We start from the raw sequence: 57,671 nt of genomic DNA on the forward strand, positions 1-57,671 counted from the left end.
CTTTCGCTTTAAAAAGCGAAAACAAACAGTACGAAACTAGTGATTATCATCAACGAGTGCCCACACAGATTGATAGGTCTAAATTGTTAAAGAGCTTCTCTTCTTAAGTTGCTAAGCTTCCCTTGAAGAGGCGGCTATTCTAGCGGGATAAACGAGAGTGTCAAACACTTTCTCAAATTTATCTTTTTAAGCTAGAAGCCTAACTGACATTGCGCTTGAACCCTTGTGGGCTCTGCCGTGTCAGTGAGGTCGCATTATAGGGATCGGAATCACATTAGCAAGCGTAAATAAGCATTTTTCTTGTAAAAAAGGTCTGATTGGACAAAAAAAAACCGACCTAGATATCCCCCACAACCCGGACACATCTTGAGCACAACTTACACACAAAAAGCTGTGGATAACTAATCATCACTATCAAAAAAGTAGGAAATACGTGAGCGAGGGTTCAAATACTCACGGACTTTATCTGGCAGCTTATTTGGTGAAATAGCATTTACTATTTTCAGGTCTTTCCCTGCGAGCTCAATAATAGGAGCTTGAGTTCTTGGCACATTTGCATCATACATTAGAACATTAGGATAAAGGATATTCTTTGAATTCACAGATATCACCAACCCAATCATGTCATTAGAAAGCTGAACCACAGTTCCTGGCGGAAAAACGCCCATGAACTTGATTAAAATGTTCAGATTTTCATTACTATAAAGGTGCTTACAATTTTTATATAAATGAGATAAAGCTATATATGGGATTTTTTGCTCTGACGGTATATTAGGATGACAAAGATTATCAAATGCATTAGCGACAGCTACGATTTGCGCAAGCTCATCAATGCTATCCTCTTTTAATCCATTAGGATAACCAGAGCCATCATTCATTTCATGATGTTGATCGATGACCAATCTTGCACTTTCAGGGAAGTCATCTATATGGCTAGCTAAATCTAACCCATATTTGGTGTGTAACTTTAAATAGTTCTTTTCAGGTTCAGTGAGCTGAGTTTGCTTCCTAAGAATTGCAGTTGGGATTTTAATTTTCCCCATGTCATGGAATAACGCAGCAAAGGAAAGCTCTTTTATTTTTGCAGAATCATAACCTTTAGCTTTGCCAACCATCATCGAAATAACGGCAACATTTAATGCATGAAAATAGATATCTTCAAATTCACTCTTTCCGTTCATCAAATGTAAAGTCACGCTATCATCAGAAAGCAACTTATCAACAATGTCTTCTATTAATAAGCTCGCTTCTCCCACTGCATCAGCTGGTCGATTACGAATTTTGACCATCACGGAACGCATTCTTGCCAAAGAGCGCTCGAACTCTTTTTCACAATTGATCACTCTTCGTCGGTAAGAGCTCAACTTTTCAATTCTTTTCTCTTTTTCCTTCCACATTTTTTGAGCTTCAAGATCGATCTCTTTATCAGAAGAGGATGAATTCTCAATCTTTTGATTTGGTGGAAGAGGCTTTGTATCGCTTTGGCTAGGATTTATATAGACATGCTGTATACCGAGGTGGCGTATAAGTTGGATTTGCTCTTGGTTTTTAACCTTAAAGCTATTAAACAAAAACGGGTGTTCATTCCATTTAACTGGAAGACGAATATGTAACCCCGGCTGAATACGATCCACTGTAATTTTTATACTTGCCACTATCTATACAACATCATTGAAAAATTCATTATCAACAATATTAGATGATCTAATTTTCAAAATCATCATTGTCTCACTTTTTAGCGGCATTCTTCCAAATAGGATCGAATCAATAAAAGTGATGTAAATAGTACTATTAAGGGAATTTGTTCAGTGTGTTTAAGATGTGTGAAAAAGTTCGAAGATTCTAGATACAACAAAGCCCCGACTTGAGTCGAGGCTTTATCATTTAAATATGGTACCGGTAGGCGGACTTGAACCGCCACGCCCGAAGGCAACGGATTTTGAATCCGTCGTGTATACCAATTTCACCATACCGGCATTATCTTGGGGCATTGCCCTTTCGATGTTTGGCATTATACGTAAGATGATTACCTGTGCAAGTGCAAAAGATTGAATTACAAATCGTTTGACGATATTTTCGCCATAAATGACGAAGCTGTGCGTAATCTCTCTTCCCTCTGTGCCTTCAAGACTATATTCTGACGCCAATATTTCACAATAAGAAACGAGCAATGAATACACAACATAATTTACCACCAGCCAGTTTAATGCGTCGATTAGGCGCTCTTCTTTATGATGCTTTAATTGTTATTGCTATCGAGATGATGGCTGCGGGCATCGTAATTGCAATCCTTGAAGCATTAGTTGCTGCTGGTCTATTGCATTACGGTACTTACACCGATGCAAGTGACCTACTCTCCACGCATCCTGTATGGAGCTATGTTTATACTATTTACCTAGTCAGTGTTTGGGTCTACTTTTTTGTGTTCTTTTGGACTCGTGCAGGTCAAACATTGGGGATGAGGGCATGGAAATTACGTTTACAAAATTCGGATAATAGCCCGATAACGACCACTCAAGCTTTAATAAGATTAGGAACTTCCGGCTTCGGTTTAGCAAATCTGGCGGTTCCATTTGATCCCCAGAAGCGAGGTTTCCAAGATATCTGGGCAAAAACTGAAGTTGTCGTGCTACCGAAAGCAAACTAAAGTTCAAAAAAAATGGAAGACACGATGTCTTCCATTTTTATATCTATAACTTTCTTCTGAGCAGTATTATCGAGATGGTCAAAAATACGATACTGGGAGCTATCGCACCAAACATTGGTGGGATGTTATAAACCAGACTTAACGGTCCAAAAAATTCACTTGATATATAGAAAGTAAAACCGGCAATAACACCCGATAGAATTCTAGCCCCCATGGTCACACTACGTAATGGACCAAAAATAAATGACAGAGCCATAAGCATCATAACCGCGATTGAAAATGGTTGCGTTATTTTCCGCCATAGCGCTAGTTCATAACGAGATGAATCTTGCTCTGATTCTTTAAGGTAATTAACGTAATCATAAAGGCCACTCAACGACAACTCACCCGGTTTAACTGTCACCACAGCAAGCTTGTCTGGTGCTAATGATGTTTTCCAGCGATATTCAGGTAATTGTTGTTTGGAAATTTCGACTTCATTCATCATATTGGTAATCTGAACGTCTTTCATCAACCACGTATTATCTTTTAAATAGCTTACCGTTTCCGCGGAAATGATGGACTCTAACTGCTTGTCAGCATTAAATCGCCACATGTTTAAAGCCCATAACTTGTCATCATCGACTTTGCCTATAAAGATAAAATCATTGGCATCACGAGCCCAAACACCGCTTCTAACAGAAACAATGCTTCCTCCAGAAACAGCAAAAGCACGCATTTCCCTAGCAATTTTTTGTGCTTGTGGTGCGCCCCACTGACCTAATAGCATTACCGCTAGCATCAAAGGAACCGCCGTTTTCAAAACAGAAGATCCAATGTTCAATTTTGAAAATCCGGCAGCTTGCATCACCACAAGTTCAGAGCTCGAAGCCATCATTCCAAGCCCAATTAAAGCACCAAGCAGAGCCGCCATTGGGAAAAACATTTCAATGTCACGTGGAATACTCAATATGACGAAGAACAACGCATCCAGTAGATCATAACTTCCTCTGCCAACTTTTCGCAGTTGATCTACATATTTGATAATTCCAGACAAACCAACGAAGGTCACTAACACCAAAGAAGTGGTTGCAATGATTGTTCTGCCTATATACAAATCAAGAATTTTAAACACAGTCTAGGCAAGCCTCTTCTTTCTTAAGATATCTTTAAATCGACGAACGGGAATGCTATCCATCAGATTGGCTCCCACAGCAACAATTAACAACCCGGCATTAATGGGCCACAATCCAATTGAAGCGGGAATACTTCCATCTTCTAAAGCAGATTTAGTCGCACTAATCGACAAGAAATACGCTAAATAGATCAAGATAGCAGGCCCCATTTTAGCAAATCGACCTTGACGAGGATTAACCGCAGAAAGTGGTACAACTAGCATGGTCAATAACGGTATACAAATAAATAAGGAAATACGCCATTGAAGCTCAGCTTTGGCACTCGGGTCTGGATGAGTAAGAAGCTCAAATGTTGGCAATGCTTCCCAATCTCGACCTTTGCGTTTCACTTCTCGCTGCCCTATTAGCCCATCATATTCCTCAAATTTCGTCACCATATAGTCAAGCCTTGTTGGTACGCCTTCATATCGGACACCATCACTCATCGAGATGATCTGCCTTCCATCTGTCAGCTCTTTTACAACACCTGACGACGAAAACATAACGCTTGGTAAAATGGAATCTCTAGGCAATAACTGAGCAACAAAGACATTCGATAATGTACTATTTTTGATATCGTCAATAAACACGACCGACGAACCATCAGGAGTGCGCTGAAAATGTCCTTTCTTTAATAAATCGACACTGTTTTCCGCAGCGATTTGTTCCATTAACTGCGCTTCTTTTTCCTGACTCCAAGGTGAAAGCCATAGCGAGTTAAATGCAGCGATACTGCCTGTAATCAATGCCAAATACAGTGCAGCTTGAATTAAAAACTTATTGCCAATTCCTGTCGCGTTCATGACCACAATTTCACTTTCGGCGTACAAACGACCAAATGTCAGCAAGATCCCAATAAACAGACTAAGTGGGAGCATCAACAGCCCCATTGCTGGCATATTCAAACCAACAACCGAAAGAATAAGGCTCGCAGGAATATCGCCATCGGTAGCGTCGGCCAAAACGCTAATAAATTTTTGGCTTAGAAACACTAAAAACAGGACGAAAAAAATCGCAAACTGGCTCTTAAGTGTCTCGCGGATCAAATATCTAACAATAATCACGCTCAAATTACCTATACAAAACTTGTTTTTTTAATTGAATCACTATAATTTCCCGTTGAACCTTTTATTTTTTTAATTTTAGCTAAGTGTTAATTGGTTTATTTAGGGCCCTTTCGAATACAGGATCCAGCAAGTAAACTATCATTATCTAACATTTAGTTCGATTTGTCTTCAGGATGTAGGAGTACGCATGGAGTTCAGTGTAAAAAGTGGCAGCCCAGAGAAACAGCGCAGCGCATGTATCGTTGTTGGTGTGTTTGAACCACGTCGCCTTTCTCCAGTCGCTGAGCAGCTAGATAAAATCAGCGATGGCTATATTAGTTCACTACTTCGCCGTGGTGATCTCGAAGGAAAACCAGGTCAAATGCTGTTGTTGCATCAAGTACCAGGAGTTCTGTCTGAACGTGTACTTCTTGTCGGTTGCGGTAAAGAACGCGAGCTTGGTGAACGTCAATACAAAGAAATAATTCAAAAGACGATCAGCACGCTTAATGAGACAGGTTCTATGGAAGCTGTTTGTTTCCTTACAGAGTTGCACGTTAAAGGTCGTGATACCTACTGGAAAGTACGTCAAGCGGTTGAAGCAACTAAAGATGGTCTTTACACCTTCGATCAATTCAAAAGCAATAAGCCAGAAACTCGTCGCCCACTTCGCAAGTTAGTATTCAATGTACCGACTCGTCGTGAGTTAAACCTTGGTGAAAGAGCGATCACTCATGGCCTTGCTATTTCTTCAGGCGTAAAAGCGTCGAAAGATCTTGGCAACATGCCACCAAATATTGCGAATCCTGCTTACCTCGCATCTCAAGCAAGACGCCTTGCAGATGATTTTGAAACGGTAACGACAAAAATCATCGGTGAAGAAGAGATGGAAAAACTGGGTATGACCTCATACCTAGCAGTTGGTCGAGGTTCTCGTAATGAATCTCTGATGTCAGTGATGGAATATAAAGGCGCAGCCGATCCAGATGCCAAACCAATTGTACTGATCGGAAAAGGCTTAACATTTGATTCAGGTGGTATTTCACTTAAACCAGGTGAAGCTATGGATGAAATGAAATACGACATGTGTGGCGCAGCGTCGGTATTCGGCACCATGAAAGCCCTCGCTAAATTGAACCTGCCAATCAACGTAGTTGGCGTTCTAGCGGGCTGTGAAAATATGCCAGGTAGCAATGCTTACCGTCCTGGTGACATCCTTACCACTATGTCAGGCCAAACCGTTGAAGTATTGAATACCGATGCTGAAGGACGTTTGGTTCTTTGTGATGCACTGACTTACGTTGAACGTTTCGAACCAGATTGTGTTGTCGATGTCGCGACACTAACAGGCGCATGTGTGATGGCGCTTGGTCACCATATTAGTGCTGTGCTTTCTAATCACAATCCACTGTCTCATGAGCTAGTGAATGCATCAGAGCAAGCAAGCGACCGAGCATGGCGTCTACCGATGACCGATGAGTACCATGAGCAACTATCAAGCCCATTTGCAGACATGGCAAACATTGGTGGTCGTCCTGGTGGCACCATTACTGCGGGTTGTTTCTTATCGAAATTTGCTAAGAAATACAACTGGGCACACATTGATAGCGCAGGTACTGCGTGGAAGTCAGGTGCTGCGAAAGGCTCAACGGGCCGTCCGGTCTCAATGCTTGTCCAATTCTTATTGAACCGAAGTGGCCAAGAAACTGAAGAGCAATCTTCAAAATAGTAAAAGGGCCTCAGGGCCCTTTTTTGTTGCTCGCATTATTGTGAGTTCAATCAGCTATACACTTATATAGATAAACGAGATAAAGAAAAAGTGAGTAAACACTATGCAAACAGCAACATTTTACATCGTAAGTGCTGATGGCCCCCAAGCTAATCAGGATGGTTTTGCACAATATTTGCTTTTTCTTACTCGTCATTTTGTTCAGCAAAATGCAAAAGTCTATTTGCACTGCAATGACAAAGAACATGCCGAACAAATAGCTGAACATTTTTGGCAAGTGCTACCCGAAAACTTCATGGCGCATAACCTAGTGGGTGAAGGCCCTAAATATGCAACCAGTATTGAAATCGGTTATACCGGTGTAAAACACACTTGGAACCGTCAATTGGTAATAAATTTGGCTGATAATCAGACAACCTTTGCTCGAACCTTTGCTCAAGTGATAGACTTCGTTCCCTGTGATGAAAAAGCTAAGCAACTCGCTCGTGAAAGGTATAAAGTTTACCGTCAGGCAGGGTATCAATTGCAAACCATCGACATCGAATATCCATAGTCAAACATCATACCTAAATCGCTCTCAGTTATTTTTGAGGAGCTAAAGCGCTAAGAAGCATAAACTCTGAGATTCAGTACATTCTGAGAAGCGTTAGTTATGAAGTTTGACCTGTTTTAAATAATCAAAGTATCCGTTAAGAGCACTATGGAAAAGACATATAACCCAACATCAATCGAACAAGCTCTGTATAAGACTTGGGAAGAGAAAGGCTACTTTAAGCCACACGGTGACACATCAAAAGAAGCTTACAGCATCATGATCCCGCCACCGAACGTCACTGGTAGCCTACATATGGGTCACGCGTTCCAAGATACGATCATGGATACTCTAATCCGTGCAGAGCGTATGAAAGGTAAAAATACGCTTTGGCAAGTGGGTACTGACCACGCAGGTATCGCAACTCAAATGGTTGTAGAGCGTAAGATCGCTGCTGAAGAAGGCAAAACAAAACACGACTACGGCCGTGAAGCTTTCATCGACAAGATCTGGGAATGGAAAGGCGAATCTGGTGGCACGATCACTAAGCAACTTCGTCGCCTAGGTGCATCTGTAGACTGGGACCGTGAACGTTTCACTATGGATGACGGCTTATCTGCTGCGACTCAAGAAGTCTTCGTTCGTCTATACGAAGAAGACCTAATCTACCGTGGTAAGCGTCTAGTAAACTGGGATCCTAAACTGCACACTGCGATTTCTGATCTTGAAGTTGAAAACAAAGACAAAAAAGGTTTCATGTGGCACTTCCGCTACCCTCTAGCGAACGGTGTTAAAACCGCGGATGGTAAAGATTACATCGTTGTTGCGACTACTCGTCCAGAAACCATGCTTGGTGACACTGGCGTAGCGGTAAACCCAGAAGATCCTCGCTACAAAGATCTTATCGGTAAAGAGATCCTACTTCCTGTTGTTAACCGTCTTATCCCTATCGTAGGCGATGAGCACGCTGACATGGAAAAGGGTACAGGTTGTGTGAAAATCACCCCTGCTCACGATTTTAACGATTACGAAGTTGGTAAGCGCAACAACCTACCAATGATCAACATCCTAACGTTCAACGCTGATATCCGTGATGCTGCTGAAGTATTCACAACCAACGGCGAAGAAAGCGATGTTTACTCAACAGACATCCCTGCTAAATACCAAGGCATGGAGCGCTTTGCTGCTCGTAAAGCTATCGTTGCTGAATTCGAAGAACTTGGTCTTCTTGAAGAGATCAAAGATCACGACCTAACCGTACCTTACGGCGACCGTGGTGGTGTAGTTATCGAACCAATGCTGACTGACCAATGGTACGTGCGTACAGCGCCGCTTGCAGAACCTGCAGTTAAAGCCGTTGAAGATGGTCAAATCCAATTCGTTCCTAAGCAATACGAAAACATGTACTTTGCGTGGATGCGTGACGTGCAAGACTGGTGTATCTCTCGTCAACTTTGGTGGGGTCACCGCATCCCAGCATGGTACGACAATGAAGGTAAAGTTTACGTAGGTCGTACAGAAGAAGAAGTTCGTGAAAAGAACAACCTAGCGCCTGTTGTTGTGCTTAAGCAAGACGACGACGTTCTCGATACTTGGTTCTCTTCTGCACTTTGGACGTTCGGCACGCAAGGCTGGCCTGAAAACACAGATGCACTAAAAACATTCCACCCATCTGAAGTTCTAGTATCTGGTTTTGATATTATCTTCTTCTGGGTTGCTCGTATGATCATGATGACCATGCACTTCGTGAAAGACGAAGACGGCAATGCGCAAGTACCTTTCAAAACAGTTTACATGACGGGTCTTATCCGTGATGAAAACGGCGACAAGATGTCGAAATCGAAAGGTAACGTACTTGACCCTATCGACATGATCGATGGTATTGGTCTTGAAGAGCTAGTAGAGAAGCGTTGTGGCAACATGATGCAACCTAAGATGGCTGCTAAGATCGAAAAAGCAACACGTAAAACCTTCGAAAACGGCATCGAACCATACGGTACTGACGCGCTACGTTTCACTCTTGCGGCTATGGCTTCAACAGGTCGTGACATCAACTGGGACATGAAGCGTCTTGAAGGTTACCGTAACTTCTGTAACAAGCTATGGAACGCAAGCCGTTACGTACTGATGAACACAGAAGAGCACGATTGTGGCATGTCACTGTCTGCTGAAAACCGTGCAAACATGGAGTTCTCTCTAGCAGACAAATGGATTGAATCTCAGTTTGAAGTTGCAGCGAAAGAGTTTAACGCTCATCTAGACAACTACCGTCTAGACATGGCAGCAAACACGCTTTACGAATTCATCTGGAACCAATTCTGTGACTGGTACTTAGAGCTAACGAAACCTGTTCTTTGGAAAGGCACTGAAGCTCAACAACAAGCGACTCGTTATACGCTTATCACGGTTCTAGAGAAAACTCTGCGTCTTGCGCACCCTGTTCTTCCTTACATCACAGAATCTATCTGGCAGAGTGTTAAGCCACTAGTAGATGGTGTTGAAGGTGAGACAATCATGACTCAAGCGCTTCCTCAGTTTAATGAAGATAACTTCAATGCTGAGATCGTAGAAGACATTGAATGGGTGAAAAACTTCATCACTGCTATCCGTAACTTACGTGCGGAATACGATATTGCACCTAGCAAAGGCCTAGAAGTAATGATCAAAGTAGCAGACGAGAAAGATGCAGCTCGTATCGAAGCAAACATGATCGTTCTGAACTCTCTTGCTAAGTTAGACGACATTAAAGTTCTAGCCGATGGCGAAGCAACTCCTGCTTGTGCGACTAAACTGGTTGGCAAATCTGAATTGATGATCCCAATGGCGGGTCTTATCAACAAAGATGCAGAGCTTGCTCGTCTAGATAAAGAAGTTGCAAAAACTCAAGGCGAAATCAAACGCATCGAAGGTAAACTAGGTAACGAAGGCTTCGTTGCTAAAGCACCAGAAGTCGTTATCGCTAAAGAGCGTGAAAAGCTAGAAGGTTACAAAGAGACTTTAGTGAAGTTGGAAGCACAAAAGCAAACTATTGCTGCGCTATAATTCACTCTCTGATTAATCAATGAAGTATAAAGGGCAGATTTTTCTGCCCTTTTTATTTATCACAATAATTCAGCCCTACTCTTTTCTGAGCCGATCTCGCACCAAATCATTAATGCGCCCTTTTTAATGACTCAATTCGTTCATTCAACTCAGGATGAGAACTTAACCATGTAGGTAGCTCCATGTGTCCTTCCTTCCCTAGCAACTCAAACATATCTACCATCGCTTGATTTGAACCGTACAGTTTAACCATTGCGTCAGAGGCAAAAGCATCAGCTTCACGCTCCGCTTCTTGGGACTGCCCATTATTCGCGACAAACACCCCTAATCCCGTGAGATTATCGATCACACCTGAGCTTTCACCCGTCAATAGCGCCACCGCAGATGAGATCAAGCTAGAACGTACTAATGCTTTCATCACATGCTGATGCTTAATATGACCTAATTCATGCAATAGAATACTGTCTAGCTGCTTCTCCGTTTTCGTTAACCGCACTAAGTCATCCAAAACAACAATGGTTCCACCACTGAGAGCAAAAGCATTTGCACCAAGATCTGAAGAACGAAAAACTAATTGTACTTCGTCATGAATATCCATCAGATCAAGCTGAGAATGGAAACGTTGGCGAATATGAACCTGTTGCTGTTGTGAAAGAGTAGAGTATTCAAACAATTGCTCATCCAAAGATTCCAGTACCTGTCTCTCAATCAATTGAGGAACTGAATCAGGTAAGTTAGCCACAATCTGATGGGTAAGCCAAGGGATGCCATGAGTAAAGATTGAGACAGTAAGGAGCACTAAAGCTAAACTACTCAGTAAAATAGCGGTGATGTTTTTCTCAAGCTTACCAATGAGGTTATTTCGTCCCTTACTTTGCAAATAATGATTCAACTCCTCATTACTGCTTGCGATAAATTGCGAGCCATCAGGGAATCGAATCTTCGTCGGGGACGCTCCAACTCCATGCACAATATCCACACGGTTTAAATATGCGGAGGTGCTCCTTTCCGGAAGGTTGAGAGTAACTTTATCGGGTTGAGAAACATCTAATGTCGCCTCGCAGCGTTCAGAACTACGAGGCGGGTGTGCAACGCCTGATATCATTTAACCAATACCAAGGTCGATATTAAAGGCTTGGGAGATCTCATCTGAAATAGCGGAACTCACATCTGAAGCTTGATCATTGACCAGTAATAGGTCCAAATTCCCTTGAACATAAGTGTTCTCTGATAAGTAACTCATCGTTCGAACCATAACCCACGGCCTAGCTAAGCCAAGAGTAAATACTTGAAGTAAGAAGTTCGTTACCACCAATGAAATATAACTTGTAACGGTTAACGTCGACGAAAAGCTTAGTGCAGAATCCGCTTCACCTTCTTTACTATCAAGCACTAACTCTGAAAACGTATAATTTCTTATTGTCACCCGAATATAGGCAGCAATCGCCATACTCATCACAATGAAACCAAAATAAAAAATTGTAATCATTGAAGCCAAACTACCACTATTAGCCACTTCAGCAAGCGAGTCTGGATTATTGATTAAATTAAAGCCTGCCACACTAAAGAATACCAAAGCGGCAACAACCGATATTAAAGTCCAAGCAATCATACCCTTTAAATACACTTTAAAATAAAAACTGTTTTGGTAGTCTGCTTTAAACTGACGATCACCATAGCAATAACCATTCGAGAAATAATTAGCAATACCGACCAATGACCAAGATTGAAGATAAACATAAGCAGGCATCAATAATAGAATCGCAATACCACCAGCAATCATACTCGCTTTCATAGCAAATACGGTTACAGCAATCGCTGCGATGAAGCCAACCATAACAATGAGGCCGCGTCCAAGTATTGCCCAATAAGCTCCTGAAGTCGTGCCTTGAAAGGAAAAATGAACATTGCGAAAGCTTGTCATTGCAGCATCAAAACGAGCATTACTACGAGCTAATAATGGCAGAAGTGCAAAAAAACCAACCAATAGTACCAATGAAATTTGAGGCGCAAATTGATTGCTGACAACCCAAGCCACAACGCAGATCATTGCGATAATACGACCTTTCAATATTTGTATCGGTTTGCCGTGATATTCAAAGCAATCACCACTAATCGCTGTATTTCCATAAAAGTACCGTTTATTACGAACCTTCGCCCACGCAGAATAAATACCCAGCGTAATGATTGATAATAAGATATTAACAATCCAAATCCCGAAATACTCTTTACCCTGACCACTAAAAGCAACCTGGGTTTCTAACTCATTCTTGTCCATTTTCTATGATTCCATCTGACAGTAGTAAAAATTCATATACGTCTTTGCGCACATCTACCAAGAAAATACAGAAACAGATAGTTTAAATCAATTTATAAATAACGACACATGCGTACTTTTTATATATTTAAGCTATTGATTTATTAATCATTAATAATGGATAAATGATGCTTATTGACATAGTTGCCACTCGCAACTAAATTAAGTTGCAGTACGCAACTACTTTTAGGTAATAATTATGAACCCAGCCTCATTAAGAGATCTATCTCGCCAACTTGTCAGGCAATTGGGCATGCTAGAAACCCAGTGCGGAGAGGTATCGCTTACCCCCGTTCAAGCTCATGCTCTCATTGAATTAGAAAGATCACCTTGCAGCGTGAACCAAATGGCGAAGCTTTTAAATGTCGATAAATCCAATGCGAGTCGAACTCTTAACCGACTAAGCAAGTTAGGCTTCATCAAAAGTATCACCAACCCAAAAGATAAGCGTAGCCAAGTGACGACCCTAACTGAACAGGGGTTACATACATTGCAGCAATTACACCAGCAACAAAATCACCATTACCAGCAAGTGATTGACCAACTTCCAATCGAGCAATTAACTCAGCTTGAAAGCACCTTAACCATCTATAACCAAGCACTGCTTAATACGGAACGACAAAAAGGTTTAAAGGTGCGTCCTTTAATTCACACAGACAACTCGGCAATAGCTTCCGTTATCCGTAACGTTTCCGCTGAGTTCGGTTTAACTGAAGAGCAAGGCTATGCCGTTGGCGATCCGACTTTAGATTGCATGAGTGAAGTATACTGCGCGAGCAATGCACAATATTGGGTAATAGAAGCTGGAGAGGCAGTCGTTGGTGGCGGCGGTGTTGCTCCTTTAATTGGAGAGGAAGGGGTTTGCGAACTGCAAAAGATGTATTTCTTACCTCAAATCCGAGGTAAAGGTTTAGCGAAAACGCTTGTCACCAAAGCGCTAAACTTCGCTCAGAAACAAGGCTACAAGTACTGTTACCTAGAGACCACCGCAGAATTAAGTGCTGCAGTGGCACTTTATGAATCATTAGGTTTTGAGCATATTAAGCAAGCGATGGGGAATACTGGTCATGAGGTTTGTGAAATTCGAATGCTGAAAGTGTTATGAGCTAAGCAGATCCTTTGCTTTGACAAACGCTTCTATCAACCCCAAAAAAACAAAGTCACTAGTACTAGAAGATGGAATCATTAGCACCTGAAAAAAGAGCCATCACGCAGATAACACAGGAAAATGAGTCACGCATAAGTCTTGGCTCAATCCCACCTGAAGCTTCAATTCTTGCCCATCAAGTTTGATTTCAAGTTGATACATATCGTCAGAATTAGGGTTATTTAAATCGATGTATTTAGGGGCTTCAATCTGGAATAGAGCTCCCGCATGGTCGGCTCTGACATCAAGTGGAACATGGTAAGTCATACCATTAAATTTGATCGAAGCAGAAATGAGGCCCGAGGCGAATGTTTGATAGTAAACATCAACTTTAAATTCACAGCCGCCACCGTAATGCCAAATCTGCTCAGTGGTAATATGATCTAGGCGAACGTGTTTAATAAATTGTAAGTACGGCGCTTTCCAGATCCCGATACGACGATCAGAAGGCGTCACTTTCTGTTCACCTAAAGTGCATATATCCAATTTATCTTCTTCAAACAATAAATCTTCTTCTTGCTCTAAAAAGAGAACTTCAAAGCGATTTCTCCCTAACTGTAAGTAAGGTCGAATGTCTTTCTTATATACGTTTTGAGTGGCATCGCAATCAAACAGCGCCACGCCATTCAACCTAACCTCCGCAAAATAATCGACACCTGCTATTACAAGCTCAACCGCAGGAAACGAAAGCATGGCTTCATCTACATCAATATCATGCATTAAGTGCCATTCTTGATCCGCGATCATCTCTTCTGTTAAATCACTAGGCAGTACCGCACTTAATGCGGATGGAAAAGTAATATCATTTTGAGGTACAGAGAGATCGGTCAATGGTGAGATTTGCCACCAGCCAGCCAGAGGTAATTGCATAATATAAATTGAGCTAGATCAAGTTTGCCTGCATTATAGAGAATGGGTAGATAGAATGACATCTCTTTTTGAGGAATAAAAAATGCCGACGGATATGTCGGCATTTTTAATAAAAAGAAGCAGAATTAACGATTACTCTTCGTCATCTTCTTCGTCTTCATGGATAGCGTCCTCACCTTCGTAGTAAGTACCCCAGCCATCATAAATAATGTCGAACTTCTCAGCTAAGTTAACCAACTTAACCACTTGCTCATCAATCACATCCGCTTTTAACACAGATTGCATCGTCGCATCACAACAAAGAAGCTTGTTGCCATCTTCATCTTCCGTCTCTTCTGCTTCAAGAACTTCGAAACCCATCTTGAATGCTTCAACCACTGCTTTTTCCAGTACTTCAAAGTTTTCAGCAAAAAGGTGGTGCTCGATGTCATACAGCGCATCCGGATCACTACCGTCTTCAATTAAGGCTTCAATGATGTCGCGTGTATCTTCTTTTTGAATCTCAATTAAATCTTCAACTGATAGATATTCATCTTCGTGAGACATGTTTGTGCTCCAGAATGTGTGCTTATAAGGATCAAATATTATAGCGATGAAATATGTCATGGATCGAGCTTAAAAGCCACTATCAAACTCTCCTAGAACCGATCTTTTCTGGATCAGATTTAAATATTTAATGGCGAGTAAAAAAACGAACAAGGTACATACAGGAAATTAACATTTTTTATGCATAACGAAATTCAGAACAATATTTTTATGGCTTAAAATGAGAAGTGCTCAGTAAACCGCCTGTTTATTATCCTTGATTGCATATAGTCAAAACCAGAAGAGTGCATAATAACGTAATACAATGATAAAAATGGCATCCGTAATGAATATAAATTCACAATCAAGCTACTGAGACCGCCACTTTTCTATATCTCTCATTGCATATTCACTCACAACATATTGTTAAGATCGAATGTTAGCTTTCAGTATCAAAATTCACCAACCCCCTATATATCAGAGCTAAGCATTACAATAAGCCCACTTCATCAGAATGTTTCACTTATGTTCAATTTGCATATTGCCGATAACCTTGTCATAACTACATACTGGACTAATAGTAAGGATACAAAATGAGTAAGTTGTACGTTGGCTCTGAAGTCGGTCAGTTAAGACGAGTATTACTAAATCGCCCGGAACGCGCCCTCACCCACTTAACCCCATCCAACTGTCATGAACTTCTTTTCGATGACGTATTAGCAGTTGAAGCTGCCGGGAAAGAGCATGATGTTTTCGCCAATACACTTCGAAATCAAGGAGTCGACGTTCTCCTGTTGCATGATCTTTTAGTCGAAACTCTCGATGTAACTGAAGCAAGAGAGTGGCTTCTGGAGACCCAAATCTCTAATTTCCGTTATGGGCCAACGTTTGCTCGTGAGCTGCGTATCTACCTCGCAAGTATGGACAATGAACACTTAGCGACGATACTTCTTGGTGGTCTAGCCTACTCTGAGTTGCCGATTCAATCCTCTTCAATGCTGCCTAAAATGCATCGCCCACTCGACTTTGTGATTGAACCTTTGCCTAACCATCTCTTCACTCGCGATACATCTTGTTGGGTATATGGTGGCGTCTCCCTTAATCCTATGATGAAAGCAGCAAGACAACGTGAAACGAATCACTTGCGTGCTATCTATCGCTGGCACCCCACATTTGCAGGGCAGGACTTCATTAAGTATTTCGATGATGAACATTTGAACTACGATAATGCCAATATTGAAGGCGGTGATGTTCTGGTGATCGGTAATGGTGCCGTTCTGATTGGTATTTCAGAGCGAACCACTCCACAAGGCGTTGAAAATATGGCGCAGAACCTTTTCAAAACAGGCCAAGCGAGTGAAGTGATCGCTATTGATTTACCTAAACATCGCTCATGCATGCACTTAGATACCGTAATGACTCACATGGATATTGATACTTTTTCCGTTTATCCAGAAATCGTTCGTAAAGATTTGAATACGTGGCGTTTAACTCCTAAACAGAATGGAGAAATGAAAGCGGAAGAGTCGCATAGCTATATGAGCGCCATTGAGTCGGCTTTAGGGATTGATCAACTTAAGATCATCACGACTGGCGGGGACAGTTATGAAGCGGAGCGTGAGCAATGGAATGATGCCAATAATGTTCTCACAGTGAAACCAGGGGTCGTCATCGGTTATGAGCGTAATGTCTATACCAATGAAAAGTATGATAAAGCAGGAATCGAAGTGCTTACCATCCCTGGTAATGAATTAGGACGTGGTCGTGGTGGCGCTCGCTGTATGAGTTGCCCTATTGAGCGTGATGGCATTTAGTTTATCTACCTATGAAAACTAATCTCTAAACCTTAATCTCTAAAACCTCTATCGATACTTCTAAGGGCTGATTTTTTCAGCCCTTTTCTATTTTTGCGATAAATAATTATTCACAATTATGGCATTTGTATGTATAAGTATTTTCTACCCTATTCATTATCTTAAGGAATGAGACATGGCTTTCAATTTGCGCAACCGTAATTTCTTGAAACTGCTCGATCACACTCCTAAGGAGATCCAATTTCTACTGGATCTCTCGATGGATCTTAAAAAAGCGAAATATGCTGGCACTGAGCAGAAGCGTTTAAGCGGTAAAAATATCGCTCTGATTTTTGAGAAAGCTTCCACACGAACTCGCTGTGCTTTTGAAGTTGCCGCATTTGATCAAGGCGCTCAAGTTTCTTACCTAGGTCCATCGGGTTCTCAGATCGGTCATAAAGAGTCAATGAAAGACACCGCTCGTGTATTGGGGCGCATGTATGATGGAATTGAGTACCGCGGGTTTGGGCAAGATATTGTTGAAGAGCTTGGTGAGTATGCTGGCGTTCCAGTTTGGAATGGCCTCACCAATGAGTTTCACCCGACTCAGATTCTAGCCGACTTCCTCACCATGCTTGAACATGGCCGCGGCAAGTTGCTCCATCAAACCACTTTTGCCTACCTTGGCGATGCTCGTAATAACATGGGCAACTCACTGTTGGTTGGCGCTGCAAAAATGGGGATGGACATCCGTTTAATCGCACCAAGATCATTTTGGCCTGACGAATCATTAGTTAAAGAGTGTCAGCAAATCGCCGAACTTACTGGAGCGATGATTACTCTGACAGAAGATGTAAAACAAGGCGTGGAAGGTTGTGACTTTCTCTATACCGATGTTTGGGTCTCAATGGGAGAATCAGAACAAGCATGGGATGAACGTGTTGCATTAATGACGCCCTATCAAATCAACATGGATGTAATTAAAGCGACTGGCAACCCTCAAGTGAAATTCATGCACTGTCTACCTGCATTTCATAATAATGAAACAACTGTCGGTAAAGAAGTCTCCGACAAGTACGCCATGAATGGTTTAGAAGTGACTGATGAAGTATTTGAATCAGACTACTCGATTGTTTTTGATCAGGCTGAAAACCGTATGCACACCATCAAGGCTGTCATGGTTGCAACCTTAGGAGACTAAGCTTCGCGAATTTATAGTTTTCATAAATTTAAAGCTTTCACGAATTTACAGTTTTCTCGAATTTAAAGATTTCGCGAGCGTAATAGGTGGCTGCTTTTGCGCTTTACCTCTTCGGGGTTTGAAGGCAAACTAACCACCTAGTTTCCCCTAACAATCGATGGAATATTATAATGACTAAAGTTCTTCATACAGAATCAGCTCCTGCAGCAATCGGTCCATACATTCAAGGTGTTGACCTAGGCAGTATGGTTCTGACTTCAGGTCAAATCCCTGTAGATCCAGCAACTGGCGAGGTTTCTGATGACATCGCAGTTCAAGCTCGTCAATCTTTAGACAATGTAAAAGCTGTCGTGGCAGCGTCTGGCTTAGCCGTATCAGACATCGTTAAGATGACGGTATTCGTAAAAGACTTAAATGATTTCGGCGCAGTAAATGAAGTTTACGGTAAGTTCTTTGACGAACACAATGTAGAACACTACCCAGCACGTTCTTGTGTTGAAGTGGCTCGTTTGCCAAAAGATGTGGGTATCGAAATCGAAGCGATTGCTGTTCGTAAATAATTCCCTTCCGGGAGTTATACCAATCACAGTAAGTAGATAGTCATAAATAGCGCAGGAAAAATGCTTGAGAACAAGGCAGAAATTTTCGATATATAGTTATTCTACAATCAAAATTTTTAACGCCGTTATCGAGTATTTTAACAAGCTAGAATGACCAGTTATTTACTACGATTGGTATTACAATACGATAGAAACAAGAAAGGGTTGAACTCACCAGTTCAACCCTTTTTTTTGCTTAAGGTTATTCTTAATCTGTAACGGTTTGCTTTTTATTAAGCAAAGCAACTTCTTGATCTAAAGCCTCGAGTTTCTCTTTCATTTGCTCACGGCATGTATTCGCAAGCTCTCGAATATTACTCTTGTTATAACCTTCAACACTCACTGGAGGAAGCATTTCGACGATAACGTGACCGTTATTCCAACGGTTCAGTTTTACACCACCCGTGCTGCTGCATACAATCGGTACGATTGGCACCTCAGCGCCAACGGCAGCATGAAATGCCCCAGTTTTAAATGGCAACAAACCACGCCCACGTGAGCGAGTCCCTTCAGGGAACATCCAAATAGAAACGTCACTATTTTTAATGCTGTTAACTACTTGATCAATCGTACCTACCGCTTTGCTGCGGTTCGCACGGTCAATCAAAATGTTACCTGTTAACCAGTAAAGCTGACCAAATAGCGGCATCCAAACTAAGCTCTTTTTTCCTACCGTAACTACTTTTGGTGTCACCGCAGCAGAAACTGTAAACAGATCCCACGTATTTTGGTGGTTAGCGACGTAAACGTGCTGGCCACGAGTGTAGGCATCATCAGGAAGGCGCAGCTCCAATTTAATACCAAACACTTTAGACATATAGCCAAAGTAACGGCCAAATCTAAATACATGCTTTGGATTTCGTGGGCTAAACAAGCAGTAACCACAACCAAACACAAACATGACGATAGCAAACACAACAACCGCCAGCAGGCGTAAAAGTGCAATCATTTTAGTTCTCCAAACAACGCCCATGTTCCATTCGTATAAAATGGAACAGGAGGAAATTAATTCAATAAAAAAGCCGAAACCCTAAGATTCCGGCTTTCTAAGCAAGCTATCGACTAGCTTGACTCTCGAAAACGCTCAATATTGGCACCAAGTGCCGAAAGCTTATCTTCGATCTTATCGTATCCACGATCAATATGATAAATACGATCAACAATCGTCTCACCATTGGCGATACAACCAGCAATCACTAAACTTGCAGAAGCACGTAAATCAGTCGCCATTACTTGAGCGCCACTGAGCGATTCAGTGTCACCACAAATAACCGTATTACCTTCGATTTCCGCTTTTGCTCCCATACGTTGCAGTTCAGGAACGTGCATGAAGCGATTTTCAAAGATCGTTTCCGTGATCATGCCATTGCCTTTCGCCATCATATTCAACAACGTAAATTGAGCTTGCATATCTGTAGGGAAACCAGGGTGAGGTGCAGTAACAATTTTGACAGACTTTAACTCACGATCGGTCATATCAAGGCTGATCCAGTCATCACCAGATTCAACGACAGCTCCCGCTTCTTCTAATTTTGCTAATACGGCTTCAAGTAAATGTGGGTGGGTATTTTTACATACTACCTTGCCACCAGATACCGCAGCAGCAACAAGGAAGGTCCCTGTTTCAATACGGTCAGCAACAACTGAGTGCTTACCACCAGCAAGGCGTTCAACCCCTTCAATGGTAATGGTATCAGTACCTGCACCAGACACTTTCGCGCCAATGGCATTTAAGAAGTCAGCAGTATCTACAATTTCAGGTTCACGCGCTGCGTTGTCTAAAATTGTCGTACCTTCTGCTAAGGTCGCCGCGCACATAATAGTGATCGTCGCACCAACGCTGACTTTGTCCATGACAATGTGAGCGCCTTTTAAACGACCATCAACTTCAGCTTTAACGTAACCATCTTCAAGCGTAATCGTTGCACCTAATTGCTCTAAACCATGAATATGGAGATCCACAGGGCGAGCACCAATCGCACAACCACCAGGCAATGAAACCTGACCTTGACCAAAACGAGCGACCAAAGGACCTAAAGCCCAAATAGAAGCACGCATCGTTTTCACTAAATCATATGGCGCACAATATTCATTGATTTGACTACCATCGACATGCACGCTGCCATTACGGCTCACTTTTGCACCTAAACGCTTAAGCAGTTCCATCGATGTATCGATATCACGAAGATGCGGCACGTTCGCCACTTCAACTGGCTCTTCCGCTAAGATAGATGCAAATAAAATAGGAAGTGCTGCGTTTTTAGCACCAGAGATAGTCACTTCACCTGTTAACGGTGAATCAGACCCAATAACTCGAAACTTTTCCATCAATAAACCTTACAGCGACATCAATTTCTTATCGCGATCCCACTCTTCTGGAGTAAACGCTTTGATTGAAAGTGCGTGAATGTCATTACGTTGAATATAATCCGTTAGCGGACCATAAATTAATTGCTGCTTCTTTACTCGGCTCATGCCATCGAAACAAGCATCAACTGCGATTACTTCAAAGTGACTGCCTTCGCCTTTCACTTTGATCTCTTGAAGGCCTAGTGCTTCTTCTAATAATTGTTGTACTTTTGTGCTGTCCACAAATCACCCCTGCCTAGTTTTGGATATGTTCAGCCATCAATGGCTGTATATTGCTCAATTGGAACAATGTGCGTAATTGTTCTGGCACGAAACCGAGCATTATATGACAATTTTGTTTTTTTGCATGCTCTATTAAGTGGATTAACATCACCATTCCAGACGAATCAATACGCTGAACTGACGATAAATCAACATTTACTTGAGTTTGAGCTATTTTCCAAGCGCGTAAATATTCCCATAACGCGGGGACTGTATCTCTATCTAAGTCACCACTTAGCGCAAATTTATCGTCGCTCAGTTGCTGCCATTGTGAGTGGATCATTATTTGGCACTCTCAAAACGAATCGGTTGTTTCGCTAATCTTTCTAGCTCTTGAGCGACAGCGACAATCCCATCTTGACGAATTTTACCGTTCCACTCTGACTGCTTACTCGATAACAGGCTAATTCCTTCCGCGATCATATCAAATGCTTTCCACTCACCTGTTTTCTTATCTTTTCTTAGCTTGAATTCAAGTTTGATGTTCGGTCGAGGAGCATCGACAATATCAACTCTTACGCTTGCAATTCGTTGAGTCGGTTTGATTTTAGATTCGGGTGCAAACTCAATAACTTGATCCGTATATTGAGTCAGAACTTGCGCGTAAGACGCGACTAAATAACCACGAAACGCATCAATAAAAACTCTTACATCTTTCTTGTACCCTTTTGGATTCTCTTTTTTCGCCGCTTTTAAGTTAGGTCCAAGTAGTTTCAAAGCAGCATACTGCTCATTGACATACGGCATTAACTCTTCTTCTACAACCACTTTCAAATGTTCTGGGTCGTTTTGAATGATCGCCTGATCCGCTTTCAAACGAGAAAATGCTTGCTCAGCTACCTGCTTCATCATTGCGTATGGTTGAGTTTGATCAACCTCTTGGGCAAATAGCGGTAATGAATACAAAAATGCGGAGGCAATTAATAAAATTCGTTTAAACATAGGCACCTACTATTTATCGTCAGAGTTACTTTCAGAATCAGAGCCGCCAACGCTATACAAAACTTGGCCGATTAAATCTTCTAAGACTAATGCTGATTTAGTGTCTTCAATAAAGTTACCTTCAACCAACATCTCTTCATCGTCAAAAACGAAGCCAGGAACAAGGCCAATATACTGCTCACCAATAAGACCTGACGTTAAAATTTGTGCACTAGAGGTATCAGGAAACGGGCCGTATTGGCTATCAATAGATAACGAAACTACGGGTAAGTAACTTTCCGTGTCTAAAGTAATGTCACTCACGCGCCCAATCACTACACCACCAACCTTCACTGGTGAACGAACTTTTAAGCTACCGATGTTATCAAATGCCGCTTTAAGGGTATAAGTATCACTTGAACCTAGACCTTTAACGTCAGCGACTTGAAAAATCATCACCAAGATTGCGCAAATTCCTGTAATGACAAAACTGCCAACCCATAATTCTAATTTTCGAGTTTGTTGCATGATTAATTCCCAAACATCAATGCTGTAAGTATAAAGTCTAGCCCCAATACTGCTAGAGATGAATGCACAACTGTGCGTGTTGTCGCTCGGCTGATCCCTTCCGATGTCGGAATCGCATCGTAGCCATTAAACAGTGCAATCCATGTAACCGTAATGGCGAATACCATACACTTAATCATGCTATTGCCGATATCTTGTCCTAACTCCACTGAAGATTGCATCGCAGACCAGAAACTACCGTGATCGATGCCTTTCCAATCAACACCAACAAGTTGACCGCCCCAAATACCAACGGCCATAAAAATCATCGCCAATAATGGCATTGAAATTAACCCTGCCCATAGACGAGGCGCGATCACTCGCTTAAGCGGGTCCACAGCCATCATTTCTAAACTTGAAAGCTGTTCTGTTGCTTTCATGAGACCAATCTCCGCAGTTAATGCTGAGCCTGCTCGACCAGCAAACAGTAAAGCAGTAACCACTGGCCCAAGTTCACGTAGCAAAGAGAGAGCCACCATTTGGCCTAAGCTACCCTCCGCACCATAGTCAATTAAGATCACGTAGCCTTGTAAGCTAAGAACCATGCCGATAAATAGACCAGAAACCACAATAATCGCGAGTGACTGAACGCCAACATGATAAAGTTGCTTGATCAATAGAGGGAGATTTTGCATCGGTCGAGGTCGCCCTACCAATGCGCCAAATAACATAAGGCTCGCACGCCCCCAAGCTTCGCATATCGCTAAGGTTCGACGCCCTACTTTGGCAATGTAATTTGCAAACATTTAGAACAGATCCTTTTCTAAACTTTGTGCAGGGAAGCGGAATGGAACAGGACCATCGGCTTCACCTTGGAGAAATTGTTGGACCATAGGATCAGGGTTATTGCGTAACTCTTCAGGTGAACCACACGCTATAATCCGCCCATCAGCCAAGAGATAAACCCAATCCGCAATGCTCATGACTTCTGGAACATCATGAGAAACAACAATAGAGGTAAGCCCTAACGCATCGTTTAGGTTACGGATTAATTTGACGAGAACACCCATTGTAATCGGGTCTTGCCCGACAAAAGGTTCGTCATACATAATTAAATCAGGATCTAATGCAATCGAACGGGCTAATGCTGCCCTTCTTGCCATCCCCCCCGAGAGCTCGCTTGGCATCAATTCGGCTGCACCACGTAAGCCAACCGCTTCAAGTTTGAGTAACACGATGGTTCGTAGTAACTCTTCACTTAATTCCGTATGTTCACGCAACGGAAACGCCACGTTATCAAACACATTTAAGTCCGTGAACAGCGCTCCAGATTGAAACAGCATGCTCATTTTTTTTCGTGCTTGATACAGTTTTCGACGGCTTAACTGAGGAATGTCATCACCATCAAACAATATTTGACCTTGTTCTGGTAACAACTGTCCGCCGATCAAACGCAAAAGCGTCGTTTTTCCGATCCCAGACGGCCCCATGATCGCCGTTATTTTACCTTCGGGAACATGTAAACTGATGTCATCGAAGATAAGACGATTTCCACGAGAAAAAGTTAAATTATTAATCGTTACAAGATCGGAACTAGGCATAGTATCTCTATATTGTTCGCTATCAAAAGTGGGTAGCTATCAAAAATCACCGATATTAATTAGTAATCATAAGCATTAAAAAATAGAATTAAAAGCACTGTTCGATTAAATTACGTAATAATGACAACTCACGTCATTTAGAGCCAAGATAATAAGTCTGACAATAAAACTCATTATTTTACAGATTAATAGCAATTTATCTTATCTTCATCTTCCCTTTTAGCAGCCAACAGGTCAAAATTAGCGGTTATCTAACTTTAATATTTGGGAATCATCATGCTTGAAGCCGTTGCGTTTCTTATTGTAGGTCTAATCTTTTTAGTTTGGAGTGCCGACAAATTAGTCTTTGGTGCAGCTGCACTTGCAAGAAACGTCGGGATCTCACCACTAGTGATTGGCATGACAATTCTAGCGATGGGCTCTTCCGCTCCAGAAATGATGGTTTCAGCAACCGCCGCTCTTGATGGAAAAACCGATACGGCGGTGGGTAATGTGCTTGGTTCTAATATAGCCAACATTGCCTTAATTCTCGGCATTACCGCTCTGATAAAACCCATGTCGATCAGTTCAGGCGTCATTCGTCGTGAACTGCCGCTCATGATTGCCGTGACACTTTTGGCTGGTGCTCTTCTATGGGATAGCCACTTAGGTTTTCACGAAGGCATCTTACTGTTTGTTCTTTTCGCGACATTTTTAATTGCCATGCTACAGATCAGCCGCAATGAGAAAAAAAATGGCGACGCCTTCATCGAAGATCAAGAGTCAGAAATTCCAGAAGGTGTCAGTAACAAAAAAGCGGCGATGTGGGTCGTTATTGGTCTTATCGTTCTCCCATTATCTGCGGATGTTTTAGTCGACAACGCTGTCGTTATTGCTAAATTTTTCGGTATGAGTGATTTGGTTATCGGCCTCACCATTATTGCGATTGGAACAAGCCTTCCAGAACTTGCTGCATCATTAGCAGGTGTCATGAAAGGCGAAGATGATATGGCCGTCGGTAATATTATTGGTTCCAACGTATTTAACATCCTTGCCGTGATGGGGATCCCTGGCGTGTTGAACCCGTCAATCCTCAGCGAGTACGCCATGGGCCGAGATTTTTGGGTCATGCTAGGCCTATCACTTCTTCTTGTTGTGATGGCGTTAGGGAAATCTCGCAGCATTAACCGTATTGAAGGTGGCATTCTGCTAGTCTGCTTCCTGACTTACCAAGGTTATTTATTTATGAACATGGCCGCTTAACCGTGTTTGCCATCGTTCCACGACGATAAAGTCTTTTAATTCGCTCAAGTTCCGGAGTTATTAATGCCTACTACATTTGACTATCGCAGTGTTGCAGAACAAGTGTTACAAACGGAAATTGCTGGTCTACAGCAGTTATCGCAATACTTTGATGACCAATTTTGCCAAGCGTGTGAGCAGATCTTACAAAACCAAGGCAAAGTCGTGGTTATGGGGATGGGTAAGTCTGGCCATGTCGGAAAGAAAATAGCCGCGACCCTGGCGAGCACAGGAACATCCTCTTTCTTCGTCCACCCGGGAGAAGCTGCACACGGTGATTTAGGTATGATATCACCAGGCGATATCGTCATTGCTATCTCAAATTCTGGCGAGTCATCTGAAATTCTGAGCCTTTTCCCTGTACTAAAGCGCCTCAACATTCGCATCATTAGCATGACAGGCAAAGCCGAATCTAATATGGCGAAACTGGCGGATCTGCACTTACGAATTACGGTGCCGGAAGAAGCATGTCCATTAGGATTAGCACCAACAACGAGCACCACAGCAACACTCGTGATGGGTGATGCGCTTGCTGTCGCCCTGCTTCAAGCAAGAGGATTTACCGCTGAAGACTTCGCTCTTTCCCACCCTGGTGGTGCTCTAGGTCGTAAACTGCTGCTAAAATTAGAAGACATTATGCACACTGGTGATGAACTGCCAGTCGTAACACCTAACGCGTTAATCCGAGATGCCTTACTTGAAATATCGCAAAAAGGATTAGGTATGACCGCCATTGTGGATGATAACGACCAAATGGTTGGAGTGTTCACTGATGGTGATTTACGCCGAACGTTGGACAAACGCATTGATATCCACAGCGCCACCATTGGCGAAGTGATGACACAGAACCCAACGGTTGCAGAACCCAATATGCTCGCGGTTGAAGGCCTGAACTTAATGCAAGATAAAAGCATTAGTGGCTTAATGCTATGCGACAATGGCAAACTTGTTGGTGCACTAAATATGCATGATCTATTGAAAGCTGGAGTGATGTAATGACTCAAATGACCGAAACATTATACGGCCCAGTCGCCACTGACATCATCAATATTGCAAAAGAGATAAAACTGCTTATCTGTGATGTCGATGGCGTATTTTCTGATGGTTTAGTCTACATGGGGAATAATGGCGAAGAGCTAAAAACCTTTCATACTCGTGATGGGTATGGCGTGAAATCATTAATGAATGCTGGCATTGAAATAGCCATCATTACAGGACGCCAATCTCAAATTGTCGAAAATAGAATGAAAGCGTTAGGTATCTCGCTGATTTACCAAGGGCAAGACGATAAAGTAAAAGCGTATCGTGATATTTGCGAAAAATTAAACATTGCGCCTGAACATACAGGCTATATTGGTGACGATCTTATCGATTGGCCAGTAATGGAACAGGTTGCACTCAAAGTTTGTGTGGCAGACGGTCACCCTCTTCTTGTCCAACGCGCTAACTACGTCACTACCATTCATGGTGGGCGTGGTGCAGTTCGAGAAGTCTGTGATTTGATTTTGCACGCACGTGATGAGCTGGATACCCATAAAGGTTTAAGTATATGAGTTTGTCTCGTATTCTTTATATCTTACTGCTATTTATTGCCTCTTGGTCTACTTATTACCTTTTCGATAAGAGCCAAGGCACAACCGTTCAAGTTGCTCCTAACTTAGAACTTCCAATGTTCAGCGGTAAGAACTTAGAGAATATATCCTTCAATTCAGAAGGCGTTCGTAGCCACAGCATTACATCGACAAATTTAGACCACTACGCAAAAAGTGGTGAGACTATTTTTGAGAACCCAAAACTGTCTGTTTTCCGAGATGGAAAAACAGTGGAGTGGAAAATTACGGCTCGCCGAGCTGTTCTCGATGAAGAGCAAGTACTGACACTTTATGATAATGTGTCTGTAGAAAATTTATTGCCTGGCGCCAGCTTTAAAAGCATGTCGACAGATGAATTGCGTATTGAACTCGTGAGCCGAAATTTTCAAGCCAACAACAGTGTCTTGTTGATTGGTCCTCAGTTTAAAACTGAAGGACAAGCGATGAAAGGCAGTTTCGAACACAATAACGCCACCCTATTTAACCATGTTCAAGGTAGATATGAAACTCTTACACCTTAGCTTATTAGCGTTTGCTTTCGCGGCACCAAATGCACTTGCGCTATCGTCAGATACCGACCAGCCGGTATACATTGACTCTGATAGCCAGCAGCTTGATATGAAAAGCAACCAAGTTACTTTTATTGGTGATGTGAAATTGAAACAAGGTAGCATCAGTATCAATGCCGATACCATCACCGTCACTCGAAATCCAGATGATGGTTCAATTAAGCAGATCAAAGCATTGGGTACGCCAGCCTCTTTTTCTCAGTTAACCGATGACGGTAAAACCCTCTCAGGTGAAGCAGAGAAACTTAATTATCAATTATCATCAGATGAACTTCTGATGACAGGTGAAGCAACGCTTTCCCAAGATGGGAATGTCATCAAAGGCTCTTCCATTCAATACCAAATTAAGTCTCAAAAACTGGTTGCTGACAGTAACCAAGATGAACGCGTAACGACGGTATTACAGCCTTCAACTCAACAGCCGAATAAGTAACTATGTCTGTACTCAAAGCGGAAAATTTAGCCAAGAGCTATAAGAAACGAAAAGTGGTCACCGATGTTAGTCTTGAAGTCAATTCAGGGCAGATCGTTGGTTTATTGGGGCCAAATGGTGCAGGTAAAACCACCTCTTTTTATATGATTGTAGGTTTAGTTGCTCGTGATGAGGGCACCATCAGTATCGATGGTGAAGATATCAGTATTCTACCAATGCACAGTCGATCTCGCTTAGGTATTGGTTACTTGCCTCAAGAAGCGTCGATTTTCCGTAAGTTGTCTGTAGAAGATAACATTATGGCCGTCCTACAAACTCGTAATGAACTGACGAGAGAAGAGCGACAAGATAAGCTTGAAGATCTTTTAGAAGAGTTTCACATTCAACATATCCGTCTTAGTAACGGTATGGCACTTTCTGGTGGTGAGCGCCGCCGAGTTGAAATCGCACGCGCCCTTGCCGCTAACCCACAGTTTATTTTGCTTGATGAACCCTTTGCAGGTGTCGATCCCATCTCGGTGATTGATATTAAGAAAATCATTGTTCACTTGCGAGACCGTGGCTTAGGCGTACTCATAACCGATCATAACGTGAGAGAAACGCTTGATGTCTGTGAAAAGGCTTACATCGTTAGTCAAGGCCACTTAATTGCGGAAGGCACTCCTGAAGACGTCCTCAATAATGAGCAAGTAAAACAAGTTTATCTCGGTGAACAATTCCGTCTATGATTAAATAGAGAACGGAAAAAACTAGAATAATAAGGTAAACCATACTGAATGAAACCTTCACTACAACTTAAGCTAGGTCAACAGTTAGCAATGACACCTCAGTTACAACAAGCGATCCGTTTGTTGCAACTGTCGACATTGGATTTACAACAAGAGATCCAAGAAGCGCTAGAATCCAATCCACTTCTCGACATAGAAGAAGGAAATGATGAGAGTGCCGCTACTGATGACAAGAGCAGTAGTGAGGCGAACAACGCTTCAGAATCCTTAAACGCTGAGACCAACAGTGCTGAGCCTACCAGCGAACCTGAACTACCTGACAGTTCAGATCTCATAGAGAAGTCAGAAATCAGCAATGAACTCGAAATAGACACCACTTGGGAAGATGTTTACAGCGCGAATACGGGCAGCACAGGCATCGCTTTTGATGATGACATGCCCGTATATCAAGGTGAAACCACCCAAAGCCTACAAGATTACTTACTGTGGCAACTCGACTTAACCCCATTTAGTGACACAGATAGAACCATTGCCCTCGCGATTATTGATGCGATTGATGATTATGGCTACCTCACCACCTCTAGTGAAGATATTTTAGAGAGCTTTGATAATGAAGAGATAGAACTCGACGAAATTGAAGCGGTAAGGAAAAGAGTTCAGCAGTTTGACCCACTAGGCGTTGGCTCACTTAACCTTCAAGACTGTTTACTGTTACAACTTGCCACCTACCCTGAAGATACCCCTTGGCTCAATGAAGCCAAACTCGTATTGGCCAATCATATTGATCAACTCGGTAATCGTGACTATAAGTTGGTGATCAAAGAGACCAAGTTAAAAGAGGCGGAACTACGTGAAGTTCTGCACCTTATCCAGCAGTTAGACCCAAGGCCGGGAAGTAAAATCACCCCCGACGAAACCGAATATGTCGTGCCTGATGTCTCTGTCTTTAAAGATCACGGTAAATGGGTGGTAACCATTAACCCAGATAGCGTTCCTAAGCTAAAAGTTAATCAACAGTATGCGCAATTAGGCAAAGGTAATAGCCCTGATAGCCAATACATCCGAAGCAACTTACAAGAAGCGAAATGGTTAATTAAAAGCCTAGAAAGCAGAAACGAGACGCTGCTCAAAGTTGCAAGGTGCATAGTTGAACATCAACACGATTTCTTTGAATATGGTGAAGAAGCGATGAAACCTATGGTGCTCAATGATGTAGCACTATCAGTAGAGATGCATGAATCCACCATATCTCGTGTCACCACACAAAAATTCATGCATACACCCAAAGGAATTTTTGAGCTGAAATATTTCTTCTCTAGCCATGTGAGTACCGACAATGGTGGAGAATGTTCATCAACAGCAATACGTGCACTAATTAAAAAATTAGTTGCCGCAGAAAACACAGCAAAACCTCTGAGCGACAGCAAAATTGCGGCTCTACTGGCTGACCAAGGGATTCAGGTTGCTAGAAGGACGATAGCGAAGTACCGAGAATCATTAGGCATTGCCCCTTCAAGTCAGCGTAAACGCCTGCTTTAAGGCCAATAACTGAAAAGGAAAGTCTATGCAAATCACCATTAAAGGCCATCACGTTGATCTTACCGATTCAATGCAAGACTATGTTCAAACCAAGTTTCAAAAACTTGAGCGATTTTTTGATCACATCAATAATGTTCACGTAGTATTACGCGTAGAAAAAGTGACTCAAATTGCTGAAGCGACTCTCCATGTTAACCTTGGGGATATTCATGCTACCGCTGAAGATGAAAACATGTACGCCGCGATCGATTCACTTGTTGATAAACTCGTTCGCCAACTTAATAAACACAAAGAAAAGCTAAGTAGTCACTAACCATGCAATTAAGCGAAGTACTTTCATTGAACTGCACAAAAAGTGCAGTTCAATGTACTAGTAAAAAAAGAGCCCTAGAACTGATCAGTCAGATTGCGGCTGAATACACGGGCCAAAACTCCCATGAACTCTTTGAATGCATGCTCAGCCGTGAAAAAATGGGCAGTACTGGCATCGGAAATGGGATCGCCATTCCCCATGCTCGTATGTTTTCAAGTGACAAAGCCATCGCTGTCTTACTTCAGTGCCAAGAACCGATTGAGTTCGATGCCATTGATAACCGTCCTGTCGACCTTCTTTTTGCTCTTCTTGTTCCTGACGAACAGTGTAAAGAGCACCTAAAAACCCTCTCATGTATGGCAGAACGTTTAAACGATAAACAGACATTAAAGCAATTACGTAAAGCTCAAAGTGACGAAGAGCTATACAACATCATGACTCAAGCGTCTTCAACAAATAACGAACAGGATTCACCGTGCGTTTAATTGTAGTAAGTGGACAATCTGGAGCGGGAAAAAGCGTTGCATTACGAGTATTAGAAGACCTTGGTTATTACTGCGTTGATAACCTTCCAGTCAATTTACTCGATGCGTTTGTAACTTCAGTGCAGAGTGGCAAACAGAACGTTGCTGTAAGTATCGACATTCGAAACTTACCAAAAGAGCCCACTCTTGTTTCCGAAACGCTAGAAAGGTTGAAGCCTCACAATGACGTAAGCGTATTGTTTCTGGATGCCAATGAAGAGACATTATTAAAACGTTATAGTGAAACGCGTCGGATACACCCTCTGTCGCTCAATGATGATAAGCCATCCCTGATCCAAGCAATTCAGCGTGAGAAGGCGATACTCTCTCCCTTAAAAGAGCAAGCTGACTTAGTTTTAGATAGCACTAACCAATCACTTTATGATTTAAGTGAAACGATACGAATGCGTATTGAAGGACGAGAACGCCAAGATTTAGTCATGGTATTTCAATCTTTTGGTTTTAAATATGGCTTACCTAGCGATGCAGACTATGTGTTTGATGTTCGCTTCTTACCGAACCCACACTGGGAACCTGATTTACGCCAATTTACTGGTTTAGATGCACCCATAAAGTCGTTTTTAGAAAGCCATTCCGAAGTGATTGAACTCAAGCAACAGATCCAAAAGTTTATTGAGAACTGGTTACCTATGCTTGAGAAAAACAACCGCAGCTACCTCACGGTTGCGATTGGTTGTACCGGAGGAAAGCATCGCTCAGTCTATATCACCCAACAAATTGGGGAATATTTTTCAGAGTTAGGTCATCAAGTTCAAATTCGTCATGCCTCATTAGAAAAAAATAAATAGGGAATAGCATGAAACTCAGCAAGACGGTTCTTATTCAAAATAGACTAGGTTTACACGCTCGAGCTGCAGTAAAACTGGTTGAATTAGCGCAAAGTTTTGATGCCATCATTACCGTTCATAATCACGAAGATAAAACCGCAACCGCTGATAGCGTAATGGGTTTATTGATGTTGGAGTCCGCCCAAGGACAAGACATCACCGTTCATAGTGAAGGCAGTCAAGCTCAGCAAGCTCTTGATGCGGTATGTGAGTTGATTGAACATAAATTTGATGAAAGCGAATAATTTTTCACAGATCTTTCCTGCACTTATTATTGAATCTCAGCCATATCACCTCTATTTTTAAACAGACTTATCTTCGCTCGAACCGAAAGCCAATAAATTCTTGCAGAAACAAGTATTTTGAGGTGGTTTGAGCATAAAATTAAGTTACTATTCCAACCATTATCAGTTTAACGAGTTAGGAGGAAACCATGGCAGAGCAATTAGAATTCGACCAAGCTCACCAAACCCTCCAAGAAGTTAGTGAAGCGCTAGAAAATGGCCGTTTTGTTCATGTCCGCCGCCAACTTCAGGACATGGAACCCGAAGATATTGCTCACCTGCTGGAAGCTTCTCCACGTAAAGGTCGTGAAGTACTTTGGCAACTCACCGATCCTGAAGATTATGGTGAGATCCTTGATGAATTAAACGAAGATGTAAAAGATGGCCTCGTATCCAAAATGGCCCCAGAGACGCTTGCAGAAGCAACTGAAGGCATGGATACCGATGATGTCGCTTACGTACTTCGTAGCTTACCGGATAAAGTGTCAAAAGAAGTACTGTCGCAAATGGACAGTGCTGATCGTGCTCGTGTAGAAACCGCTCTATCTTATCCAGAAGATACCGCTGGTGGGATCATGAACACCGACGTAATCACGATTCGTGCTGACGTCGATGTAGATGTGGTATTACGTTATCTACGTATGAAGGGGGAATTACCCGAAGCCACGGATGCTCTCTACGTCATCGATGATGAAATGCGTTTAATTGGCCACTTATCATTAGTTTCACTGCTGACAACTCAACCCGATGTGCCTGTTACTGAGGTGATGGATGATGCAGATGAAGCGATCTCGGTTGATGCCAGTGACTCAGATGTCGCCAGCCTGTTTGAACGACGTAATTGGGTATCGGCTCCTGTCGTTGATGAAAACCAACACCTCGTTGGCCGTATCACCATCGATGATGTGGTTGATATTATCCGTGAAGATGCCGAACACTCGATGATGAGTATGGCGGGTATGGATGATGACGAAGATACCTTTGCTCCTGTCGTAAAATCAGCACGACGTCGTAGCGTATGGCTTGGTGCAAATGTCCTTGCCGCCCTTGCTGCTGCGTCTGTTTCCAATATGTTTGAAGCGACCCTAGACCAAATGGCCGCCATTGCCGTATTAATGACCATTGTTCCATCAATGGGTGGTGTTGCCGGGAATCAAACCGTTGCACTAGTGATTCGCGGTTTAGCACTCGGTCATATCGGTGACAGTAACAAACGAGAACTCCTATTTAAAGAAGCTGCAATTGGCTTTTTAAACGGCATTCTTTGGGCGCTGATCATCGGTGGGATTGTCGTGGCTTGGAAAGGCAATTGGATGCTTGGCGGTATTATTTCAGCCGCGATGATGACGAACTTGCTCATGGCAGGAATTGCAGGGGTCACTATTCCAATCTTCCTCAAGAAAATGAATATCGACCCAGCACTTGCCGGCGGGATGGCGCTTACAACCGTCACCGATGTGGTCGGTCTATCGGTATTCTTAGGGTTAGCCACAATACTTATCTAAGCGCAGTCACGAATTCGATATGATGCGATTGAAATAAGATACCAATCAAAAAAAGGGGTTAATGCACATGCATCAACCCCTTTTTTAATCTTCACTCACTCACGAGAGTCGTGTTACTCACCCGCAATTTTTAATGATTCGAGTAGAATAGAACCCGTTTGGATTTGAGATCGTGTCTCCACATCATTACCCACTGCGACAATCTGCTTGAACATATCTTTCAGATTACCCGCAATCGTAATTTCAGACACAGGGAACTGAAGCTCACCATTTTCAACCCAGAAACCTGCTGCGCCACGAGAGTAATCACCAGTAACGGTATTCACACCTTGGCCCATAACTTCAGTAACGAACAAACCAGTACCTAACTCTTTTAGCATCTGCTCAAAGTTTTGACCTGTCGATTTCACAAACCAGTTATGGATGCCACCAGCATGACCCGTTGGCGTCATATCCATTTTACGCGCAGCGTAGCTCGTCAATAAGTAAGTAGAGAGTACACCATCGGTAATAATATCGAGATCTTGGGTAAATACACCTTCGCTATCGAAAGGGCTTGAAGCTAAACCTCTTAATACATGCGGTTTCTCACATACATTAAACCAACCCGGTAAAATCTCTTTACCTAAGTGATCCTGTAAGAATGACGCTTTGCGATATAGACTGCCACCACTGATCGCGCCAACAAGGTGCCCCATTAAGCCTGTCGCTACATCGGCAGCAAACATCACTGGGTATTGACCTGTTGACAGCTTTTTCGCATCTAATCGGCTGACCGTCTTTTCAGCGGCTTCTTGGCCTACTCTCTCAGGCGTCCACAAATCATCGCGGTGACGAGCAAGGGTATAACTGTAATCTCGCTCCATCTCACCATTTTTGCCTTCGCCAATCACACAGCAACTAGTGCTGTGACGACTTGAAGCATAGCTGGCTAATAATCCGTGACTGTTGCCATAGACTTTCACACCGTAATGGCTGTCATAGCTAGCACCATCGCTTTGCTTAATTTTGTCACTGTAAGCAAGAGCTTGGCGTTCCGCTGCAATGGCAATTTCCGCCGCCGCATCAGGGTTTGGTTCATCAGGGTGAAACAGATCCAAATCTGGGATCTCTTTCACCATCAATTCTTTAGGTGCAGGGCCTGCAAAAGGGTCTTCTGAAGTGTACTGAGCAATATCAAGTGCAGCTGCAACCGTCTGTTGAATCGCTTTTTCGCTAAGATCGGATGTAGACGCGCTGCCTTTGCGTTGACCTCGATAAACCGTGATCCCTAGCGCACCATCACTATTAAACTCAACATTCTCGATTTCACACATACGAGTCGAAACACTAAGTCCAGTACTCTTAGTAATCGCGACTTCTGCAGCATCTGCACTGACTGCTGCCATATCCAAAGCTTTTGCTACTGCGGCTTCTAACTCAACGCGTTGTTGAGCGACTTGCTGTCTTACATCCATATTCAATCTAACTATTTGCTATCAATATTGATTAGGATAACAAGAATTTCGCTTTCTCCCCACGATTCTTGCTAAAATAGGGATATATTCGTTTGAGATAGTGATATAGGCATACAAACATGGCACGTAAAAACCAAAAAGCGCCTTGGGAACCAGAAGAAGAGATCATCTGGGTCAGCAAAACCGAGATGAAGGAAGACATGGAAGCACTGCAAGTTTTAGGTGAAGAGTTAATCTCACTAAAACCATCAGTACTGGCTAAATTTCCACTGACGGAAGATCTTGCTGAAGCAATCAAGGACGCGCAACGCTTTAAAAATGAAGCTCGACGTCGCCAGCTACAATATATTGGCAAGTTGATGCGTTTCGTCGATCCTGAACCGATTCAAGCAGCTCTTGATAAAGTTCGTAACAAGCACTCACAAGCGACGGCTACATTGCACAAGCTTGAACAGACTCGTGATCGTATTATTGAGAACGGTGACAGTGCTATCGCAGACGTGATGGAAACATACCCATCAGCGGATCGCCAACGTCTACGTCAGCTTGCTCGTCAAGCAAACAAAGAGAAGGCTGCGAAAAAAGCACCGAAATCTTCACGTGAAATCTTCCAAGTTCTAAAAGAGCTACACGAAGGAAGTGAAGATTAATACGCTTTCACTTTAGTGAATACAATAAAATGGCTGACAGGTTCAGCCATTTTTTATGCCTGAAACATAATCATAATGCGAAGAAAAAACACCTCGACTCAATAAAGACGAATAAGCGAAATGAAAGGCAGGTTGCTACTCCCCCGCTTTCACAAAGTCACTCAACATATTGTTGTCATGGGTTGCCTTAAGGTTTTCAATAGGCTCACACAACACCACCTTACCTTGAGCTAAGAATGCAAAATGGCTGGCAATGGCTTTGGCATCACTAATATGGTGCGTCACCATCACAACCGTAATCTCTCTTTCTGCGGCAAGTCGTTTAACAAGATTGAGCATTTCGGCACGAAGAATCGGGTCCAGCGCCGAAAACGGTTCATCTAACAACCAAACTCGATGAGGCTGTACAAAACAACGCGCCAGTGCGACACGCTGTCTCTGCCCTCCCGATAAGTGCTCAGGCAAGCGATCTAACATGTCAGCGACACCAACTTGCAGGGCGGCATCATTCACTTGCTTCACTTGATCTGCGGTCAATTTAAGCCCCGGATGAAGCCCTAGGCCAATATTCTCTCGAACGGACAAGTGAGCAAACAAGTTGTGTTCTTGAAACAACATCGCAAGTGGTCGCAAGTAAGGTTCTTGTCCGAGAACAGACGACCCATCAACACGAATATCCCCATCGGTTGGGTCAATAAAACCAGCAACCAAACTGAGTAACGTTGATTTACCAGCACCACTTGGCCCCATCAGCGCCACAATAGAACCTTGCTTCGCAATTAGGTCAAATTCAAATCCTTCATGATGGTAGTCATATTGGACATTTGAAAGCTGAATCATAAATATTCCTTAACCGCCTGTGGACGGGAGTTTTTCGCCTTAGGCGTCACTTGAAATGCACGTTCAATGATGGAGAAGCACGCCACGCACAGCAGTAATAAGCTCAAAGCGACCACGGCAGCAGCCTCCATTTGATAACTGCCTAGTAACTGAAAAAGGTAGAGAGGCAAGGTTCTAAATTCTTGGCTACCAAAAAGAGCTATCGCACTTAAATCGCCAACAGACAGCATAAAACTCAGCGCAAATGCATTAGCGATAGGCTTGCGTAATGCTCGCCACTCCACAAGACGAAAACGTGAGAACCCACTCATTCCAAGACTTGGGCATAATAATTGGTACTGCTGCGCAATATGCAGCATAGGCTGAGATAGAGTTTTAATCACGTATGGCAACGCCATTAAACTGTTCACGCCAATGACAATCATCGGGGCAATGCTGAATACGTCCGTGACATTACGCAATAGTAAAAATAGCCCCGTACTAATGACTAACCCTGGCGTCACGAGAATAATCGTCCCGACCAGTTCGATACCATCGGCTTTCAAGCTTTGAGAACGCAATCGCCACGCTCGACTCGTCAATAGGATGGCCATCCCCGAGATCAATGACAACCCGCTGGCTAAGATGGCGATCTTAAGGGAAGAGAACATGGCTAGCCAAAAGCTCATATCGCTCAACACCGACAACGCTTTCACATTCATGCCACTGAGTACCACCATCAATAATGGAGGTAATACGAGCATTGAGACACCCATGATCCAAAAGCCATCCCAGCATTTAGCCGCCATCGAATCTCGAGTCATAAAGGTATTGCGACTGACCTGTCCATTGGATACCGATATTGGTTTTGATAAGCGTTGAATCGACATCGATAACACTCCACATAACAGCATTTGCCATACCGCCAGCAGCGCACCAGATTGCAAATCAAAATCAAACTTAATCGCTTGGTAGATAGCCAGTTCGATAGTGGTGGATTTGGGGCCGCCGCCTAGAGCCATCACCGTTGCAAAGCTAGTAAAACAGAGCATGAACACTAAGCCACACACATGAGGAAGTTGCTGTCGTAATCTAGGCCATTCAACCCACTTAAATTTATCCCAATGACTCATTCCAAGGTGAGCACATAGCTTGTGTTGCTCGGCTGGAACCGCATCTAAAGATTGTAATAATAAACGGCTAGCATAAGGCAGGTTAAAGAAAACATGCGCCAGTAAAATGCCATTTAGGCCGTAAATAGAAAACGGTAATTGATGTTCAAACCACGCAAATAAGCTGGCAAGTAAACCACTATTTCCATAGATCGCCAATAAGCCAAATACCCCCACCAGCACTGGTAACACCAATGTTGACGCGAATAATTTGAGTAATAATGAACGACCAAAAAACTGGCGACGAAACAGAGCGTGCGCCACAGGAATAGCAAAACCGACACTCAGTAACGTTGAGAGCCCGGCTTGATAAAAGCTAAATTTGGTCACATGACGATAATAGGGATCAGACCAAACACTAGAAAGCTCTAGCGAAGGCGCATACTGAAAAAGTGCAGCCAGAGCACAAAGAACAAAGGTCGCGATAACTATCGCGACCCATAATCCAACTTTAGGAACTGAATTCATTAATTCTATTGACTAATTAGTATTAAAAAGTGAGCGCATGTTGCCATTCACGGATCCAAGGCTTACGCATTTCAGCCACCTCTTCTGCACTGAAGCTTAATGCTTGCTTTGGTAAAGAGAGTGTTTCAAACCCTTTTGGCAAGGCGACATTTGTAACTGGGTACATCCAGTTCCCGGTAGGCATGACCGATTGGAAGTCATCACTTAAAATGAAATTCATGAACTCATTCGCCAGCTTTTCATTGTTCGAGCCCTTCACTTTTGCCGCGACTTCAACTTGAGTGTAATGCCCTTCTGCAAAATCCGCTGTCGCATACTTCGTCTCATTTTCAGCAATAATATGGTAAGCCGGAGAGGTCGTATAAGAGAGCACTAAATCAGACTCACCCTCTAAGAACATCGAGTAAGCTTCAGACCAACCTTTCGTTACTGTGACCGTTTTCTTAGCCAATTTTTTCCATGCATCACTCGCATTGTCGCCATAAACAGACTTCATCCACAGCATCAAACCTTGGCCCGGAGTTGAAGTTCGCGGGTCTTGATAAATCACTTTCAAGTCATCACGTTGCTCCACCAGCTCTTTCAAGCTTTTCGGTGGATTAGCCAATTTCTCAGTGTTGTATACAAAGGCAAAGTAACCGAAGTCATAAGGAACAAACGTCGTATCTGTCCAACCTTTTGGCAAAGCAACAGAAGAGGTATCAACCTGATGCTCGGTCAATAAACCGGTTTTCTTCGCTTCTACCATTAAGTTGTTGTCCAAACCCAATACGATATCCGCTTTGGTATTTGAGCCTTCAAGACGCAGACGATTTAAGATCGACACTCCATCATCAAGCGCGACAAAATTCACGTCACAACCACACTTTGATTCAAATGCTTTCTCAACAGCCGGGCCCGGGCCCCACTCTGATGCAAAAGAGTCATAAGTATAAATAGTCAGTGTGTTATCAGCGGCAGACGCCGAAAAAGAGGTGATGGTAGCAAGTGCTACTGCGGTTAGAGTGGTTTTCACTGTTCGCTTTCCTTGTAGTAGGTACGACACAGGACTTGAGGGAGGAATACGAAAAGGTTGCTCCAAACTCAATTCCTACGCCGGCATTATCCGGTTCAGGTTTACGGGTCCCAAGCAGATGCTTGATCTCAGCTGATCATCCACAAAATGAATGACTGGCCCCCCGATGAGTAAGTCGAATTGTAATGGTAATTAGATCAATAAGCCATAAGGATCAAGATTCAGACTTCACAACTCGCTGATCATAACCCCAACGAGGCACTAGACCTTGCTCAATACTAAGATGATCAAGCACTCGTGCCACCATGAAATCGATGAGATCTTCAATGGTTTTAGGTTGATGATAAAAACCTGGAGCCGCAGGCATGATAGTGACACCCATGGTCGAAAGCTTATGCATATTTTCTAAATGCAGAGTTGAAAATGGGGTTTCACGCACCACCAACAACAGTTGCCCACGCTCTTTCATCACCACATCTGCTGCTCTTTCTATCAGATTATCAGACATTCCATGTGCAATCGCGGCCACGCTTCCTGCTGAACAAGGGCATACCACCATTTTTTTAGGTGCCGCAGAACCCGATGCAACTGGAGAGAACCAGTCATCTTTGCCACATACGGTTAGCTTTTCAGCATCGCAATTCAAATGCTTTACTAGCGCTGTTTTTGCAGCATCAGGTCCACTAGGAAGCTTGAGATCGTGCTCTGTCGCCATAACCACTCGCGCAGCCGAAGAGATCAATAAATAGACGTGATAATCCGCCGCAAGTAAACACTCTAGCAGTCTTAATCCGTAAGGCGCACCAGACGCGCCAGTGAATGCAAGAGTGATGGTTTTCGAGTCACAAGGTGCCATAACTATCCCATACTAAACTCATATGGATCAGCCAAAAGCGAATCCATGAGTAAATTTAATGATGGCGAAGAATACTCGCCTACGGCTATTTCATCAATAAGAGTGTCATTCCTACTCTACCAATCATAGCTACTTAACAAATAGGAGCAGACGAATTAAACAGACAATGCAGCAATCAACTTGTCGTGTATCCCTTCAAAGCCACCATTACTCATCACTAGAATTTGATCGCCCGGCTTAGCTTCAGCGGCAATTTTAGCCACAAACTCCGACATCTCAGCACTAGTAAAAGCAGGTTGAGTGCACTGCTCAGCCACATCTTGAACCGACCACGCGATATTATCCGGTTGATATAGATAAACGGAATCCGCTTTCGCTAGCGAGGCGGCGAGTGTTTCTTTGTGTACGCCTCGCTTCATGGTTGCTGAACGAGGCTCTAATACCGCAATAATTTTACTGTCACCCACTTTGTTACGCAGGCCGCCCAACGTCAGTTCAATCGCGGTTGGGTGGTGTGCAAAATCGTCATATACGGTGACTCCATTGATCTCCCCTTTTAGCTCTAAACGGCGTTTAGTATTGATAAACTTGGCCAAAGATTCGCACGCAAGATCAGGGGTAACGCCGACATGTCTCGCCGCGGCAATCGCCATTAGGGCATTATCGACATTATGATCGCCAACAAGATCCCACTTAACACGGCCGGCTAACTCACCTTGGAAAAGCACATTAAATTCCGATCCGTCGTTAACGATTTTCTCGGCTTGCCACTCTCCGCCTAGGCCACTGCTCTCTTGTTCGCTCCAGCAACCACGATCAAGTACGTCATGAATCGCAGCATCTTGTTTTGGTGAGAAAATACGCCCATTGCTCGGAACGGTTCTCACTAAGTGGTGGAATTGACGCTTGATCGCCTCTAGATCATCAAAAATATCCGCATGATCAAACTCTAAGTTATTCATCACTAAGGTTCTTGGGTGGTAGTGGACAAACTTAGATCGCTTATCAAAAAAGGCACTGTCGTACTCATCCGCTTCAACCACAAAAAACATGCTTTCGCCTAAGCGAGCTGATTGATCAAAGTTACCTAATACACCACCGACTAAAAAACCCGGAGCGTAACCACAATCTTCTAAGATCCACGCCAACATGCTCGACGTGGTCGTTTTTCCGTGCGTACCAGAGACAGCCAATACCCAACGATCATGCAATAAGAACTCTTGTAACCATTGAGGCCCAGAGGTGTACCTTAAGTTGTTGTCTAATACATATTCGACACAAGGATTACCACGGCTCATCGCATTACCGATCACCACTAAATCTGGACGGGGCTCCAATTGAGCAGGGTCAAACCCTTCGATTATTTCCACACCTTGAGATTCGAGCAAAGTGCTCATTGGAGGATAAACATTGGCATCGCAACCAGTGACCTTGTGGCCTAATTGACGGGCTAAAATGGCAGCGCCACCCATGAAGGTACCGCAAATACCCAAGATATGAATATGCATAATTCTCTTCCAAAAATAGACAAAACGAAACTAACTCATTTCTTACCATGAATAGACGGGGAAAAGCGAGATTGTTTGCAAAACTTCTGAGCTCGACATTTGAAGTGAGATCTGTGTCGGTTACTTCATTACCATTAATAAGATCCAACATTTACACTATTTGTTAGATGCTTAGGTCGTAAAGTCCATCAAGAGGCAATCGCTTACGCATCGAAAAAAATCCCCCACATGATTCAGAGAACGTTAAGGAAATAACATGTCTGATTTACGCACCCTTGGTGAGTTTATTGTTGCAAAGCAAGCTGACTTCCCCCACGCAAGCGGTGATCTTTCGTCTCTTTTATCTTCAATTCGTCTTGCTGCTAAAATTGTAAACCGCGAAATTAATAAAGCAGGATTAGTTGATAGTATTACTGGTGCTGTCGGCACTGAAAACGTCCAAGGTGAAGAGCAACAAAAACTCGATCTTTACGCGAACGATAAATTTAAAGCGGCGCTAGAAGCCCGCGATCAAGTTTGTGGTGTCGCCAGTGAAGAAGAAGATGAAGCGGTTGCTTTTAATAAAGAACTAAACAAAAACGCTAAATACGTCGTATTGATGGATCCGCTAGACGGCTCTTCAAATATTGATGTGAACGTATCTGTTGGAACTATTTTCTCGATTTATCGCCGAGTATCTCCAATCGGAACACCACCGACTCAAGAAGATTTCTTACAGCCAGGCAACAAACAAGTGGCTGCAGGTTACGTCATTTACGGTTCATCAACCATGTTGGTTTACACCACAGGTAAAGGCGTAAATGGTTTCACTTACGATCCATCGCTAGGCACTTTCTGTCTATCTCATGAAAACATGATGATCCCAGATAATGGTAAGATCTATTCGATCAATGAAGGCAACTATATTCGCTTCCCAACAGGCGTTAAAAAATATATTAAGTTTTGCCAAGAAGATGTGCCAGAAGATGGTCGCCCATACACCTCTCGCTACATTGGTTCATTAGTCGCAGACTTTCACCGCAACCTGCTTAAGGGCGGAATTTACATGTACCCGAGCACACAAAGCCATCCGAAAGGTAAGCTACGTTTGCTGTATGAGTGCAACCCAATCGCTTTCATCATGGAGCAAGCTGGCGGTCTAGCATCTGATGGCGTTAATCGCATCATGGACCTAAAACCAACAGAACTGCATGAACGTGTGCCCTTCTTTGTTGGCTCTCCAAGCATGGTTAACAAAGTTGAAGAGTTTCTTGAGTTAAACCAAGACTAACTTTTGATGGATTTATCTTCTATCAGTCTCAACGAAAAGTAGACGTCAAAGCGCTGATTAATTCAGCGCTTTTGTATTTAAAGAGAAAGGCAAAATTAAAGAGGAAAACAGCCAATCAGTTTTCACTTAACGCAGGCACCAATCTCCTGATTCTATCGATTTACGCAGCTGGCGAGTATCTTGATAGAGGTAGGCCCATGCCAACCCAAAAGGTGTATTGATTGATTCTCTTCGATACTCAATAGGGATATCTTCTAAACGATCAAGCTGCTCTAAAATGTCATCGTTAATCGCATAAACCTCACCGACGATACATTGCTTTCCTTCAATAATTGCGGGGTATCGCCCCAAGTCAAACAGGGCGAAGTTTGGTGGCGTTGTAAAATTTCCGATAAATTCGGCATCATCTAGATAGAAATGGTTCGATTCATTTTTACGTAATGTGCCGTAAACAAAAACGAGATGCGTCATACCCAATACCACTTTATTACTTAATTGAATTCAAACTGATAAAGAAGATCCACTGCGCTATCAAGCCCAGAAACGGCTTCGACATATAAATCCTGCATCAAACGATAACGCACAGTAAATTCACCAAGCGAGTTAAAAATACCCACGCCATATTTCACTTGGAGACCCGGTAAAATATAACCACTAACCGTCACTTGTGAGTCATCACCTGAGCCTGCGGTATCCAGCTGTAAATCTTGTACACCAAAGGCTTCGCCAAGCTCGCCTACGATTTGGCCACTCTTCGCTAAACTTAAACCAATTAACGTCGTGGTCATGGCGTTACCTCCAGATTCTCCATCAATGTTTTGTCCACGCAGCAGGTATGACAAGGCATTAGCTTGAGGCATTGCTGGATCTGAAAAAATCTCAACAACGGGTTCGCTGGCAGGCCCAGAGACTTTCACACCCGCAGTCACTTTATCCTGCGTATTATCTGGGTTACGGATCGCTTTAATCGATACATAAGGCTCATCAACCGGGCCATTCATCAAAATTTTGCCCTGTTTAATCAATAAGTCTTGCCCAAAAGATCGGTAAGACCCGTTGGCTATATTGATCTCACCAGTCACAAATGGACCTTTATCTTTTTGTGCCACATTAAGTTGACCGATCAAACCGCCTTCAAGTCCAAATGCGGAGAGTAGAAAATCATCACCTATCGAAATATTGATGTCCGTTTCAACATCAAAAGGAATAGGGGTAGCTTCATCGACTGGTTGTAGATCTTTATTCAAAATCACCTGATCTTTTGATATACCCACCGCACTTTGTGGCAACTCTTCTACAACAATTCGTCCCCAAGGTAGAGCAATGCTTCCTGTGATCTTCGCTAACTTAGGGCTCACATCAATCGTCATATCCGGTACTAATTTAATCTTCACCATAGGCGGCATATCGACCTTCAACTGCTCGGCAAATACTCGAATATTGGTATGCCAATCTTTTAAATCTTGCCAGTCTCCAGTACCTGCGATATTTAAGTCGCCATCAGGGGTAATAATATCGGCATCTAACTTGGCTTGGTAACCCATGAAATCAATGGCAAGGCGACCTGAATTGACATCGATAGGCGACACATCCCCTTTTAATACCATGTCATCAACGATGAGTTTTCCCTTCACTTTCGGATGCATTAATGGCCCGCTCAGTGCAAGGTTCGTTTCTAGATTCGCTTTCAATAAACTATAGTCACCGACCAGTGGTTGAAGGAAATCAAGATTAAAGGTAGATAAATTAAGCTCGGCATCCACAAGCTTATCTTCCGCTTGAACATCTGGTAGCGCTAAATGACCGGAAATATCACCATTATCCGTCATATCCAATAACCACTTAGCTTGCAGTTGGTTATCCTTTAGTGCCATTTGTAAACCTATTGAATCCCAACCGACCACGATCGGTTGCTCTAACGTTTGAGTCACTTGACCTTTTGGCATCTCCACTTCGACAGTCAATTCTGGTGCTTTCTCTGGAGCCCACTTCGCCCAGGCAGTGGCATTCACCTTCCCATCAACCTCTGTTTTTTCTGGGATAAATTGCTTTACTTGCTCAAAATCAAACTGTTGAATAGCTAAACTCGCCTCACCCGATTCCCCAGCTTGCATATCTTTCGTTAAGCAGACTTTCGATTTTGATTGTGTCCAACAATGCGCTTGCACAGAAGCTTGTTTATTGTCGATATCAAACCCTAACTTCACGGCATGGTCGAGCTCCCACGGCCCTTGTTCGCTACTCACGAGAACCCTTTGTAACACCCCACTCCATTCCATTTTCGGCTTATCGTTAAATGAACCCGAAAGTGCCAAGCTGGTAGAGACAATATTTGAAGCCACATCGAGCACGAGTTGGTGAGCATCCTGAGTCCCCGAAAGATCCAACTTTACGCTATCGACAAGCTTATCTTCATAGGAAAGATGACGGGCAAGCAGTTGGATATTCGCTTTAGGTTGCGGTAATGGTTTTACACGGCCAGATAGAGATAAGTGCTGTAAGCCCATCAGTTGTTGCCACTGAACATTGTCGACATTGATATCCAATTCAACTTCAGGCTCTTTTAGTTCGCCACGTAGTTTCAAACCACCTTGCATGTTGCCACTGAGTTCAGGAAGCGATTTAGCAAAGTTAGGGAAGTTCAACTGAACATCCATACGCCAGTTTTTATCTAACAAACCTTTTGCACTAACCGAATTGGGACCATGAGATAAAGACAACCCATTGGTTTGAACTTTGAGTGCACCTTTGCCTGTCACATCCGATGCTTTCAACTGCCCGACAATATTGAGTGGGTAATGCCGCAAAACCCCATCAACATTCAAACTCGGCAATTCTATTTTCCAACCACCCTCTGGCGTTAAAGCACCAAGTGTTACCAACTTGCCGCTTAATGACCCTTCTGCTTCTTTCCATTGTAAACCTGGCTTAATATCACTAAAGCTCAAATCCGCTTTCCAATTGATGGGTGATGTCCAATTTGCCATCACTTTACCGTCCAGGTCACCGCCAAGTGTTTTGATCGCAATCGAATCAAGATCGATCTCGCTCAGTGTGCCTTTGCCATTGAGGTTGACCTTCATTTCGGGAATGTCTTTGCCAGAGATTTGAGTATCAAGCAGTAAAGAATAGCCCTCTAAAGAACCTTGCGTTTTAAGCTGATCTATCGTCACTTGGTAGTCGCTTTTTCCAGATAGCGGCCACTGAGCTTTCCCCTCAGAAAGTCGAAGATCAAAAGGTAACGTTGATTCAAGTGGCTTAATGTCACCAGACAATAGCGCATCAATCACACCAGAAAACTGACTCGAAAAGGTCAGTTCTCCTACACTTCCTGAAGCTTCTAAAGAGAGTTTCTGCCCTTTTAGTTCGGTCTCTTTAAGTAGAGCATCCAGAGTTAAATTCAATGGGTAATCTTCTTTTAACTCCACTTCTGCCTGTGCACTTGCTTTAATTTGCGGCATATCGAGTTCAAGAGTGTTGAGGACGACCGAGTGCTCACCTGCTTTTGCTTCCAGCCCCAGATGGGTGACATTGACTGGCGAGTCCTGGATCAAGGTAAAACTAGAAAGATCAAACCGTTTGAGATCCACTTTCAATGGGATCCAAACTTCTGGCAATTTGATCGCTGTTTTTTCCACTTCCGATTTTATCTCTTCTACACTCACCGCCTTAGGCTCGACAGGCTTATCTTCAGGTCCTTTCGCTAATTGAACATTAATCGTCTCAAGGCGAGTGCGGCCTATCGCGAGTCTGTCTCCCTGCATAGACAGGCTCGTAGAGAAGTGTTGCCAGTCCACTTTATTGCCTAAAATATTCAGATCAATATCAAGCAATTCAATACGCTTAATGTTAATTGGCAGAGGAACGGCAATAGAGGTTAACGGCTCCTTCGAAGGCTCTTCCGACGACGAGGGAGGCAATTCAGACAAATTCAGCGATAACCCTTGAAGTGCTATTTCATCAATACATAGTGAAGGGTCAAAAAAGCATTGCGCCTTTACGGCTAAAGTCAGTTGCTGTAATTGAGCGTCGATATGCAAGCTATCATCAACAAAACGGACATTATTAAGACTGAACCTAGGAAACAAAGCTCCCTCAGTTGATTCAACACTGAGTTGAGGTAACGCTTTTTGTGCCCCCCAAATGGTGAGTTTTAGCCCTGAATTGGTAAACAGTAATATGGCAATAAAAAGAGTGAGTAACAGCAGTAGACTCAATGCGCTCATCGAAAGCCATTTTGTCCACTTAAACATCACCTTAATCATAATTCTGGCCCTAAGGTAAAGTGAACTTGGAATTCGTCACCGGGCGTTTCATCTAACCCCCATGCGAAATCAAGACGAACTGGGCCAACAGGAGAAACCCATCTAACCCCGACACCCACACCTGTTTTCCAATCTGGTGTATTGTTGAAAGCATCACCGTAATCAACAAACGTCGCTGCCCACCAATTCCCCACCACTCGGTATTGGTACTCTAAGGTGCTGGTCGCAATATATTTCGCCCCGGTTAAAGCATTACTTTCATCTTTTGGAGAGATAGATTCATACTTATAGCCACGCAAATTATTGTCACCACCAGCAAAGAAACGCAATGAAGGCGATAGTGAATCAAACTCATCCGCAAAGTTACCTCCCCCTTCTAAACGAAGTAAGCCTCGGTGGTTTTCACCTACCCCGCGGATCCAAGACGTACGCCCTTGCAACCTAAATACACGAGTTTCCGATAGCAGTTGATCATCGCCATATTCAAAAGTAATACTCTGTTTATCGCCCCACATCGGCATCACTCCGCCTCGACTACGACTGCGCGAAAACGACATGCCAGATAGCAAGAATCGCCCAACATCATCTTGTAAACCTTGCTCATAATTTTCAATCAAGTAACGGACAAATAGCGTTCTGTGCCAACCATTATCCAGCAGCCAGTGCCTTTCGACTGCCAGATTCGATTCTAAACTTACCGTATCTCGAGTATCGACATTCTTCATTCCATATTGGATGCGATAGTAATCATGAAGCACGTCTTCAAGTGGGATTTTATAACCTGCGGTAATGGTTTGTTCAGGCACAGACAAAGACAAACTGCTATCAAAACTATGCCCGTAACGATTTACCCACGGCTTTTTCCATTTCAATGTTCCGCGGACACCGACATCGGTTGAATAACCAATACCCGTTTCAATTTGATTTTTGGCTTGTGGCGCTAATGACACCTTCATGGGTAAATCTCGATCTTTACCTAACGAGGTGAGATCCGGTTCAACAAAGACAGATGAAAACCAATCGGTATTAGACAAGGATTGATTAAATGCGCCGACTTTAGATACCAAGTAGGGTTCTCCCGTCTCATAAGGCTGTAGCGATTGAACTCGCACCTCTTCTATCTGACTGCCATTAATCTGGGTAGAACCAAAGTGATAGCGAATACCACTTTCATAATGAAGTTTTACGTAGGCGCGATTTAATTCCGGCACCACTTCTAAGCGACTTACCTTATAATCCGCATCGAAGTAGCCTTTCTGCAAAGCCAGATTTCGTATGCTTGATTTAAGGCCATCATAATCACCATGGTTTAACACCGCTCCCAGCTTTAACTTTGAATTCGCAACCAAGGCCAAAAAGTCAGGGTCATTTTCCGCTTCTCCTGAGATCACGATGTCGCTACTAAAAATGGTGACGGGCTCTCCCAACGCTACCGTCGCGATGAGCTTTTTATCCCCTTTAGGCACGGTAAAGTTGATGGTTGAATGGTAGTAACCTAAAGCATTTAAGGCATCACGAACACTGGTTTCAATGCGAGATTGAAAGCGCAACGAAATGGAGTAGTCCTCTTCTGGAATTGAAGATAAATACGCATCGACATTATCTTCTAACGCACCTTTTAAACCTTTAATCTCTAAAGAGACATTCGCCATTGCATTCGTTGAGAGAATCAAAAGGCTAATCAATACTAGTAATGTTTTTCTTATCATGTTTAATTGGATGAACCACGTTAATGAAAAGTAAAATCAATTAACTAAAATAATAACGCTAAATTCTCTTTAAGTCTGTAATAAAACAGAGGGTTCTTCGGTCTGTTTCTATAAATAAAACCTCTATTTTTCTCTCCAGATTTCATTCTACTGACATGACATTAAACAAAAGGATGCCGTAATGTTCTCAAAAACAGCCCTGATCAACGTAAACGATGCGCTTCCCGGACGCTCTCAAGCAATGCCGATCACTGAAGCGCATTTTGTCAATCACTCAGCACTGGATGCTCCGTTAGCGCCAGAGCAACAACAAATTCTATTCGGTATGGGTTGTTTCTGGGGAGCGGAACGACTGTTTTGGTCTCTCGATGGCATCGTTTCAACGTCTGTTGGTTACGCTGGGGGTTACACTCCGAATCCTACTTATGATGAAGTCTGCTCAGGGCTAACTGGGCATACCGAGGTAGTACGCGTTGTCTTTGATACCACTAAAACGCACTTAGAGGATATTTTAGAGCACTTTTGGGAACGCCATGACCCGACTCAAGGCATGCGCCAAGGTAATGACTCTGGCACTCAGTATCGCTCCGCCATTTACTGCTTTAGTGAAGAGCAACTCAATATAGCAAATGCCTCCAAGCTGCGTTATCAAGAGGCGTTAAATCACCAAGACCAGCCGCACATAACCACTGAAATATTACCTGCGGGTCAGTACTATTTTGCAGAAAGCTATCACCAACAATATTTGGCAAAGAACCCTGAAGGATATTGTGGTTTAGGTGGCACAGGTGTGTGCTTTCCTGCTTAAGCGCTCCATCATAGCCAATGATGGATAAATGAAAGAACCCGCATAAAAATGGGATCTATATCAGATAGCACTGGCTTTATTCTCCGAAAAGAATCAAGTCGCTATCAATTATTCGTCATGTTACAAAAATGTGTTTTATACTTGCCGAGCAAATACATAAACGGAAAAAAATAATGAATAAAAAGACTCTCCTTACTCTAATACTTGCTTGCTCACCTATGCTTGCATCGGCGCATAACCTCACAGTAGGAAAAACGGTTCCTGACATTGCCGTCAGCTCTTATGGCGAAATCGTCCTAAATGGCGATGACACGGCTTACCAAGCTTGGAACAACGAACAACTGCTCGGTAAAGTTCGTGTGATTCATGCCATTGCGGGGCGCAGCAGTTCAAAAAAAATGAATTCACCGTTAATGGCCGCCTTAACAGCAGCCAAATTCCCAACCGATAGCTACCAAACCACCACCATTATCAACCAAGATGATGCCATTTGGGGGACAGGATCATTTGTGAAATCATCAGCGGAAGAGAGTAAACAAGAGTTTCCATGGTCTTCAATGGTGCTGGATGAGAATGGCAGTGTTGCAAATGCTTGGGAGTTAGCAGAAGAGAGCTCAGCCATTATTGTGCAAGATAAGCAGGGCAAGATTTTATTCGCCCATGAAGGTGCATTAGATGATACTCAAGTCCAACAGGTATTAGGTCTCATTAAAGCCAGTTTGTAATAACGAATAGTAAAAATAGGTTTCCATTTAAGGATATTGTTATAGTATAACAATATCCTTTTTCCATCTCGTACTTGAACTATGTGGTTACGTCGACAGTCAATAAGTAAGCTAACAACCGTAGTAGCAATTTTGCTAACGCTATGGCTTAACGTTGCATTTGCGGCACACCAAGTTGATCTAGACTCTTCACACCACCAGCACCATCAATGCGAGTTGTTTTCCGTTGCCCAGCAAGGGTTATCACATTCTGCACCACTCATTTTCACACCTCTTACACCTTTCTTCTTCCCTAATACAGAAGATGTGAGAGCGACGGCTCGACTCTATTTTCCCTACCTTGCACGTTCTCCTCCGTCACTAAAATAGTTATTCCTATACCGCTATGCATTTCACGATCACATCCATGACTTAATTTTAAGAGCTTAGTTGTAAGAGCTCGGTTTTAAGTACTGAGTTTTAAGGGCTTGATTTTAAGATCTTGGTTTTAGATACGTATCGGCATGGCGATGACCAATATTTTCACTATTTTAAGTTATTAAAGGGCACATCATGCAACAGCAAACAAAATGGACAACACTCGCAGGTCTTATCGCACTCTCTATACAGGTTTCTTCAGCGCACGCAGAAGATGATTTTCGTGATCACGAAGCGCATGTCCATGGTCATGTAGAGCTAAATATCGCCCAAGATGGTCAAGAACTTTTATTTGAAATATCCGCTCCGGGCGCCGATGTCGTTGGATTTGAACACCCACCAGAAACCGATGCAGAGAAGCAGGCTCTTGCAAAAGCCGTAGCTCTACTAGAACAACCACAACAGCTTATTTCTCTCTCAGGTAATGCAAGCTGTGAACTGGAATTCAAATCGGTAAAACACACGCTATCAGATAGTCACCATGACGAGCATGATGACGCAGAACATCACGACGAACATGAACATCATCAAGACAAACATGATGACGCAGAACACCACGATAAACATGACGATCATCATGACAAACATGATGACAAACATGATGATGCAGAACACCATGATGAGCATGATCACGATTCAGAAGCTCATGGTCAACACGGTTCATTTACCGTTGAATACCACTATCAATGCGGCGACATCACTAAGTTAACTGAATTCCAAACCTCTTGGTTCAATGCATTTCCAAGTACAGAGTCGATTGAAGTGAATTTGCTCACTGACACTAAGCAAACGGCACTAGAACTCTCACCAAAGAACACCAAGTTTAACTTTTAATTAGCTAGCCAAGTAAGTAGGTGCTTACTTGGCTATCTCTTTATGTTGATTTTACTATCAAGTGGGGAGCTCAATGATAGAGAATAATCACTCAAACCAACCGACGCAGAGTGTGGTAAAACTAAGAGATGTCAGCTTTCGCTGGAAGGAGGAAATGGAACCGACGTTGCTCATTCCATCTCTAGAGATCCAATCCAAAGAGCACCTTTTTATTAAGGGCCCGAGTGGATGCGGTAAGTCGACACTATTAGGGTTAATGACGGGTATAAATACAGCTCAAGAAGGTGAAGTCTCCATTTTAGACACCGACTTAAGAACGTTGAAACCGAGTTTGCGAGATCACTTTAGAGCGGAACATATTGGTTATATATTTCAACAGTTCAACTTACTGCCTTACTTATCGGTTCTCGATAATGTCATTCTTCCTTGCCAATTTTCCACTCTCCGTAAGCAGAGAGTCCAAGGTGATATCAAGCAAGCAGCAGAACAGTTACTCAAAAGATTACACCTACCTAGCACGTTAATTCATAAACCAGTAACCGAACTGAGCATTGGACAACAACAACGGGTTGCGGCAGCTAGAGCTTTGATTGGTAACCCTGAAATTATCATCGCAGATGAACCGACTTCCGCTCTTGATCATGATAATCGTAGCGCTTTCATCACCGTTCTAATGGAAGAAGTTGAACGAGCAAATTCAACACTGATATTTGTCAGCCACGATCCAACCTTAGAACCACTATTTCAACGTTCAATTAACTTGAAAACCATCAACAAAGCGGGATTAGATTCATGAAAACAACCGCACACCTAGCATGGAAGAGCGTCTTAAACCGCAAAACAACGGCTATCCTTACCATTTTAACCGTTGCGATTTCAGTCGTGTTGTTAATGGGTGTTGAGCGAGTCAGAACTCAAGCGAAAAGCAGTTTTGCTAACACCATTTCAGGCACCGACCTTATCGTAGGTGGTCGCTCTGGACAGGTAAATTTGCTGCTCTATTCTGTATTTAGGATCGGCAACGCGACCAATAATATTGATTGGAAAAGTTATCAAGAGTTTAGCCAGCACCGCTCTGTCGATTGGGCGATTCCCATTTCATTAGGCGATTCTCATAAAGGGTTTCGTGTCATGGGAACCAACCATAGCTATTTTGAGCATTTTAAATATGGTAGTAAGCAACCACTTACTTTTAGCCAAGGTGCTGAATTTAAATCATTATTCGAAACTGTGATTGGTTCAGATGTCGCTAAATCTCTTGGTTATCAAATCGGGACAGAGATCATCTTAGCTCATGGCATCAGCGACGTTGGATTTAGTCGCCATGATAACCTTCCTTTTAAAGTGGTCGGTATCCTTGCTCCAACAGGCACCCCAGTCGATAAAACGGTGCATGTTTCACTTCCTGCCATTGAAGCCATCCATGTCGGATGGGAGTCAGGTGCCAATTTAGGTAACAACCCAACCGCAGCGCAATTAGAGGCTCACCAACTCAAGCTTCAACCACAACAGATCACGGCCATGCTGCTTGGGCTGAAGTCAAAAATTCAGATTTTTTCGCTCCAAAGACAAATCAATACTTATCGTAAAGAGCCACTCAGCGCCATCATGCCCGGTATTGCTCTGCATGAATTGTGGGGAATGATGTCGGTAGCAGAACAAGCGTTAATGATTGTTTCAGGATTTGTTGTTGTTGCCGGTTTACTCGGCATGCTAAGCAGCTTACTGACCAGCTTACAAGAAAGACGACGAGAGATGGCCATTCTCAGAGCTATGGGGGCAAGGCCAAAACATGTATTTGCTCTACTGATAAGTGAAGCAAGTGTATTAACTTTCGTGGGTATTACCACTGGAGTCATCACTCTGTATGCCCTGCTTGCCGTCATCGGCCCAATTATCCAGCAGCACTATGGCATCAACATCGCACTTAATGGAATAAGCAATCATGAATGGTTGCTACTCGGATTAGTCCAAACGGCTGGTTTAGTTATCGGCTTCATTCCCGCTTTTCGTGCTTATAAACAATCTCTCAGTGATGGCATGACCATACGAATTTAAATAGATAAGGTAAACAATAATGAGAAAAACCCTACTAATACTGCTCTGCTTTTTAGGGGTAACCAGCCCTAGCTTTGCAAACTCTAAGGTTGAAAGCCAAAACGTTGAGATGCCGAGTAGTGATGAAGTCTTGACCCTAGACTGGATAGATCTGATCCCCAAGAGCGAGCGTAACAAATTTGATGAGTTTGGAATGCCAACCGTAGATCATTCAAGCACAACAATGAGCCAATCAAAACTCGGAGCGGTGAGAACAGAATTAAATGGCAGCAAGGTGAAGATACCCGGATTTGTGATTCCGCTAGAAGGTGATGAAAATAAGGTCACGGAGTTCTTACTTGTGCCCTATTTTGGTGCTTGCATCCATGTTCCACCACCACCACCGAACCAAATTATTTATGTAAAATTCCCTAAAGGGGCTCCCGTTCAAGACCTATGGGATGTAATTTATCTAGAAGGGACATTAAAAACTGAAACGATGAACCATGACTTGGCTGAAACTGGATACTTAATTGAGGGTACGTCAATAGAAGCGTATGACGACATGTAATATTTTTAACAAATGATCAACCAGTAAAAAAGACTAGTCTAAACAATATATTTAGATAAATAGACTAATACAGCGACGTACACTATCAGCAATAGTGTTATCGACAGCTGTTTCTTCCATTTATTCTGTTTAAATTGCATCATAAGACCTCACTTTGACGATAACAATTTTAACAAGTTATTATCATTTGTGATAGTCAAATTTTCTTAGTTCAGATCTCACCTTAAAGGGTTTGACTAGCACCAAACCCTTTAAAGCGGTACATTTTATCTAGGTGCATACACATCCTTGAAACGGTATCCAATATGGCAGAGACAAACAAACCAATCGTTATTGAGCATGAATCAAATACTCAAAGCTCTACGCATCAAGAAAAAAAGTCATACATAAAAGATAGTGCAAGTCGAGTTATGAACATTGCACAAAGCTATAGCTTAGATGCGATGCTGCAAAAAGATGCACCAGAAAAAAAACTGATTGAACGCGCACTCGTCCGAGAGAAGAAGCGTAAAGAACAGCGGCAAAAGAACCTAGAACAGATCCTAAAAATTACCCACGCATCATGTAAAGATGAAACCGCAGGAGAGCCGGATCAAGATTGGTTGTATCGCTTCTTCGACATGGCTCAAGATATTCATAACACGTCAATGCAAAGACTCTGGGCACAGGTACTCAAAAGAGAAGTGACCAACCCAGGTTCAACGTCGATGAAGGCATTGAAAATACTCAAGGACATGACCCCGAAAGAGGCGCAAAACTTACAAAGAGCCGCTTCATTGGCCTGCAGTTTTGGGAGTGATAATAGCCGAAAGCTACTGCTCGGGTATAAGTCGCATGCGGGGATCTTCAGCTTTGGTAAACGAGATACCACCAGCACCATTAATTTAGGTAGCTTCCAAATTCCCTACTCTAGTTTATTGCTATTGATTGAGCTTGGGCTACTACTTGGTACCGAATTGGAATCTGGGGAGATCGAGTTTGATCCAGCACTTAGCTTGACCTATCAAGGTAAACAGATCAGTTTGCAGCCGCTAGGTAAAGGGGTGAAGCTTGTCTATTACCGCTTCAGCCCGACGGGTAATGAATTATGCAAGCTGCTAGGTAATAAACCCAATATGCAATATTACGATCAACTGGTGGGGCTACTTAGTCAAAAATTTACCGTTCAAACCGAGGTAAAAAGCACCGTTCACCACACCGTTTAAGATCAAACTCGAACTTATATGAATTAAGGGCGACATAACATCGCCCTTAATTCTCCTTATGAGATCACCGCTCGATCCTTTAGCGCCTGAATACAAAGTTCAACAAGTTGCTCAACCGATAGTTCCCCAGCAGGAAGATCGATCTCAGGCTTCAATGGCGCTTCATACACAGAATCAATACCAGTGAAGTTGGCAATTTGCCCTGCTCTCGCCTTTTTGTATAAACCTTTTGGGTCCCTTTGTTCGCACACTTCGAGTGGTACGTTAACAAATACTTCCAAAAACTCCCCCTCAGGTAATAAATCTCGCACTAACTGCCGCTCAGCACGATGAGGCGAAATAAACGCAGAAAGCACAATCAACCCAGCATCGGCCATCAGCTTAGCGAGTTCTCCAATACGACGAATATTTTCACGGCGGTCTTGATCAGAAAAGCCCAGATCGCCACACAAACCATGGCGGACATTATCCCCATCGAGTAAATAGGTGTGGTGACCTAACTGAGCCAGTTTTGACTCTAAAGCACCTGCGACGGTTGATTTCCCAGCGCCAGATAACCCCGTAAACCAAAGTACTACCGGTTTCTGATGTTTCAATTTAGCTCTGAACGCTTTATCAACCGAGTGTTGATGCCAAACGATATTTTCATCTTTATTTACTGTTAGTGGCGCTGTTGATGTAGCCGTCGATGTTGTCATAGTCAATCCTTGTCAAGTACCAAAACTGCCCATTCCTTCCATGCTTTGGTACTGTTTAAATATATTCAAAATGGGAAAAAGTAAGGGATCAGGCTTAAAACCAATCCAGAGTAAACGATAGAAATCGGCACTCCAATTCGTAGATAATCTTTCATTTGATAATTGCCCACGCTATAGACCAATAAATTGGTTTGATAGCCATAAGGGGAGATAAAACTGGCGCTGGCACCAAACAACACCGCCATAATAAATGGCATGGGATCGACGCCATATCCTATCGCCATACTGTAGCCAATAGGAAAAGAGAGAGCGGCAGCGGCATTATTGGTTACGAGCTCCGTTAAAATCAAAGTCACAAAGTAAGTCGCCACTAAAGCACCAAATACCCCCCAACCATTGAATGCCTCCATGAACATTTCCCCCATTCGCATAGAGAGACCAGAGGAAATCATCAACTGGGCAATAGAAAGAGCCGAGCCAACAATAACGACAATATCAATGGGAAATCGTCGACGAATCTCACCTACCTGAATAATACCCATCACAATCATCGCCAGTAGGTACAGCGATAGCCCTTTGATAATCGGAACATAACCCAATAGCGAGCAACCAATCACGGCAGCGAAACCTAGCAATACGAGTGTTGACTTGCTTTGATCCAATTTTGCACTCGAATCTAAATCATTAATCAATACAAATTCACGTCGATGGGCTTGTCTCTCCGACTCAAAGCGTTTTCCGGGAACTAAAACTAAGGTATCCCCAGCGGTTAACGTGATATTGCCTAGTCCACCTTCTAGCCGTTCATGTCCGCGTCTAATTGCCACAACTACTGCATCAAACCTATCTCTAAAATGACTGGTTTTTAATGTTTTATTACAGAAGCTTGCCGAAGAGCTCACCACTACTTCAACAAAACTCTGTCCATTTAGGTGATGCTGACCAAATAGAGTGAGCCCCTGTATTTCTTGCAGAGTGGCGACACTTTCAACATCACCACAAAACAGCAATCGATCTCTTGCCATGAGTACAAAGTCTGGATCAATGGAAGTTTTTGTTTCGCCATCGCGGATCACTTCAGCCAAAAAAAGTTTACGTAACGCTCTAAGGTTATTTTCACTCACGCTACGCCCCACCAATGGTGAACCAGGTTCTACTCGCGCTTCAAGAAAATAAGGCAAGTCATCTTGGTTTTGATCGTCATAATCAGGCAATAAATAGCTCAAAGGGATCAAGATCAAGACACCGCCAAACAACACGGCAAGTCCGATCATTGTTGGAGCAAAAAAGCTGAGGCTAGGTAATCCAA

Annotated in this window: 56 protein-coding genes, 1 tRNA gene and 1 riboswitch (1 of these 58 running past the window's edge); of the genes, 30 read left to right on the top strand and 27 right to left on the bottom strand. The window is 43.0% G+C overall.

Features of this window, described 5'->3' with window-relative positions; translation table 11 throughout:
* Positions 1-401: 401 nt before the first annotated feature.
* Together F0249_RS15470 and F0249_RS15475 are read right to left on the bottom strand one after the other, a co-directional pair.
* Positions 402-1,655, bottom strand: coding sequence for an HD-GYP domain-containing protein (locus tag F0249_RS15470; protein ID WP_029203277.1), 1,254 nt, complete (start codon positions 1,653-1,655; stop codon positions 402-404).
* A 236-nt stretch (positions 1,656-1,891) separates the two neighbouring features.
* Positions 1,892-1,976: transfer RNA gene (locus F0249_RS15475), tRNA-Leu, on the bottom strand.
* A gap of 194 nt (positions 1,977-2,170) precedes the next feature.
* Between F0249_RS15475 and F0249_RS15480 the strand changes: the two genes are divergently transcribed.
* Positions 2,171-2,647, top strand: a complete 477-nt coding sequence (locus tag F0249_RS15480) for an RDD family protein (RefSeq protein WP_017051824.1) — start codon at positions 2,171-2,173, stop codon at positions 2,645-2,647.
* A gap of 43 nt (positions 2,648-2,690) precedes the next feature.
* Here the strand turns inward: F0249_RS15480 and lptG are convergent, their stop codons facing one another.
* Positions 2,691-3,761, bottom strand: a complete 1,071-nt coding sequence (gene lptG / locus F0249_RS15485; RefSeq protein WP_171757136.1) for an LPS export ABC transporter permease LptG — start codon at positions 3,759-3,761, stop codon at positions 2,691-2,693.
* A 3-nt stretch (positions 3,762-3,764) separates the two neighbouring features.
* On the bottom strand, positions 3,765-4,865 hold the full coding sequence (lptF, locus tag F0249_RS15490) for an LPS export ABC transporter permease LptF (protein ID WP_136994927.1): 1,101 nt from the start codon (positions 4,863-4,865) through the stop codon (positions 3,765-3,767).
* A 190-nt stretch (positions 4,866-5,055) separates the two neighbouring features.
* Between lptF and pepA the strand changes: the two genes are divergently transcribed.
* From pepA to F0249_RS15505, 3 genes are all read left to right on the top strand, one after another.
* Positions 5,056-6,576, top strand: a complete 1,521-nt coding sequence (pepA, locus tag F0249_RS15495) for a leucyl aminopeptidase (protein WP_017051827.1) — start codon at positions 5,056-5,058, stop codon at positions 6,574-6,576.
* A 103-nt stretch (positions 6,577-6,679) separates the two neighbouring features.
* On the top strand, positions 6,680-7,129 hold the full coding sequence (locus tag F0249_RS15500; protein ID WP_171757137.1) for a DNA polymerase III subunit chi: 450 nt from the start codon (positions 6,680-6,682) through the stop codon (positions 7,127-7,129).
* A 147-nt stretch (positions 7,130-7,276) separates the two neighbouring features.
* Entirely contained in the window at positions 7,277-10,150 is a 2,874-nt protein-coding gene (locus tag F0249_RS15505) for a valine--tRNA ligase (RefSeq protein WP_171757138.1), read from the top strand.
* Between the two features lie 109 nt (positions 10,151-10,259).
* Here F0249_RS15505 and F0249_RS15510 read toward each other — a convergent pair whose 3' ends face one another.
* Both F0249_RS15510 and F0249_RS15515 read right to left on the bottom strand, forming a co-directional pair.
* On the bottom strand, positions 10,260-11,255 hold the full coding sequence (locus tag F0249_RS15510; protein ID WP_171757139.1) for a M48 family metallopeptidase: 996 nt from the start codon (positions 11,253-11,255) through the stop codon (positions 10,260-10,262).
* Positions 11,256-12,428, bottom strand: coding sequence for a YjgN family protein (locus F0249_RS15515; protein WP_171757140.1), 1,173 nt, complete (start codon positions 12,426-12,428; stop codon positions 11,256-11,258). It abuts the gene before it with no gap.
* Between the two features lie 238 nt (positions 12,429-12,666).
* On the opposite strand from F0249_RS15515, the gene F0249_RS15520 reads away from it, so the two are divergent.
* Complete coding sequence (locus F0249_RS15520) at positions 12,667-13,572, top strand: bifunctional helix-turn-helix transcriptional regulator/GNAT family N-acetyltransferase (RefSeq protein WP_171757141.1); 906 nt, start codon at positions 12,667-12,669, stop codon at positions 13,570-13,572.
* A 102-nt stretch (positions 13,573-13,674) separates the two neighbouring features.
* On the opposite strand, the gene F0249_RS15525 is transcribed toward F0249_RS15520, so the two are convergent.
* Together F0249_RS15525 and rraB are read right to left on the bottom strand one after the other, a co-directional pair.
* The gene (locus F0249_RS15525) at positions 13,675-14,484 is read right to left on the bottom strand and encodes a hypothetical protein (protein WP_171757142.1); all 810 of its coding nucleotides are present in this window, start codon (positions 14,482-14,484) and stop codon (positions 13,675-13,677) included.
* A gap of 132 nt (positions 14,485-14,616) precedes the next feature.
* Positions 14,617-15,030 carry a ribonuclease E inhibitor RraB gene (gene rraB / locus F0249_RS15530; RefSeq protein ID WP_171757143.1) on the bottom strand — a complete coding sequence of 138 codons (414 nt, stop codon included), beginning with the start codon at positions 15,028-15,030 and terminating at the stop codon, positions 14,617-14,619.
* Positions 15,031-15,602: 572 nt separating this feature from the next.
* Here rraB and arcA point away from each other — a divergent pair.
* The 3 genes from arcA (at position 15,603) to F0249_RS15545 (ending at position 18,563) form a co-directional block, all read left to right on the top strand.
* Positions 15,603-16,823 carry an arginine deiminase gene (gene arcA, locus F0249_RS15535; RefSeq protein ID WP_171757144.1) on the top strand — a complete coding sequence of 407 codons (1,221 nt, stop codon included), beginning with the start codon at positions 15,603-15,605 and terminating at the stop codon, positions 16,821-16,823.
* Between the two features lie 175 nt (positions 16,824-16,998).
* Positions 16,999-18,003 (top strand): ornithine carbamoyltransferase, encoded by a 1,005-nt coding sequence (locus F0249_RS15540; protein ID WP_171757145.1) that lies wholly within the window; start codon positions 16,999-17,001, stop codon positions 18,001-18,003.
* A 170-nt stretch (positions 18,004-18,173) separates the two neighbouring features.
* The gene (locus F0249_RS15545) at positions 18,174-18,563 is read left to right on the top strand and encodes a RidA family protein (RefSeq protein WP_113795524.1); all 390 of its coding nucleotides are present in this window, start codon (positions 18,174-18,176) and stop codon (positions 18,561-18,563) included.
* A gap of 247 nt (positions 18,564-18,810) precedes the next feature.
* Here F0249_RS15545 and F0249_RS15550 read toward each other — a convergent pair whose 3' ends face one another.
* The 8 genes from F0249_RS15550 to mlaF form a co-directional block, all read right to left on the bottom strand.
* Entirely contained in the window at positions 18,811-19,551 is a 741-nt protein-coding gene (locus F0249_RS15550; RefSeq protein WP_113795522.1) for a 1-acylglycerol-3-phosphate O-acyltransferase, read from the bottom strand.
* A 113-nt stretch (positions 19,552-19,664) separates the two neighbouring features.
* Positions 19,665-20,930 carry a UDP-N-acetylglucosamine 1-carboxyvinyltransferase gene (gene murA, locus F0249_RS15555; protein ID WP_017052147.1) on the bottom strand — a complete coding sequence of 422 codons (1,266 nt, stop codon included), beginning with the start codon at positions 20,928-20,930 and terminating at the stop codon, positions 19,665-19,667.
* A gap of 9 nt (positions 20,931-20,939) precedes the next feature.
* The gene (gene ibaG, locus F0249_RS15560) at positions 20,940-21,194 is read right to left on the bottom strand and encodes a BolA family iron metabolism protein IbaG (RefSeq protein WP_017052146.1); all 255 of its coding nucleotides are present in this window, start codon (positions 21,192-21,194) and stop codon (positions 20,940-20,942) included.
* Positions 21,195-21,207: 13 nt separating this feature from the next.
* The gene (locus F0249_RS15565) at positions 21,208-21,516 is read right to left on the bottom strand and encodes a lipid asymmetry maintenance protein MlaB (protein ID WP_171757146.1); all 309 of its coding nucleotides are present in this window, start codon (positions 21,514-21,516) and stop codon (positions 21,208-21,210) included.
* A complete protein-coding gene (locus F0249_RS15570; RefSeq protein WP_017052144.1) occupies positions 21,516-22,175 on the bottom strand; it encodes a phospholipid-binding protein MlaC in 660 nt (219 codons plus the stop codon). The genes F0249_RS15565 and F0249_RS15570 overlap by 1 nt, the downstream gene beginning before the upstream one ends.
* Before the next feature lie 9 nt (positions 22,176-22,184).
* On the bottom strand, positions 22,185-22,682 hold the full coding sequence (gene mlaD, locus F0249_RS15575) for an outer membrane lipid asymmetry maintenance protein MlaD (protein WP_113795518.1): 498 nt from the start codon (positions 22,680-22,682) through the stop codon (positions 22,185-22,187).
* A gap of 2 nt (positions 22,683-22,684) precedes the next feature.
* Entirely contained in the window at positions 22,685-23,467 is a 783-nt protein-coding gene (gene mlaE, locus F0249_RS15580) for a lipid asymmetry maintenance ABC transporter permease subunit MlaE (RefSeq protein WP_017052142.1), read from the bottom strand.
* Positions 23,468-24,262 (bottom strand): phospholipid ABC transporter ATP-binding protein MlaF, encoded by a 795-nt coding sequence (mlaF, locus tag F0249_RS15585; RefSeq protein WP_017052141.1) that lies wholly within the window; start codon positions 24,260-24,262, stop codon positions 23,468-23,470.
* 276 nt (positions 24,263-24,538) lie between these two features.
* On the opposite strand from mlaF, the gene F0249_RS15590 reads away from it, so the two are divergent.
* From F0249_RS15590 to mgtE, 12 genes are all read left to right on the top strand, one after another.
* Complete coding sequence (locus F0249_RS15590) at positions 24,539-25,504, top strand: calcium/sodium antiporter (RefSeq protein WP_113795514.1); 966 nt, start codon at positions 24,539-24,541, stop codon at positions 25,502-25,504.
* A 63-nt stretch (positions 25,505-25,567) separates the two neighbouring features.
* Positions 25,568-26,539: an arabinose-5-phosphate isomerase KdsD gene (gene kdsD / locus F0249_RS15595; protein WP_017051728.1), complete on the top strand. Its 972-nt coding sequence runs from the start codon at positions 25,568-25,570 to the stop codon at positions 26,537-26,539.
* On the top strand, positions 26,539-27,096 hold the full coding sequence (kdsC, locus tag F0249_RS15600) for a 3-deoxy-manno-octulosonate-8-phosphatase KdsC (RefSeq protein WP_017051729.1): 558 nt from the start codon (positions 26,539-26,541) through the stop codon (positions 27,094-27,096). Before kdsD ends, kdsC begins: the two co-directional genes overlap by 1 nt.
* Entirely contained in the window at positions 27,093-27,656 is a 564-nt protein-coding gene (gene lptC / locus F0249_RS15605) for an LPS export ABC transporter periplasmic protein LptC (RefSeq protein ID WP_017051730.1), read from the top strand. Before kdsC ends, lptC begins: the two co-directional genes overlap by 4 nt.
* Complete coding sequence (lptA, locus tag F0249_RS15610) at positions 27,637-28,137, top strand: lipopolysaccharide transport periplasmic protein LptA (protein WP_017051731.1); 501 nt, start codon at positions 27,637-27,639, stop codon at positions 28,135-28,137. The genes lptC and lptA overlap by 20 nt, the downstream gene beginning before the upstream one ends.
* A 2-nt stretch (positions 28,138-28,139) precedes the next feature.
* Positions 28,140-28,865 carry an LPS export ABC transporter ATP-binding protein gene (gene lptB / locus F0249_RS15615; protein ID WP_017051732.1) on the top strand — a complete coding sequence of 242 codons (726 nt, stop codon included), beginning with the start codon at positions 28,140-28,142 and terminating at the stop codon, positions 28,863-28,865.
* 48 nt (positions 28,866-28,913) lie between these two features.
* Positions 28,914-30,404 carry an RNA polymerase factor sigma-54 gene (locus F0249_RS15620; protein WP_113795512.1) on the top strand — a complete coding sequence of 497 codons (1,491 nt, stop codon included), beginning with the start codon at positions 28,914-28,916 and terminating at the stop codon, positions 30,402-30,404.
* A 25-nt stretch (positions 30,405-30,429) separates the two neighbouring features.
* Positions 30,430-30,717: a ribosome hibernation promoting factor gene (gene hpf, locus F0249_RS15625; RefSeq protein WP_017051734.1), complete on the top strand. Its 288-nt coding sequence runs from the start codon at positions 30,430-30,432 to the stop codon at positions 30,715-30,717.
* A 2-nt stretch (positions 30,718-30,719) separates the two neighbouring features.
* Positions 30,720-31,202, top strand: coding sequence for a PTS IIA-like nitrogen regulatory protein PtsN (ptsN, locus tag F0249_RS15630; protein WP_113795510.1), 483 nt, complete (start codon positions 30,720-30,722; stop codon positions 31,200-31,202).
* Positions 31,193-32,050 carry an RNase adapter RapZ gene (rapZ, locus tag F0249_RS15635; protein WP_017051736.1) on the top strand — a complete coding sequence of 286 codons (858 nt, stop codon included), beginning with the start codon at positions 31,193-31,195 and terminating at the stop codon, positions 32,048-32,050. Before ptsN ends, rapZ begins: the two co-directional genes overlap by 10 nt.
* An 8-nt stretch (positions 32,051-32,058) precedes the next feature.
* Positions 32,059-32,334 carry an HPr family phosphocarrier protein gene (locus F0249_RS15640; RefSeq protein WP_017051737.1) on the top strand — a complete coding sequence of 92 codons (276 nt, stop codon included), beginning with the start codon at positions 32,059-32,061 and terminating at the stop codon, positions 32,332-32,334.
* A 188-nt stretch (positions 32,335-32,522) separates the two neighbouring features.
* Positions 32,523-33,878, top strand: a complete 1,356-nt coding sequence (gene mgtE, locus F0249_RS15645; RefSeq protein WP_113795506.1) for a magnesium transporter — start codon at positions 32,523-32,525, stop codon at positions 33,876-33,878.
* 113 nt (positions 33,879-33,991) lie between these two features.
* On the opposite strand, the gene pmbA is transcribed toward mgtE, so the two are convergent.
* Positions 33,992-35,335, bottom strand: a complete 1,344-nt coding sequence (gene pmbA / locus F0249_RS15650) for a metalloprotease PmbA (protein ID WP_171757147.1) — start codon at positions 35,333-35,335, stop codon at positions 33,992-33,994.
* A gap of 119 nt (positions 35,336-35,454) precedes the next feature.
* Between pmbA and yjgA the strand changes: the two genes are divergently transcribed.
* Positions 35,455-35,985 carry a ribosome biogenesis factor YjgA gene (gene yjgA, locus F0249_RS15655; protein ID WP_113795504.1) on the top strand — a complete coding sequence of 177 codons (531 nt, stop codon included), beginning with the start codon at positions 35,455-35,457 and terminating at the stop codon, positions 35,983-35,985.
* A gap of 135 nt (positions 35,986-36,120) precedes the next feature.
* Here yjgA and thiQ read toward each other — a convergent pair whose 3' ends face one another.
* The 5 genes from thiQ to mpl form a co-directional block, all read right to left on the bottom strand.
* On the bottom strand, positions 36,121-36,825 hold the full coding sequence (gene thiQ / locus F0249_RS15660; RefSeq protein WP_171757148.1) for a thiamine ABC transporter ATP-binding protein: 705 nt from the start codon (positions 36,823-36,825) through the stop codon (positions 36,121-36,123).
* Positions 36,822-38,444 carry a thiamine/thiamine pyrophosphate ABC transporter permease ThiP gene (gene thiP / locus F0249_RS15665; RefSeq protein WP_113795501.1) on the bottom strand — a complete coding sequence of 541 codons (1,623 nt, stop codon included), beginning with the start codon at positions 38,442-38,444 and terminating at the stop codon, positions 36,822-36,824. Before thiP ends, thiQ begins: the two co-directional genes overlap by 4 nt.
* 22 nt (positions 38,445-38,466) lie before the next feature.
* Positions 38,467-39,459, bottom strand: a complete 993-nt coding sequence (thiB, locus tag F0249_RS15670) for a thiamine ABC transporter substrate binding subunit (protein WP_171757149.1) — start codon at positions 39,457-39,459, stop codon at positions 38,467-38,469.
* Positions 39,460-39,514: 55 nt separating this feature from the next.
* Positions 39,515-39,635, bottom strand: a riboswitch (TPP riboswitch).
* A gap of 38 nt (positions 39,636-39,673) precedes the next feature.
* Positions 39,674-40,315: a flavin prenyltransferase UbiX gene (locus F0249_RS15675; RefSeq protein WP_171757150.1), complete on the bottom strand. Its 642-nt coding sequence runs from the start codon at positions 40,313-40,315 to the stop codon at positions 39,674-39,676.
* A gap of 155 nt (positions 40,316-40,470) precedes the next feature.
* Positions 40,471-41,823 (bottom strand): UDP-N-acetylmuramate:L-alanyl-gamma-D-glutamyl-meso-diaminopimelate ligase, encoded by a 1,353-nt coding sequence (mpl, locus tag F0249_RS15680; RefSeq protein WP_113795497.1) that lies wholly within the window; start codon positions 41,821-41,823, stop codon positions 40,471-40,473.
* 256 nt (positions 41,824-42,079) lie between these two features.
* Between mpl and fbp the strand changes: the two genes are divergently transcribed.
* The gene (gene fbp / locus F0249_RS15685) at positions 42,080-43,093 is read left to right on the top strand and encodes a class 1 fructose-bisphosphatase (RefSeq protein ID WP_017051472.1); all 1,014 of its coding nucleotides are present in this window, start codon (positions 42,080-42,082) and stop codon (positions 43,091-43,093) included.
* A 126-nt stretch (positions 43,094-43,219) separates the two neighbouring features.
* Here the strand turns inward: fbp and F0249_RS15690 are convergent, their stop codons facing one another.
* Genes F0249_RS15690 through F0249_RS15700 form a run of 3 tightly spaced genes read right to left on the bottom strand, consistent with a single transcriptional unit; the run spans position 43,220 to position 49,067 of the window.
* Complete coding sequence (locus F0249_RS15690) at positions 43,220-43,564, bottom strand: gamma-glutamylcyclotransferase (RefSeq protein ID WP_171757151.1); 345 nt, start codon at positions 43,562-43,564, stop codon at positions 43,220-43,222.
* 20 nt (positions 43,565-43,584) lie between these two features.
* Positions 43,585-47,358, bottom strand: coding sequence for a translocation/assembly module TamB domain-containing protein (locus F0249_RS15695; RefSeq protein WP_171757152.1), 3,774 nt, complete (start codon positions 47,356-47,358; stop codon positions 43,585-43,587).
* Positions 47,355-49,067: an autotransporter assembly complex family protein gene (locus F0249_RS15700; RefSeq protein WP_171757153.1), complete on the bottom strand. Its 1,713-nt coding sequence runs from the start codon at positions 49,065-49,067 to the stop codon at positions 47,355-47,357. Before F0249_RS15700 ends, F0249_RS15695 begins: the two co-directional genes overlap by 4 nt.
* Positions 49,068-49,248: 181 nt before the next feature.
* Here F0249_RS15700 and msrA point away from each other — a divergent pair, with 181 nt between their 5' ends.
* The 8 genes from msrA (at position 49,249) to F0249_RS15740 (ending at position 55,664) form a co-directional block, all read left to right on the top strand.
* A complete protein-coding gene (msrA, locus tag F0249_RS15705; RefSeq protein WP_171757154.1) occupies positions 49,249-49,875 on the top strand; it encodes a peptide-methionine (S)-S-oxide reductase MsrA in 627 nt (208 codons plus the stop codon).
* 173 nt (positions 49,876-50,048) lie between these two features.
* Complete coding sequence (locus tag F0249_RS15710; RefSeq protein ID WP_017051467.1) at positions 50,049-50,600, top strand: YtfJ family protein; 552 nt, start codon at positions 50,049-50,051, stop codon at positions 50,598-50,600.
* Positions 50,601-50,681: 81 nt separating this feature from the next.
* Complete coding sequence (locus F0249_RS15715; RefSeq protein WP_171757155.1) at positions 50,682-50,969, top strand: DUF2607 family protein; 288 nt, start codon at positions 50,682-50,684, stop codon at positions 50,967-50,969.
* Between the two features lie 183 nt (positions 50,970-51,152).
* A complete protein-coding gene (locus F0249_RS15720) occupies positions 51,153-51,851 on the top strand; it encodes a DUF2796 domain-containing protein (protein WP_171757156.1) in 699 nt (232 codons plus the stop codon).
* A gap of 73 nt (positions 51,852-51,924) precedes the next feature.
* Positions 51,925-52,647 carry an ABC transporter ATP-binding protein gene (locus F0249_RS15725; RefSeq protein ID WP_171757157.1) on the top strand — a complete coding sequence of 241 codons (723 nt, stop codon included), beginning with the start codon at positions 51,925-51,927 and terminating at the stop codon, positions 52,645-52,647.
* A complete protein-coding gene (locus F0249_RS15730) occupies positions 52,644-53,909 on the top strand; it encodes an ABC transporter permease (RefSeq protein WP_171757158.1) in 1,266 nt (421 codons plus the stop codon). The genes F0249_RS15725 and F0249_RS15730 overlap by 4 nt, the downstream gene beginning before the upstream one ends.
* A 109-nt stretch (positions 53,910-54,018) precedes the next feature.
* Positions 54,019-54,459, top strand: coding sequence for a DUF3299 domain-containing protein (locus F0249_RS15735; protein ID WP_141707871.1), 441 nt, complete (start codon positions 54,019-54,021; stop codon positions 54,457-54,459).
* 305 nt (positions 54,460-54,764) lie between these two features.
* Positions 54,765-55,664: a TIGR03899 family protein gene (locus F0249_RS15740; protein ID WP_017051461.1), complete on the top strand. Its 900-nt coding sequence runs from the start codon at positions 54,765-54,767 to the stop codon at positions 55,662-55,664.
* 56 nt (positions 55,665-55,720) lie between these two features.
* Here F0249_RS15740 and cysC read toward each other — a convergent pair whose 3' ends face one another.
* Both cysC and F0249_RS15750 read right to left on the bottom strand, forming a co-directional pair.
* On the bottom strand, positions 55,721-56,362 hold the full coding sequence (gene cysC / locus F0249_RS15745) for an adenylyl-sulfate kinase (protein ID WP_017051460.1): 642 nt from the start codon (positions 56,360-56,362) through the stop codon (positions 55,721-55,723).
* A 65-nt stretch (positions 56,363-56,427) separates the two neighbouring features.
* A protein-coding gene (locus F0249_RS15750; protein WP_113795488.1) for an SLC13 family permease crosses the window boundary here: on the bottom strand, positions 56,428-57,671 show its 3' portion. 481 nt of this gene lie beyond the right edge of the window; only the last 1,244 of its 1,725 coding nucleotides appear in the window; the start codon falls outside the window, past its right edge; the stop codon is at positions 56,428-56,430.

Source organism: Vibrio sp. 03-59-1 (assembly GCF_013114135.1).
Classification (GTDB): domain Bacteria; phylum Pseudomonadota; class Gammaproteobacteria; order Enterobacterales; family Vibrionaceae; genus Vibrio; species Vibrio cortegadensis.

What these genes read in the sequence shown, in the direction of transcription:
- F0249_RS15480 (WP_017051824.1), top strand. Translation starts at nt 2,171, where the DNA reads ATGAATACACAACATAATTTACCACCAGCCAGTTTAATGCGTCGATTA.
- pepA (WP_017051827.1), top strand. Translation starts at nt 5,056, where the DNA reads ATGGAGTTCAGTGTAAAAAGTGGCAGCCCAGAGAAACAGCGCAGCGCA.
- F0249_RS15500 (WP_171757137.1), top strand. Translation starts at nt 6,680, where the DNA reads ATGCAAACAGCAACATTTTACATCGTAAGTGCTGATGGCCCCCAAGCT.
- F0249_RS15505 (WP_171757138.1), top strand. Translation starts at nt 7,277, where the DNA reads ATGGAAAAGACATATAACCCAACATCAATCGAACAAGCTCTGTATAAG.
- F0249_RS15510 (WP_171757139.1), bottom strand. Translation starts at nt 11,255, where the DNA reads ATGATATCAGGCGTTGCACACCCGCCTCGTAGTTCTGAACGCTGCGAG.
- F0249_RS15515 (WP_171757140.1), bottom strand. Translation starts at nt 12,428, where the DNA reads ATGGACAAGAATGAGTTAGAAACCCAGGTTGCTTTTAGTGGTCAGGGT.
- F0249_RS15520 (WP_171757141.1), top strand. Translation starts at nt 12,667, where the DNA reads ATGAACCCAGCCTCATTAAGAGATCTATCTCGCCAACTTGTCAGGCAA.
- F0249_RS15525 (WP_171757142.1), bottom strand. Translation starts at nt 14,484, where the DNA reads ATGCAATTACCTCTGGCTGGCTGGTGGCAAATCTCACCATTGACCGAT.
- rraB (WP_171757143.1), bottom strand. Translation starts at nt 15,030, where the DNA reads ATGTCTCACGAAGATGAATATCTATCAGTTGAAGATTTAATTGAGATT.
- arcA (WP_171757144.1), top strand. Translation starts at nt 15,603, where the DNA reads ATGAGTAAGTTGTACGTTGGCTCTGAAGTCGGTCAGTTAAGACGAGTA.
- F0249_RS15540 (WP_171757145.1), top strand. Translation starts at nt 16,999, where the DNA reads ATGGCTTTCAATTTGCGCAACCGTAATTTCTTGAAACTGCTCGATCAC.
- F0249_RS15545 (WP_113795524.1), top strand. Translation starts at nt 18,174, where the DNA reads ATGACTAAAGTTCTTCATACAGAATCAGCTCCTGCAGCAATCGGTCCA.
- F0249_RS15550 (WP_113795522.1), bottom strand. Translation starts at nt 19,551, where the DNA reads ATGATTGCACTTTTACGCCTGCTGGCGGTTGTTGTGTTTGCTATCGTC.
- murA (WP_017052147.1), bottom strand. Translation starts at nt 20,930, where the DNA reads ATGGAAAAGTTTCGAGTTATTGGGTCTGATTCACCGTTAACAGGTGAA.
- F0249_RS15565 (WP_171757146.1), bottom strand. Translation starts at nt 21,516, where the DNA reads ATGATCCACTCACAATGGCAGCAACTGAGCGACGATAAATTTGCGCTA.
- F0249_RS15570 (WP_017052144.1), bottom strand. Translation starts at nt 22,175, where the DNA reads ATGTTTAAACGAATTTTATTAATTGCCTCCGCATTTTTGTATTCATTA.
- mlaD (WP_113795518.1), bottom strand. Translation starts at nt 22,682, where the DNA reads ATGCAACAAACTCGAAAATTAGAATTATGGGTTGGCAGTTTTGTCATT.
- mlaE (WP_017052142.1), bottom strand. Translation starts at nt 23,467, where the DNA reads ATGTTTGCAAATTACATTGCCAAAGTAGGGCGTCGAACCTTAGCGATA.
- mlaF (WP_017052141.1), bottom strand. Translation starts at nt 24,262, where the DNA reads ATGCCTAGTTCCGATCTTGTAACGATTAATAATTTAACTTTTTCTCGT.
- F0249_RS15590 (WP_113795514.1), top strand. Translation starts at nt 24,539, where the DNA reads ATGCTTGAAGCCGTTGCGTTTCTTATTGTAGGTCTAATCTTTTTAGTT.
- kdsD (WP_017051728.1), top strand. Translation starts at nt 25,568, where the DNA reads ATGCCTACTACATTTGACTATCGCAGTGTTGCAGAACAAGTGTTACAA.
- kdsC (WP_017051729.1), top strand. Translation starts at nt 26,539, where the DNA reads ATGACTCAAATGACCGAAACATTATACGGCCCAGTCGCCACTGACATC.
- lptC (WP_017051730.1), top strand. Translation starts at nt 27,093, where the DNA reads ATGAGTTTGTCTCGTATTCTTTATATCTTACTGCTATTTATTGCCTCT.
- lptA (WP_017051731.1), top strand. Translation starts at nt 27,637, where the DNA reads ATGAAACTCTTACACCTTAGCTTATTAGCGTTTGCTTTCGCGGCACCA.
- lptB (WP_017051732.1), top strand. Translation starts at nt 28,140, where the DNA reads ATGTCTGTACTCAAAGCGGAAAATTTAGCCAAGAGCTATAAGAAACGA.
- F0249_RS15620 (WP_113795512.1), top strand. Translation starts at nt 28,914, where the DNA reads ATGAAACCTTCACTACAACTTAAGCTAGGTCAACAGTTAGCAATGACA.
- hpf (WP_017051734.1), top strand. Translation starts at nt 30,430, where the DNA reads ATGCAAATCACCATTAAAGGCCATCACGTTGATCTTACCGATTCAATG.
- ptsN (WP_113795510.1), top strand. Translation starts at nt 30,720, where the DNA reads ATGCAATTAAGCGAAGTACTTTCATTGAACTGCACAAAAAGTGCAGTT.
- F0249_RS15640 (WP_017051737.1), top strand. Translation starts at nt 32,059, where the DNA reads ATGAAACTCAGCAAGACGGTTCTTATTCAAAATAGACTAGGTTTACAC.
- mgtE (WP_113795506.1), top strand. Translation starts at nt 32,523, where the DNA reads ATGGCAGAGCAATTAGAATTCGACCAAGCTCACCAAACCCTCCAAGAA.
- pmbA (WP_171757147.1), bottom strand. Translation starts at nt 35,335, where the DNA reads ATGGATGTAAGACAGCAAGTCGCTCAACAACGCGTTGAGTTAGAAGCC.
- yjgA (WP_113795504.1), top strand. Translation starts at nt 35,455, where the DNA reads ATGGCACGTAAAAACCAAAAAGCGCCTTGGGAACCAGAAGAAGAGATC.
- thiQ (WP_171757148.1), bottom strand. Translation starts at nt 36,825, where the DNA reads ATGATTCAGCTTTCAAATGTCCAATATGACTACCATCATGAAGGATTT.
- thiP (WP_113795501.1), bottom strand. Translation starts at nt 38,444, where the DNA reads ATGAATTCAGTTCCTAAAGTTGGATTATGGGTCGCGATAGTTATCGCG.
- F0249_RS15675 (WP_171757150.1), bottom strand. Translation starts at nt 40,315, where the DNA reads ATGGCACCTTGTGACTCGAAAACCATCACTCTTGCATTCACTGGCGCG.
- mpl (WP_113795497.1), bottom strand. Translation starts at nt 41,823, where the DNA reads ATGCATATTCATATCTTGGGTATTTGCGGTACCTTCATGGGTGGCGCT.
- fbp (WP_017051472.1), top strand. Translation starts at nt 42,080, where the DNA reads ATGTCTGATTTACGCACCCTTGGTGAGTTTATTGTTGCAAAGCAAGCT.
- F0249_RS15690 (WP_171757151.1), bottom strand. Translation starts at nt 43,564, where the DNA reads ATGACGCATCTCGTTTTTGTTTACGGCACATTACGTAAAAATGAATCG.
- F0249_RS15695 (WP_171757152.1), bottom strand. Translation starts at nt 47,358, where the DNA reads ATGATTAAGGTGATGTTTAAGTGGACAAAATGGCTTTCGATGAGCGCA.
- F0249_RS15700 (WP_171757153.1), bottom strand. Translation starts at nt 49,067, where the DNA reads ATGATAAGAAAAACATTACTAGTATTGATTAGCCTTTTGATTCTCTCA.
- msrA (WP_171757154.1), top strand. Translation starts at nt 49,249, where the DNA reads ATGTTCTCAAAAACAGCCCTGATCAACGTAAACGATGCGCTTCCCGGA.
- F0249_RS15710 (WP_017051467.1), top strand. Translation starts at nt 50,049, where the DNA reads ATGAATAAAAAGACTCTCCTTACTCTAATACTTGCTTGCTCACCTATG.
- F0249_RS15715 (WP_171757155.1), top strand. Translation starts at nt 50,682, where the DNA reads ATGTGGTTACGTCGACAGTCAATAAGTAAGCTAACAACCGTAGTAGCA.
- F0249_RS15720 (WP_171757156.1), top strand. Translation starts at nt 51,153, where the DNA reads ATGCAACAGCAAACAAAATGGACAACACTCGCAGGTCTTATCGCACTC.
- F0249_RS15725 (WP_171757157.1), top strand. Translation starts at nt 51,925, where the DNA reads ATGATAGAGAATAATCACTCAAACCAACCGACGCAGAGTGTGGTAAAA.
- F0249_RS15730 (WP_171757158.1), top strand. Translation starts at nt 52,644, where the DNA reads ATGAAAACAACCGCACACCTAGCATGGAAGAGCGTCTTAAACCGCAAA.
- F0249_RS15735 (WP_141707871.1), top strand. Translation starts at nt 54,019, where the DNA reads ATGCCGAGTAGTGATGAAGTCTTGACCCTAGACTGGATAGATCTGATC.
- F0249_RS15740 (WP_017051461.1), top strand. Translation starts at nt 54,765, where the DNA reads ATGGCAGAGACAAACAAACCAATCGTTATTGAGCATGAATCAAATACT.
- cysC (WP_017051460.1), bottom strand. Translation starts at nt 56,362, where the DNA reads ATGACAACATCGACGGCTACATCAACAGCGCCACTAACAGTAAATAAA.